This is a genomic window from Staphylococcus cohnii subsp. cohnii (assembly GCF_002902365.1).
GTDB classification, from domain to species: domain Bacteria; phylum Bacillota; class Bacilli; order Staphylococcales; family Staphylococcaceae; genus Staphylococcus; species Staphylococcus cohnii.
The window spans coordinates 57672-115342 of sequence record NZ_PPQC01000024.1 but is presented as its reverse complement, the minus strand read 5'-3'; the positions used below and the strand labels follow the sequence as shown (position 1 = coordinate 115342).

At 33.9% G+C, this 57671-nt stretch carries 52 protein-coding genes, 2 pseudogenes and 1 other annotated feature (1 of these 55 only partly in view); of the genes and pseudogenes, 50 read left to right on the top strand and 4 right to left on the bottom strand.

The features are described 5' to 3' along the window. Positions 1 to 123 precede the first annotated feature (123 nt). The 28 genes from CD032_RS04590 to tuf all read left to right on the top strand — a co-directional run bounded on the left by CD032_RS04590 (position 124) and on the right by tuf (position 31615). On the top strand, positions 124 to 585 hold the full coding sequence (locus CD032_RS04590; protein WP_019468588.1) for a CtsR family transcriptional regulator: 462 nt from the start codon (positions 124 to 126) through the stop codon (positions 583 to 585). A gap of 24 nt (positions 586 to 609) precedes the next feature. Then, the gene (locus CD032_RS04585) at positions 610 to 1161 is read left to right on the top strand and encodes a UvrB/UvrC motif-containing protein (RefSeq protein WP_019468587.1); all 552 of its coding nucleotides are present in this window, start codon (positions 610 to 612) and stop codon (positions 1159 to 1161) included. Then, complete coding sequence (locus CD032_RS04580; protein WP_019468586.1) at positions 1154 to 2164, top strand: protein arginine kinase; 1011 nt, start codon at positions 1154 to 1156, stop codon at positions 2162 to 2164. Before CD032_RS04585 ends, CD032_RS04580 begins: the two co-directional genes overlap by 8 nt. Positions 2165 to 2175: 11 nt before the next feature. Next, a complete protein-coding gene (locus tag CD032_RS04575; RefSeq protein WP_103211224.1) occupies positions 2176 to 4632 on the top strand; it encodes an ATP-dependent Clp protease ATP-binding subunit in 2457 nt (818 codons plus the stop codon). Positions 4633 to 4979: 347 nt separating this feature from the next. After that, positions 4980 to 6350: a DNA repair protein RadA gene (gene radA, locus CD032_RS04570; RefSeq protein WP_019468584.1), complete on the top strand. Its 1371-nt coding sequence runs from the start codon at positions 4980 to 4982 to the stop codon at positions 6348 to 6350. Between the two features lie 74 nt (positions 6351 to 6424). Next, positions 6425 to 7483, top strand: coding sequence for a PIN/TRAM domain-containing protein (locus CD032_RS04565; RefSeq protein WP_103211223.1), 1059 nt, complete (start codon positions 6425 to 6427; stop codon positions 7481 to 7483). 439 nt (positions 7484 to 7922) lie between these two features. Then, positions 7923 to 9377, top strand: coding sequence for a glutamate--tRNA ligase (gene gltX, locus CD032_RS04560; RefSeq protein ID WP_103211222.1), 1455 nt, complete (start codon positions 7923 to 7925; stop codon positions 9375 to 9377). A gap of 324 nt (positions 9378 to 9701) precedes the next feature. Beyond that, positions 9702 to 10343 (top strand): serine O-acetyltransferase, encoded by a 642-nt coding sequence (gene cysE, locus CD032_RS04555; RefSeq protein WP_037539884.1) that lies wholly within the window; start codon positions 9702 to 9704, stop codon positions 10341 to 10343. Then, entirely contained in the window at positions 10327 to 11727 is a 1401-nt protein-coding gene (gene cysS, locus CD032_RS04550; protein WP_103211221.1) for a cysteine--tRNA ligase, read from the top strand. The genes cysE and cysS overlap by 17 nt, the downstream gene beginning before the upstream one ends. 1 nt (position 11728) lies before the next feature. Then, a complete protein-coding gene (locus CD032_RS04545; protein ID WP_037539882.1) occupies positions 11729 to 12115 on the top strand; it encodes a Mini-ribonuclease 3 in 387 nt (128 codons plus the stop codon). A 7-nt stretch (positions 12116 to 12122) separates the two neighbouring features. Further along, complete coding sequence (gene rlmB, locus CD032_RS04540) at positions 12123 to 12872, top strand: 23S rRNA (guanosine(2251)-2'-O)-methyltransferase RlmB (RefSeq protein WP_019468578.1); 750 nt, start codon at positions 12123 to 12125, stop codon at positions 12870 to 12872. Further along, on the top strand, positions 12869 to 13393 hold the full coding sequence (locus tag CD032_RS04535) for an NYN domain-containing protein (protein ID WP_019468577.1): 525 nt from the start codon (positions 12869 to 12871) through the stop codon (positions 13391 to 13393). The genes rlmB and CD032_RS04535 overlap by 4 nt, the downstream gene beginning before the upstream one ends. Positions 13394 to 13466: 73 nt before the next feature. Next, entirely contained in the window at positions 13467 to 14048 is a 582-nt protein-coding gene (locus tag CD032_RS04530; protein WP_019468576.1) for a sigma-70 family RNA polymerase sigma factor, read from the top strand. Positions 14049 to 14170: 122 nt separating this feature from the next. Further along, complete coding sequence (rpmG, locus tag CD032_RS04525; RefSeq protein ID WP_071560108.1) at positions 14171 to 14314, top strand: 50S ribosomal protein L33; 144 nt, start codon at positions 14171 to 14173, stop codon at positions 14312 to 14314. A 127-nt stretch (positions 14315 to 14441) separates the two neighbouring features. Next, positions 14442 to 14621, top strand: coding sequence for a preprotein translocase subunit SecE (secE, locus tag CD032_RS04520; RefSeq protein ID WP_019468575.1), 180 nt, complete (start codon positions 14442 to 14444; stop codon positions 14619 to 14621). Between the two features lie 14 nt (positions 14622 to 14635). After that, positions 14636 to 15184 carry a transcription termination/antitermination protein NusG gene (gene nusG, locus CD032_RS04515; RefSeq protein WP_019468574.1) on the top strand — a complete coding sequence of 183 codons (549 nt, stop codon included), beginning with the start codon at positions 14636 to 14638 and terminating at the stop codon, positions 15182 to 15184. 270 nt (positions 15185 to 15454) lie between these two features. Continuing rightward, entirely contained in the window at positions 15455 to 15877 is a 423-nt protein-coding gene (rplK, locus tag CD032_RS04510) for a 50S ribosomal protein L11 (RefSeq protein WP_019468573.1), read from the top strand. A 227-nt stretch (positions 15878 to 16104) separates the two neighbouring features. Then, a complete protein-coding gene (gene rplA, locus CD032_RS04505; RefSeq protein ID WP_019468572.1) occupies positions 16105 to 16800 on the top strand; it encodes a 50S ribosomal protein L1 in 696 nt (231 codons plus the stop codon). Between the two features lie 90 nt (positions 16801 to 16890). Continuing rightward, positions 16891 to 17038 (top strand) — a sequence feature (ribosomal protein L10 leader region). A 77-nt stretch (positions 17039 to 17115) separates the two neighbouring features. Continuing rightward, positions 17116 to 17625: a 50S ribosomal protein L10 gene (rplJ, locus tag CD032_RS04500; protein WP_019468571.1), complete on the top strand. Its 510-nt coding sequence runs from the start codon at positions 17116 to 17118 to the stop codon at positions 17623 to 17625. Positions 17626 to 17668: 43 nt separating this feature from the next. Continuing rightward, on the top strand, positions 17669 to 18034 hold the full coding sequence (rplL, locus tag CD032_RS04495; protein ID WP_019468570.1) for a 50S ribosomal protein L7/L12: 366 nt from the start codon (positions 17669 to 17671) through the stop codon (positions 18032 to 18034). Between the two features lie 251 nt (positions 18035 to 18285). Continuing rightward, complete coding sequence (locus CD032_RS04490) at positions 18286 to 18894, top strand: class I SAM-dependent methyltransferase (protein WP_019468569.1); 609 nt, start codon at positions 18286 to 18288, stop codon at positions 18892 to 18894. Between the two features lie 199 nt (positions 18895 to 19093). Further along, the gene (gene rpoB / locus CD032_RS04485; RefSeq protein ID WP_064264075.1) at positions 19094 to 22645 is read left to right on the top strand and encodes a DNA-directed RNA polymerase subunit beta; all 3552 of its coding nucleotides are present in this window, start codon (positions 19094 to 19096) and stop codon (positions 22643 to 22645) included. Positions 22646 to 22815: 170 nt separating this feature from the next. Then, positions 22816 to 26409, top strand: coding sequence for a DNA-directed RNA polymerase subunit beta' (gene rpoC, locus CD032_RS04480; protein WP_162496143.1), 3594 nt, complete (start codon positions 22816 to 22818; stop codon positions 26407 to 26409). Positions 26410 to 26694: 285 nt separating this feature from the next. Continuing rightward, positions 26695 to 26949, top strand: coding sequence for a ribosomal L7Ae/L30e/S12e/Gadd45 family protein (locus tag CD032_RS04475; protein ID WP_019468566.1), 255 nt, complete (start codon positions 26695 to 26697; stop codon positions 26947 to 26949). Between the two features lie 95 nt (positions 26950 to 27044). Beyond that, complete coding sequence (gene rpsL, locus CD032_RS04470; RefSeq protein WP_019468565.1) at positions 27045 to 27458, top strand: 30S ribosomal protein S12; 414 nt, start codon at positions 27045 to 27047, stop codon at positions 27456 to 27458. A 71-nt stretch (positions 27459 to 27529) separates the two neighbouring features. Further along, positions 27530 to 28000 (top strand): 30S ribosomal protein S7, encoded by a 471-nt coding sequence (rpsG, locus tag CD032_RS04465; protein ID WP_019468564.1) that lies wholly within the window; start codon positions 27530 to 27532, stop codon positions 27998 to 28000. Between the two features lie 118 nt (positions 28001 to 28118). After that, positions 28119 to 30212 (top strand): elongation factor G, encoded by a 2094-nt coding sequence (gene fusA, locus CD032_RS04460; protein ID WP_019468563.1) that lies wholly within the window; start codon positions 28119 to 28121, stop codon positions 30210 to 30212. Positions 30213 to 30427: 215 nt separating this feature from the next. Further along, complete coding sequence (gene tuf, locus CD032_RS04455) at positions 30428 to 31615, top strand: elongation factor Tu (protein WP_064264070.1); 1188 nt, start codon at positions 30428 to 30430, stop codon at positions 31613 to 31615. 164 nt (positions 31616 to 31779) lie between these two features. Here the strand turns inward: tuf and CD032_RS04450 are convergent, their stop codons facing one another. Beyond that, positions 31780 to 32952 carry a M20 family metallopeptidase gene (locus CD032_RS04450; RefSeq protein WP_103211219.1) on the bottom strand — a complete coding sequence of 391 codons (1173 nt, stop codon included), beginning with the start codon at positions 32950 to 32952 and terminating at the stop codon, positions 31780 to 31782. A 190-nt stretch (positions 32953 to 33142) separates the two neighbouring features. Here CD032_RS04450 and CD032_RS04445 point away from each other — a divergent pair, with 190 nt between their 5' ends. From CD032_RS04445 to CD032_RS04390, 12 genes are all read left to right on the top strand, one after another. Continuing rightward, positions 33143 to 34330 (top strand): glycine C-acetyltransferase, encoded by a 1188-nt coding sequence (locus tag CD032_RS04445; RefSeq protein WP_040029893.1) that lies wholly within the window; start codon positions 33143 to 33145, stop codon positions 34328 to 34330. A gap of 184 nt (positions 34331 to 34514) precedes the next feature. Continuing rightward, positions 34515 to 35009, top strand: coding sequence for an AAA family ATPase (locus CD032_RS04440; RefSeq protein ID WP_019468559.1), 495 nt, complete (start codon positions 34515 to 34517; stop codon positions 35007 to 35009). 108 nt (positions 35010 to 35117) lie between these two features. After that, positions 35118 to 35687, top strand: coding sequence for a GNAT family N-acetyltransferase (locus tag CD032_RS04435; RefSeq protein ID WP_103211218.1), 570 nt, complete (start codon positions 35118 to 35120; stop codon positions 35685 to 35687). 24 nt (positions 35688 to 35711) lie between these two features. Continuing rightward, positions 35712 to 36218 carry a GNAT family N-acetyltransferase gene (locus CD032_RS04430; protein ID WP_019468557.1) on the top strand — a complete coding sequence of 169 codons (507 nt, stop codon included), beginning with the start codon at positions 35712 to 35714 and terminating at the stop codon, positions 36216 to 36218. 221 nt (positions 36219 to 36439) lie between these two features. Continuing rightward, the gene (locus CD032_RS04425; RefSeq protein ID WP_026034767.1) at positions 36440 to 38779 is read left to right on the top strand and encodes a CDP-glycerol glycerophosphotransferase family protein; all 2340 of its coding nucleotides are present in this window, start codon (positions 36440 to 36442) and stop codon (positions 38777 to 38779) included. Positions 38780 to 38804: 25 nt separating this feature from the next. Next, entirely contained in the window at positions 38805 to 39767 is a 963-nt protein-coding gene (locus CD032_RS04420) for an accessory Sec system protein Asp2 (protein ID WP_071560114.1), read from the top strand. Positions 39768 to 39958: 191 nt separating this feature from the next. Then, on the top strand, positions 39959 to 40654 hold the full coding sequence (locus tag CD032_RS04415; protein ID WP_019468554.1) for a CoA transferase subunit A: 696 nt from the start codon (positions 39959 to 39961) through the stop codon (positions 40652 to 40654). 1 nt (position 40655) lies between these two features. Next, positions 40656 to 41306 carry a 3-oxoacid CoA-transferase subunit B gene (locus CD032_RS04410; protein WP_019468553.1) on the top strand — a complete coding sequence of 217 codons (651 nt, stop codon included), beginning with the start codon at positions 40656 to 40658 and terminating at the stop codon, positions 41304 to 41306. A 146-nt stretch (positions 41307 to 41452) separates the two neighbouring features. Next, positions 41453 to 41863: a hypothetical protein gene (locus CD032_RS04405; protein WP_019468552.1), complete on the top strand. Its 411-nt coding sequence runs from the start codon at positions 41453 to 41455 to the stop codon at positions 41861 to 41863. 9 nt (positions 41864 to 41872) lie between these two features. After that, complete coding sequence (locus tag CD032_RS04400) at positions 41873 to 42838, top strand: ornithine cyclodeaminase family protein (RefSeq protein ID WP_103211217.1); 966 nt, start codon at positions 41873 to 41875, stop codon at positions 42836 to 42838. 471 nt (positions 42839 to 43309) lie between these two features. Beyond that, positions 43310 to 44251, top strand: coding sequence for an NAD-dependent epimerase/dehydratase family protein (locus CD032_RS04395; RefSeq protein ID WP_103211216.1), 942 nt, complete (start codon positions 43310 to 43312; stop codon positions 44249 to 44251). Between the two features lie 11 nt (positions 44252 to 44262). After that, on the top strand, positions 44263 to 46755 hold the full coding sequence (locus tag CD032_RS04390; RefSeq protein ID WP_103211215.1) for a glycosyltransferase: 2493 nt from the start codon (positions 44263 to 44265) through the stop codon (positions 46753 to 46755). A gap of 154 nt (positions 46756 to 46909) precedes the next feature. On the opposite strand, the gene CD032_RS04385 is transcribed toward CD032_RS04390, so the two are convergent. Further along, entirely contained in the window at positions 46910 to 47977 is a 1068-nt protein-coding gene (locus CD032_RS04385; RefSeq protein ID WP_019467874.1) for an acyltransferase family protein, read from the bottom strand. Between the two features lie 202 nt (positions 47978 to 48179). On the opposite strand from CD032_RS04385, the gene CD032_RS04380 reads away from it, so the two are divergent. Then, the gene (locus CD032_RS04380) at positions 48180 to 49019 is read left to right on the top strand and encodes a sialate O-acetylesterase (protein ID WP_064264417.1); all 840 of its coding nucleotides are present in this window, start codon (positions 48180 to 48182) and stop codon (positions 49017 to 49019) included. Positions 49020 to 49152: 133 nt separating this feature from the next. Here the strand turns inward: CD032_RS04380 and CD032_RS04375 are convergent, their stop codons facing one another. Beyond that, positions 49153 to 49458, bottom strand: a complete 306-nt coding sequence (locus tag CD032_RS04375) for a monooxygenase (RefSeq protein ID WP_103211214.1) — start codon at positions 49456 to 49458, stop codon at positions 49153 to 49155. A gap of 270 nt (positions 49459 to 49728) precedes the next feature. On the opposite strand from CD032_RS04375, the gene isaB reads away from it, so the two are divergent. The 3 genes and pseudogenes from isaB to cidR all read left to right on the top strand — a co-directional run bounded on the left by isaB (position 49729) and on the right by cidR (position 52455). Next, the gene (isaB, locus tag CD032_RS04370) at positions 49729 to 50316 is read left to right on the top strand and encodes an immunodominant staphylococcal antigen IsaB family protein (RefSeq protein ID WP_064264419.1); all 588 of its coding nucleotides are present in this window, start codon (positions 49729 to 49731) and stop codon (positions 50314 to 50316) included. A 371-nt stretch (positions 50317 to 50687) separates the two neighbouring features. Beyond that, positions 50688 to 51537 (top strand): annotated as a pseudogene (gene bla / locus CD032_RS04365) (class A beta-lactamase). A 42-nt stretch (positions 51538 to 51579) separates the two neighbouring features. After that, positions 51580 to 52455 (top strand): cidABC operon transcriptional activator CidR, encoded by an 876-nt coding sequence (gene cidR, locus CD032_RS04360; RefSeq protein ID WP_019467878.1) that lies wholly within the window; start codon positions 51580 to 51582, stop codon positions 52453 to 52455. Positions 52456 to 52899: 444 nt separating this feature from the next. Here cidR and CD032_RS04355 read toward each other — a convergent pair whose 3' ends face one another. After that, positions 52900 to 53844, bottom strand: a complete 945-nt coding sequence (locus CD032_RS04355; protein ID WP_103211213.1) for a LacI family DNA-binding transcriptional regulator — start codon at positions 53842 to 53844, stop codon at positions 52900 to 52902. Positions 53845 to 53990: 146 nt separating this feature from the next. Here CD032_RS04355 and CD032_RS13295 point away from each other — a divergent pair, with 146 nt between their 5' ends. From CD032_RS13295 to CD032_RS04330, 6 genes and pseudogenes are all read left to right on the top strand, one after another. Next, positions 53991 to 54161: a hypothetical protein gene (locus CD032_RS13295; protein ID WP_231099000.1), complete on the top strand. Its 171-nt coding sequence runs from the start codon at positions 53991 to 53993 to the stop codon at positions 54159 to 54161. Continuing rightward, on the top strand, positions 54127 to 54609 hold the full coding sequence (locus CD032_RS04350) for a beta/alpha barrel domain-containing protein (RefSeq protein WP_231099001.1): 483 nt from the start codon (positions 54127 to 54129) through the stop codon (positions 54607 to 54609). The genes CD032_RS13295 and CD032_RS04350 overlap by 35 nt, the downstream gene beginning before the upstream one ends. A 2-nt stretch (positions 54610 to 54611) precedes the next feature. Further along, the gene (locus tag CD032_RS04345; protein ID WP_103211212.1) at positions 54612 to 55583 is read left to right on the top strand and encodes a sugar kinase; all 972 of its coding nucleotides are present in this window, start codon (positions 54612 to 54614) and stop codon (positions 55581 to 55583) included. 28 nt (positions 55584 to 55611) lie between these two features. After that, positions 55612 to 56649, top strand: coding sequence for a TRAP transporter substrate-binding protein (locus tag CD032_RS04340; protein ID WP_026034737.1), 1038 nt, complete (start codon positions 55612 to 55614; stop codon positions 56647 to 56649). Continuing rightward, entirely contained in the window at positions 56624 to 57133 is a 510-nt protein-coding gene (locus tag CD032_RS04335; protein ID WP_019467883.1) for a TRAP transporter small permease, read from the top strand. The genes CD032_RS04340 and CD032_RS04335 overlap by 26 nt, the downstream gene beginning before the upstream one ends. Next, a pseudogene (locus tag CD032_RS04330) lies at positions 57130 to 57671 on the top strand (TRAP transporter large permease) (its annotated part continues 358 nt past the right edge of the window); the annotation flags it as partial. The gene CD032_RS04335 and the pseudogene CD032_RS04330, both read left to right, overlap by 4 nt.

The following is a 57671-nucleotide window of genomic DNA, read 5'->3' as shown; positions in this document are numbered from 1 at the left end:
CTATAATACAATAAACAAGCGCTTACTTACATCTAAAAACGAAAAAATTTAAAACATATTGGTTGAAAAAGGTCAAAGTTGGTCATATAATATAGTCAAAGAAGGTCAAAAGAGGTGATAATCATGCATAACATGTCCGACATCATAGAACAGTACATTAAAAAATTATTTGAAGACACCAATGAAGACGTTGTTGAAATTCAACGTGCCAATATTGCACAGCGATTTGACTGTGTGCCTTCTCAACTAAACTATGTGATTAAAACACGTTTTACGAATGAACATGGTTATGAAATAGAAAGTAAAAGAGGTGGCGGTGGTTATATTCGAATCACTAAAATTGAAAACAAAGACGAAACAGGTTACATTAATCATTTACTTCAACTCATCGGACCATCTATTTCACAACAGCAAGCATATTACATCATAGACGGTCTGTTAGATAAAGCTTATATTAGTGAACGCGAAGCAAAAATGATTTATGCTGTAATCGATAGAGAAACTTTGAAAATGGATGTATTATCAAGAGATATTATACGTGCTAATATAGTGAAACGAATATTACATGTAATAAATTATTATTAAAGAAATTAAGAGAGGTGTTTAGTCGTGCTGTGCGAAAATTGTCATTTAAATGAAGCAGAAGTAAAGTTAGCAGTTAAAGGACAAGACGGTGTACATGAAAAATGGGTTTGTGCTACATGCGCACAAGGCGGTAACCCGTGGACCCAAAACCAACAAATGCAGTCACAAGATGACATTGAAGGTGCGTTTGTTGTAAAACAAATATTACAACATTTAGCAGCGAAACACGGTATTGATTTCGATGAAATTGCATTTAAAGAAGAGAAGAGATGTCCTACTTGTCAAATGACATTAAAAGATATTGCGCATGTTGGTAAATTTGGTTGTGCAGACTGCTATGCAACTTTTAAAGATGACATTGTCGATATTGTACGACGTGTACAAGGTGGTCAAATCGAACACACTGGAAAAACACCGCGTTCTTCACATAGAAAGTTAGCTTTAAAAAAACAAATAGAAGAGAAAACATCTTATTTAAATCAGTTGATTGAAGAACAAAATTTTGAAGAAGCTGCAGTTGTTAGGGATGAAATTAAAGCATTGAAAGAAGACAGCGAGGTGAAGCATGATGAGTAAAAATGATATCAGCACTCACATTAGTGAGTGGATGAGAGACGAAGCAGAAAGTCCAATCGTAATGTCTTCGAGATTGCGTTTGGCCAGAAATTTAGAAAATCATGTACACCCTTTGATGTTTGCATCAGAACAAGATGGTAATAGAGTGATAAATGAAGTTCAAGATGCGCTTCCTAACATGTTTATACAGAGATTAGACACGATGGATCAGCAGAGCAAATATAAACTTGTAGCGAAACATCTTATAAGTCCCGAGTTAATAAAGAGACCTGCTGCTGCAGTACTTTTAAATGAAGATGAATCTTTAAGCATTATGGTTAATGAAGAAGATCATATACGAATTCAAGCCATGGGTAATGATTTATCATTACAAACATTATACGAAAGAGCTTCCGCATTGGATGACACACTAGACAGTGAATTAGATGTGAGCTTTGATGAAACACTTGGTTATTTAACTACATGTCCGACGAATATTGGTACGGGTATGAGAGCAAGTGTAATGTTACATTTGCCTGGACTTACGATTATGAAGCGGATGAATAGAATCGCTCAAACGATAAATCGTTTTGGTTTCACAATAAGAGGTATCTATGGTGAAGGTTCTCAAGTATACGGTCACATTTATCAAATTTCCAATCAACTGACGCTTGGAAAAACAGAGGAAGAAATTATTGAAAGTTTAACTGAAGTAGTACAACAAATTATTAATGAAGAGATGCAAATTCGCGAACGACTAAGCAAGCATAATAAAATTGAAACTTTAGATAGAGTATATCGTTCGTTAGGTATCCTAAAATATAGTAGACTAATATCTATGGAAGAAGCATCATTTAGATTAAGTGAAGTAAAATTAGGTATAGACTTAGACTATATTGATTTAGAAGACTTCAAATTTAATGAGTTGATGGTTGCAATTCAATCGCCATTCTTATTAGATGATGAAGATGATAGAACAGTTAACGAAAAAAGAGCAGATATATTAAGAGAACATATAAATTAGGAGGTCATGCTATGTTATTTGGTAGACTGACAGAACGTGCACAACGTGTATTGGCACATGCTCAAGAAGAAGCCATTCGCTTAAATCATTCAAATATAGGAACAGAACATTTACTTTTAGGTTTAATGAAAGAACCAGAAGGTATTGCAGCAAAAGTGTTAGAATCTTTTGATATTACTGAAGAAAAAGTAGTAACAGAAGTTGAAAAATTAATTGGCCACGGTCAAGAACAAATGGGTGCGTTACATTACACACCTCGTGCTAAAAAAGTTATTGAGTTATCAATGGATGAAGCAAGAAAATTACACCATAACTTCGTCGGCACAGAGCATATATTACTTGGCTTAATTAGAGAAAATGAAGGCGTGGCTGCACGTGTTTTTGCTAATTTAGACTTAAACATTACTAAAGCACGTGCTCAAGTAGTGAAAGCTTTAGGAAGTCCTGAAATGAGTAATAAAAATGCACAGGCAAATAAATCTAATAATACGCCAACGTTAGATAGTCTTGCACGTGATTTAACAGTAATTGCTAATGATGGCACACTAGATCCTGTCATTGGCAGAGATAAAGAAATCACGCGTGTGATTGAAGTATTAAGTAGACGTACTAAGAACAACCCAGTATTAATCGGGGAACCAGGTGTCGGTAAAACAGCAATTGCTGAAGGTTTAGCACTTGCAATTGTTAACAATGAAGTGCCTGAAACACTTAAAGGTAAACGTGTGATGTCATTAGATATGGGAACAGTCGTTGCAGGTACGAAATATCGTGGTGAATTTGAAGAACGTCTAAAAAAAGTTATGGAAGAAATTCACCAAGCAGGCAACGTCATTCTTTTCATTGATGAGCTACACACATTAGTAGGTGCTGGTGGTGCAGAAGGTGCTATCGATGCATCAAATATCTTAAAACCAGCATTGGCACGTGGTGAACTACAATGTATCGGTGCGACTACACTAGATGAATATCGTAAAAACATTGAAAAAGATGCAGCGTTAGAACGTCGTTTCCAACCTGTTCAAGTAAATGAACCAACTGTTGAAGATACAATTGAAATCTTAAAAGGTTTACGTGATCGTTATGAAGCACATCATCGCATTAACATCTCTGATGAAGCTTTAGAATCAGCAGCGAAATTAAGTCATCGCTATGTGTCTGATCGTTTCTTACCAGATAAAGCTATCGACTTAATTGATGAAGCAAGTTCAAAAGTAAGACTAAAAAGTCATACTACACCACCAAACTTAAAAGAGTTGGAACAAGAAATTGAACAAGTGAAAAATGAAAAAGATGCAGCTGTACATGCACAAGAATTTGAAAATGCAGCTAATTTACGTGATAAACAAACTAAATTAGAAAAACAATACGGAGAAGCGAATAATAATTGGAAAAATAGCCAAAACGGTGCGAATACATCTTTATCTGAAGATGATATTGGTGAAGTGATTGCTGGTTGGACTGGTATTCCACTAACAAAAATCAATGAAACAGAATCTGATCGCTTACTTAACTTGGAAGATACGTTGCATAAACGTGTTATTGGTCAAAAAGAAGCAGTGACATCAATCAGTAAAGCAGTAAGACGTGCAAGAGCTGGATTGAAAGATCCTAAGAGACCAATTGGTAGCTTTATATTCTTAGGTCCTACAGGTGTCGGTAAAACAGAATTAGCACGTGCATTAGCAGAAACAATGTTTGGTGAAGATGATGCAATGATTCGTGTAGACATGAGTGAGTTCATGGAAAAACATGCTGTCAGCCGTTTAGTAGGAGCGCCTCCAGGCTATGTTGGTCATGATGATGGCGGTCAATTAACTGAAAAAGTAAGACGTAAACCATATTCAGTTATATTATTTGATGAAATCGAAAAAGCGCACCCTGATGTGTTTAATATCTTGTTACAAGTATTAGATGATGGACATCTAACAGATACAAAAGGTCGTCAAGTAGACTTCCGTAATACTGTGATTATTATGACATCTAACGTTGGTGCCCAAGAATTACAAGATCAGCGCTTTGCAGGATTTGGTGGCGCATCTGAAGGACAAGATTATGAATCAATCCGTAAGACAATGATGAAAGAATTGAAAAATGCTTTCCGTCCAGAATTCTTAAACCGTGTAGATGACATTATTGTATTCCACAAACTTTCTCAAGATGAATTGAAAGAAATTGTGACGATGATGGTAAATAAACTTACAGATCGTTTATCAGAACAAGATATCGACATTATCGTGTCTGATGCAGCTAAAGAACGCATCGCTGAAGAAGGTTATGATCCGGAATATGGTGCTAGACCACTGATTCGAGAAATTCAAAAAACAATTGAAGATAACTTGAGTGAGTTAATCTTAGATGGCAACCAAATCGAAGGTAAAAATGTCTATATTGATCATGATGGTAAAGAATATAAATATGATATTAAGGATAGAACAGAAGATAAAAAAGAAACTTCTGAATCATAAAATTAGATAGATATAGGTAATAGTGCTAAAGCGTTTCTCAAGTGTTTATATGTAGCTTGAGAAACGCTTTTTTTATTAAGTAAATGTGATACAGTATGATGAAGAAATATGATATTAACTTGTATCTAGTTTGGCTATCATGAAAGTATATCTTTTTGATGGTGCTATAGACATAACAGTGTTATTTTAAAAAAATAGGTTTTTGCAATATATTCATTTGTATATTACAATATAAAGCTATTTATTTAGCATATAAAATATCAAAATAAATCATTTGTAAATAAAATTTGTTTTTACATAAACATAGGTATAAAATAGATTTGTTCAAGAAAGATGGAGGTGCGGTTTTGGCCAAAAAGAAAGTGGTTTTTGAATGTATGGCGTGTGGTTACCAGTCGCCTAAATGGATGGGGAAATGTCCTAACTGTGGTGGATGGAATCAAATGGAAGAAATAATAGAACAGAAAACGACAAGCCCGAAACATGGTGTGCGTAGTCGCGAAAATACTGCCAAAGTACAGAAGTTAAATGATATTAAGCATGAGACAACACCACGTATTAAAACGAATTCAGCAGAATTTAATCGAGTACTTGGTGGCGGGATTGTAAATGGTTCGCTTGTATTAATTGGTGGTGATCCAGGTATCGGTAAATCAACACTATTATTACAAATATGTGCTGCATTATCACAAGATAAAAATGTTTTATATATAACTGGTGAAGAATCATTAAACCAAACAAAATTAAGAGCGGATCGATTAGATGAAGACTCAAGTAATTTAAATGTATTTGCAGAAACAGATTTAGAAGTGATACATGAGACAGTTAAACAATTGAAGCCTGATTTACTTGTTGTAGATTCTATACAGACCATTTTTCACCCTGAAATCAGTTCTGCACCCGGTTCGGTTTCTCAGGTGAGGGAGAGTACACAAAGCTTGATGAATATAGCTAAACAACTAAATATTGCCACTTTTATTGTTGGTCATGTAACGAAAGAAGGTCAGATTGCAGGGCCTCGTCTGTTAGAACATATGGTAGATACGGTACTTTATTTTGAAGGTGATGAACATCATGCATATCGTATTTTAAGAGCAGTGAAAAACCGTTTTGGCTCTACGAATGAAATGGGTATTTTTGAAATGAAACAGAGTGGATTGAAAGGTGTTAAAAACCCTTCAGAAATGTTTTTAGAAGAACGTTCTACAAATGTTCCAGGTTCGACAATCGTGTCTACTATGGAAGGTACAAGACCGTTATTAATTGAAGTTCAAGCCTTAGTAACGCCAACAACCTTTAATAACCCTAGACGTATGGCTACAGGAATAGATCACAATCGTTTGAGTTTGTTGATGGCTGTATTAGAGAAAAAAGAGAATTATTTACTGCAACAACAAGATGCTTATATTAAAGTAGCTGGTGGCGTAAGATTAACAGAACCTGCTGTCGATTTAGGAATCATTGTTGCTACAGCCTCAAGTTTTAAAGATTTAACTGTAGACGGGTTAGATTGTTTTATTGGTGAGGTTGGTTTAACCGGAGAAGTGAGACGTGTTTCACGCATTGAACAACGTGTACAAGAAGCGGAAAAACTAGGTTTTAAACGCATTATTATTCCTGAATCTAATATTGGGGGCTGGGAATTTCCTAGCAATATCAAAGTCATTGGTGTGACAAATGTGCACGAAGCATTAAAATATGCTTTAACCAAACATTAACCAACAACATATATTTAAATGATTACATGGCTCATGTAATCAAAATAGCTTTCATGCGAAAGGAGTGTTAGCATTTGAACATGATAAGACTCATTGTAATCTTGTGCTATATTATATTGGGTGCAAGTTTAGGCGTGTATCTTATTCCAGAAATTATTGCAGATGCTGGTTTGAGTCATTTCATGCTACTTACAAATAATTATTTCAATGGGCTATTAGGGATTATACTATTTTTTGTAATCTTTGGATGGTTTATTAAAAAGGTAACTTTAGCAATGAAAGATCTAGAACAAATGATTATGCGTCAAAGTGCGATAGAAATATTGTTTGCTACAATTGGACTCATTATAGGGTTGCTTATTTCTGTAATGATATCATTTATTTTCCAAATTATTGGCAACAATGTGTTAAATCATTTTGTACCAATCATTGTTACAATCATATTGGGATATTTAGGTTTTCAATTTGGTTTACGTAAACGCGATGAAATGCTTTTGTTTTTGCCAGAAAACATGACGCGTTCTATGGCTATGAACACACGTAATGCGATGCCAAAAGTGATTGATACGAGTGCAATTATAGATGGACGTATTTTAGATGTTTTAGAATGTGGTTTTGTAGATGGAGAAATCCTAATTCCGCAAGGTGTTATTAATGAACTGCAAGTCATTGCAGATGCGAATGATAGTGTGAAGAGAGAAAAAGGGCAAAGAGGCTTAGATATGCTAAATGCATTACATGATGCACAACACCCTACACGTATTATACAACCTACAAAATCACACAGTGATATAGATGCAATGTTAATTAAACTAGCGCTCCATTATAGACCTCAAATTATTACTACAGATTTTAATTTAAATAAAGTTTGTCATATACAGGGGATTCAAGTACTTAATGTCAATGATTTATCAGAAGCCATTAAGCCAACGGTTCACCAAGGCGATCGACTTAACTTATTGTTAACTAAGATGGGCAAAGAAGCCGGACAAGCAGTGGGTTACTTAGAGGATGGTACCATGGTTGTCGTAGATAATGCTAAAAAACATATTGGTGAGCACGTTGATTTAGAAGTCGTCAGTTTATTACAAACATCTTCAGGACGCATTATTTTTGCGAAAAAAATATATTGAAATTGAAGTGAAGGTTTCATGTGAAGTGTATCAACAACAGTTACAGTTTCACATGAAACCTTTTTTAGCGTAAAACACTAAATAGAGAAGATGTAAAAGAATTCTTATATAAACAATTAAATTTAAGCGCGGTAATATCATAATCAGCTTTAAAGTGCTACAATAGATAGCGAAATTGTATTACTATGCTTAGAGTTATACTGTTGAATTTAAAAACAAAGAAATGTTTGATTTTAATATAGTAATGCTTTAAAAAATGATGAGCTATGATATTATAAGTAAGCGAACAAGCAATATACTTTAAATGCTGAAACCTTATTTTTTAATATGAACTTCATTGGAGTCGTGTTGACATAAGCGTTGTTTATTTTATGGGAAAACACAGTTAAGATGAAAAAATAAAATTAAATCGTAAAAATTTTAAACAGGAGTGAACATAATGAGTAATCGTGTAAGAGTTAGATATGCGCCAAGTCCAACAGGCTATTTGCATATTGGTAATGCAAGAACTGCATTATTTAACTATTTATTTGCCAAACATTATGATGGAGATTTTGTAATACGTATAGAAGATACGGATAGCAAACGTAATTTAGAAGACGGAGAATCATCACAATTCGATAACCTAAAATGGTTAGGCATTGATTGGGACGAATCAGTAGATAAGGATAAAGGTTATGGTCCTTACCGTCAGTCAGAACGCGCTGAAATATATAATCCACTTATCCAACAATTATTAGATGAAGATAAAGCATATAAATGTTATATGACAGAAGAAGAGTTAGAAGCAGAACGTGAACAACAAATTGCGCGTGGTGAAATGCCACGTTATGGCGGTAAACATGCACATTTAACTGAAGAAGAACGCCAACAATTTGAAGCAGAAGGGCGTAAACCATCTATTCGTTTTCGCGTTCCAAAAGATACAACTTATAAATTCGATGATATGGTTAAAGGTGAAATTTCATTTGACTCAAACAATATGGGAGATTGGGTGATTGTCAAAAAAGACGGTATACCAACATATAATTTTGCCGTAGCTGTTGATGATCATTACATGGAAATTTCAGATGTTATACGTGGTGACGACCATATTTCTAACACACCAAAACAGTTAATGATTTATGACACATTTGGTTGGGAGCCACCAAGATTTGCGCATATGTCATTGATTGTAAATGAAGAACGCAAAAAATTAAGTAAACGTGATGGCCAAATACTTCAATTTATTGAGCAGTATAGAGATTTAGGCTACTTACCTGAGGCATTATTTAACTTTATTACGTTGTTAGGTTGGTCTCCTGAAGGTGAAGATGAAATCTATTCTAAAGAAGAATTTATCAAAATCTTTGACGAAAAACGTTTATCTAAATCACCTGCATTTTTTGATAAACAAAAATTAGCTTGGATTAACAACCAATATATGAAGCAAAAAGATACTGAAACAGTGTTTGAACTTGCTTTTCCACATTTAGTTAAAGCGGAATTATTACCTGAAAATCCTTCTGAAGAAGATAAGGCATGGGGTCGTAAACTTATTGCACTTTATCAGAAAGAAATGAGTTATGCTGGAGAAATTGTTCCGTTATCTGAAATTTTCTTCAGAGATGAACAAACATTAGGTGAAGATGAGCAAGAAGTTATTGATGGTGAACAAGTACCTGAACTCATGCACCATTTATATGGCAAATTAGAAGCTTTAGAATCTTTTGAAGCTGCTGAAATTAAAAAAACAATTAAAGAAGTTCAAAAAGAAACAGGTATTAAAGGTAAACAATTGTTTATGCCGATACGTGTAGCTGTAACTGGACAAATGCATGGACCAGAGCTGCCAAATACAATTGAAGTTTTAGGTAAGGACAAAGTGTTGAACCGTTTGAAAAAATACGTTTAATGCATAGTTTGAATAAAAAGGCATAAACATATAACACTTGAAAAATTACAATTTACCAATTATTATAATATGTGAATTGGCTAAAGGATTAGTATGCAATGGTATGTGTCAAGAGAGTGTGCGGTCGCTGTGAGCACAACACAAACATTGTTGAATGCACCTTTAGTTTGAAGAATTAAATAATGTAAATGAGTCAGTATAAGTTGTATTACTACGTGATTGAGGAATCAGCTTATTAAAAAAAGAGTGGAACCGTGCAAAGCACCTCTAACAATATGATGTTGGAGGTGCTTTTTTAATAAGGAGGTCGCAACCTTGTTTGAAATTTTGAAAAGAATCAAAGATGATGTAAATATGGTGTTTGAGCAAGACCCAGCAGCACGTACGACATTAGAAGTGGTTACATCTTATGCCGGAGTACATGCAGTGTGGAGTCATTTAATTGCACATGCTTTATATAAAAAGAAAAAATATGTATTAGCAAGATTGATTTCTCAAATTACACGCTTCTTTACAGGTATAGAAATACATCCAGGCGCTCAAATTGGCAAGCGTTTATTTATTGATCACGGTATGGGTGTAGTGATAGGTGAAACATGTAGGATTGGTGACAATGTCACAATTTATCAAGGTGTTACTTTAGGTGGAACAGGTAAAGAAAAAGGAAAGCGTCATCCTGATATTGGAGACAATGTACTAATTGCAGCTGGAGCAAAAGTACTGGGCAATATTAAAATTAATTCAAACGTTAATATTGGGGCGAATTCCGTAGTGTTGAACTCGGTACCTAGCTATTCTACAGTAGTCGGCATACCAGGACATATCGTAAAACAAGACGGAAGAAGAATCGGTAAAACATTTGATCATCGTAATTTACCTGACCCAATTTATGAGCAATTAAAACAATTAGAGAAACAACTTGAGAAAACAAGAAATGGAGAGATTCAAGATGATTACATTATATAATACACTTACACGTCAAAAAGAAACGTTTAAGTCAATAGAACCAGGTAAGGTTAAGATGTATGTTTGTGGACCAACTGTATATAATTACATTCATATTGGGAACGCAAGACCTGCAATTAACTATGATGTTGTTAGAAGATATCTTGAGTACCAAGGTTATGAAGTAATTTATGTTTCGAACTTTACGGACGTAGATGATAAATTAATAAAACGTTCCAAAGAATTAAATGAGCCAGTAAATACAATAGCTAACCGCTATATCGATGCATTTTATGAAGATGTTGGTGCATTAAATGTCAAAAAAGCGACTTCAAATCCAAGAGTCATGAATCATATGGACGATATTATTAAGTTTATAGAAGAACTTATAGAAGAAGGATACGCTTATGAAAGTGGTGGCGATGTTTATTTCAGAACACGTAAATTTGAAGATTATGGTAAATTAAGCCATCAATCGTTGAATGATTTGAAAGTAGGCGCACGTATTGAGCAAGGAGAACAAAAAGAAGATGCACTCGATTTTACATTATGGAAACAGGCGAAACCAGATGAAATTAGTTGGGACAGTCCATTTGGTAAAGGTAGACCAGGCTGGCATATTGAGTGCTCAGTGATGGCTTATCACGAGTTGGGCGCAACAATTGATATTCATGCAGGTGGTACAGACTTACAATTCCCACACCATGAAAATGAAATTGCTCAATCAGAAGCGCATAACCATGCGCCGTTCGCAAACTATTGGATGCATAACGGGTTCATCAACATAGATAATGAAAAAATGAGTAAGTCATTGGGGAATTTTGTCTTAGTGCATGACATTATTAAAGAAATAGATCCAGATGTCTTACGCTTTTTCATGATTAGTGTACATTATAGAAGCCCGATTAATTATAACATGGAGCTTGTTGGGGCAGCTAAAAGTGGATTAGAACGTATTCGTAATAGTTACCAATCCCTTGAAGAGCGAGAAGCAATTGCAACTAATATTGAAACACAAGACCAATATATTGATGAAATAAATCAAATATTAGATCAGTTTGAAACAGTCATGAATGATGATTTCAATACTGCTAATGCCATCACAGCTTGGTATGATTTATCAAAACTAGCGAATAAATATGTCTTGGAAAATACGACATCCACCAAAGTGATTGCACGCTTTAAAGAAGTTTATCAAATATTCAGTGAAGTTTTAGGTGTTCCTTTAAAAGCATCAAACAGTGATGAATTATTAGACGAAGATGTCGAAGCGCTCATTGAAGAGCGAAATCATGCGCGAAAAAATAAAGATTTTGCACGTGCAGACGAAATTCGTGACCAGTTAAAAGAACAAAATATTATTTTAGAAGATACGCCACAAGGTGTGAGATTCAAACGTGGGTAACATGAATAATAAGTTATTAAATCCACTAACTTTAGCATATATGGGTGACGCCGTTTTAGATCAATTTGTAAGAGAATACATTATATTGAAGTTAAAAGCGAAGCCTAATCGTCTACATCAAGAGGCTAAGCGTTATGTTTCTGCAAAAAGTCAGGCACAATCACTTGAGTACTTATTTGAAAATAACTGGTTTACAGATGAAGAATTAGATATCGTGCGTCGAGGCAGAAACGCTAAGAGTTATACTAAGGCCAAAAACACAGATATTCAAACCTATCGAAAAAGTTCAGGTTTAGAAGCAATCCTCGGATTTTTATATCTAGAAAAAAATCAAGAGCGACTCACCTCGTTACTTGAATGCATCGTAAAAAATGTAGATGAAAGGTAGTGAGACTTTGGAAGAGATTGTAATCGTAGGTCGTCATGCCGTAAAAGAAGCGATTGTTTCCGGGCATACAATTAATAAGGTTTTAATTCAGGATACAGTGAAAAAAGGACAAATCAATGACATTTTAAAAAAGGCAAATAGTAACAAAATCATTGTACAAGCAGTGCCGAAATCGAAATTAGATGGTTTGTCTGATGCACCACACCAAGGTGTCGCTGCATACATTGCACCATATGAATATGCAGACTTTGATGCGTTTTTAGTACAACAAAAAGATAACGAAAAACTATCTACGGTTTTAATTTTGGATGGCTTAGAAGATCCCCATAATTTAGGATCGATTTTAAGAACTGCTGACGCTTCAGGTGTGGATGGCATCATTATTCCGAAAAGGCGATCGGTTGCACTCACACAGACCGTTGCAAAAGCATCTACAGGTGCGATCGAACATGTGCCTGTCATGCGTGTTACAAACTTAGCGAATACTATTGAAACATTAAAAGAACATGGTTACTGGGTTGTTGGTACTGAAGCGGAAAATTCAACAGATTATCGTGAAATGGACGCCGGTATGCCATTAGCAATCGTTATCGGAAGCGAAGGGCAAGGTATGAGCCGACTTACAAAAGATAAATGCGACTTTTATATAAATATTCCGATGGTAGGGCACGTAAATAGTTTGAATGCCTCTGTTGCGGCAAGTTTAATGATGTATGAAGTCTACCGTAAACGTAATCAGATTGGAGAAAAACCATGAAGGATCGTTTCTTGATTATTGACGGTTATAATATGATTGGCCAATCACAAGATTTAAGTCAAATAGCCCAAGAAAATTTGGAAGAAGCACGTGATCAATTACTAACTGCGATTGCAAATTATAATGCAGTTATAGCTGATGAGGTGGTTTGTGTGTTTGACGCTTACGAACAATCGGGCATGTCCTCAGAATATATGTATCATGGTGTAAAGATTGTTTTTACTAAAGAAAAAGAAACAGCAGATAGTTTTATAGAAAAATATGTATATGATTTATATGACAAACATACAAGACACATCACAGTGGTAACAAGTGATATGAGTGAACAACATGCCATATTTGGTGCGGGTGCTTATCGTATCTCTTCAAGAGAGATGTGGAGAGACTTAAGAGAAAATGAAGTTTCGGTTTCAAAAAAGCTTGAAGGATTCAATGAGCAGAAACCACGGACGCGTATAGAGCTGTCCAATGAAATTTTGGAAGAATTTGAAAAAATCAGAAGGGGTAACAATCATAAATAAGAAGATTGTCCCCTTGCTTTTTTTACAGAGTACTTTGTATGCTAGCTTTAACCTAATGAAAGGATTTTAAAGTATGCTGCAAAGAACAAATCATCAAGAACCAACACCAGTCTCAAAAAGCACATGGCAAGATATTCATTTCTTAATCGATTTACTAGAGAAATTACAACCACATATTTTGAAATGTTTGAACCATTTTTCAATACATCCAGATGACAAAGAAGATCTACAACAAGAAATATTTTTTAAATTATTTAAAGCGTTAAGACAATTCGATTTTTCTAAAGAAATCCCATTAGCACATTATGTAAATCGCACTATCAAAAATGCCAAAAATGATTATATAAGAAAAAAATTAGCTGATTTAAGGCGGCAAAGATTGTTGGAAAACGAAATGCTAATTAGTGTCCAAATGTTAAGGCAAGCGCGACAAACGGATGAAATTATTTTAAAAAAAGAAACACTAACTATGCTGCATCAAAGCATTGAAAAATTAACAGAGCTAGAACAAGGTATTATTAATTATATTTTAAATGACTATAAACCATCTGAAATTGCCTGCATTTTAAATCTAAATGTTAAAATAGTTTACAATACGATACATAGATGTAAACTGAAATTGAAGCGTGCATTTAACCCGAAGCGTTCGAATTAAAATCAGCTATAGATAGGTATTAATTGATTTTTGGGTTACTAGAAAGCAATGGTGGAAGATTGACAATTGACAGAGATGTTATGTATAGTAGATTGGTATTATAATGAGTAAGGTGAAGTAAAATGAAAAAAGTGCCATTAAGCTGTGAAACGTGTGGAAATAGAAATTATAATGTTCCTAAACAAAGTAACCTTACATCAAGATTGACATTGAAGAAATATTGTCCAAGATGTAACGCGCATACAGTTCATAAAGAAGCAAAATAATGTCGGTATATTAGATTAAGTAATTGAGTAAATATAACCTTCCAATTTAGTTGTGAGTATTGTATTTGCTTAATTTGTCGTATGTATAAGCAAATGAGAAAATCGAATTAATACGGAGGTATTGCTAATGGCTAAAAAAGAAAATTTCTTTCAAGGCGTAAAGTCAGAAATGGAAAAGACAAGTTGGCCAACGAAAGAAGAATTATTTAAATATACTGTAATCGTTGTAGCAACGGTAGTATTTTTCTTAGCCTTCTTCTATGTCTTAGATTTAGGTATTGGTAGAGTTATAGAGTTAATTAAATAGATAGGAGTGACGACATGTCTGAGGAAGTTGGCGCAAAGCGTTGGTATGCTGTGCATACTTATTCTGGTTATGAGAACAAAGTTAAAAAGAATTTAGAAAAACGTGTGGAATCTATGAATATGACTGAACTGATATTCAGAGTGGTTATACCTGAAGAAGAAGAAACACAAGTTAAAGATGGCAAAGCTAAAACATTAACTAAAAAAACATTTCCTGGCTATGTATTAGTTGAATTAATCATGACTGATGAATCATGGTATATTGTCAGAAATACACCAGGTGTTACAGGATTTGTTGGTTCAGCAGGTGCTGGATCAAAACCGAATCCATTATTACCTGAAGAAGCACGTTTCATCTTGAAACAAATGGGCATGAAAGAAAAAACAATTGATGTTGAATTAGATTTAGGTGAACAAGTCCAAATCAAATCAGGACCATTTGCGAATCAAGTTGGTGAAGTTCAAGAAATTGAAGCGGATAAATTTAAATTGACAGTTCTTGTAGACATGTTTGGTAGAGAAACACCTGTTGAAGTAGAATTCGATCAAATTGAAAAATTATAAAGGTATATAAGTGCGATAGCCCTTATATAAGTAATACTAGATTTGCTGAAGCAAGAAGTATTACTTTACATGCATTAAGAACCCCTAATCATTAAAATGATAAGGGGTTCTATAAAAAAAGTTACACTTTACTCTTGCTTTATGTTTTAAATAGATGTTATAATACTGTGGTCGCGCTCATAGAGCGTTCATTTCGTCACGAAATGTAGAAGAGTGGGAGGACAAAACTGAGTCCTGTGACCACATCACGATATCAAGGAGGTGCACATCGTGGCTAAAAAAGTAGAAAAAGTTGTTAAATTACAAATTCCTGCAGGTAAAGCAAACCCAGCACCACCAGTTGGTCCAGCATTAGGTCAAGCAGGTGTGAATATTATGGGATTCTGTAAGGAATTCAACGCACGTACACAAGAAGATGCAGGTTTAATTATTCCGGTAGAAATCAGTGTTTATGAAGATCGTTCATTTACATTCATTACAAAAACTCCACCGGCTCCAGTATTACTTAAAAAAGCAGCTGGCGTTGAAAAAGGTTCTGGCGAACCTAATAAAAACAAAGTTGCTACAGTAACTAAAGATCAAGTACGTGAAATTGCAAACCAAAAAATGCAAGATTTAAACGCTGCAGACGAAGAAGCAGCTATGCGTATTATCGAAGGTACTGCACGTAGTATGGGTATCACTGTTCAATAATATTAAAATTAACTGAAAACATAGATTGACGATAAAGCAGATGACAGAAATGACAAACAGGATCAAAGCGTTCAATATTGTCGTAATAAGAGGAAAATTGTCATTTACTTAGGAATTGATTCCTGAGATGCAATACGATTAAAACCTCTCTGTTATCTGCTCTTAACTTGCACAAGCGAGTAAATGTGGGAGGAAATTCCGCTAAAACCACTAAAGGAGGACATGAAATGGCTAAGAAAAGTAAAAGATTTCAAGAAGTAGCTAATAAAATCGACCGCCAAAAACACTATAGTGTTGAAGAAGCAGTTGAATTAGCTAAAGAAACAAGTATCGCTAACTTTGACGCATCAGTTGAAGTAGCATTCCGTTTAGGAATTGATACACGTAAAAATGATCAACAAATCCGTGGTGCAGTTGTACTACCAAATGGTACAGGTAAATCACAACGTGTATTGGTATTCGCAAAAGGAGACAAAGCAGCTGAAGCAGAAGCAGCAGGTGCTGATTTCGTTGGTGAAAGTGAATATGTTCAACAAATCCAACAAGGTTGGTTTGACTTTGACGTAGTAGTAGCTACACCAGACATGATGGGCGAAGTTGGTAAACTTGGTCGTGTATTAGGACCTAAAGGTTTAATGCCAAACCCTAAAACTGGTACTGTAACAATGGATGTTACAAAAGCAGTTGAAGAAATCAAAGCAGGTAAAGTAGAATATCGTGCTGAAAAAGCTGGTATTGTACATGCTTCAATTGGTAAAGTATCATTTGATACTGACAAACTTGTTGAAAACTTCAAAGCTTTACAAGATGTGTTAACTAAAGCGAAACCATCTTCAGCTAAAGGTACTTACTTCAAATCTGTTGCTGTTACAACAACAATGGGTCCTGGAGTAAAAGTCGATACTTCTAGCTTCAAACTTTAATCTTAAATATAAATGCTGATAAGACTGAATGAATTCATTCAGTCTTATCCTTAAAAATATATTGACATACTGCATTTAACCAGTTATATTGGTTAATGTATTATTTTACCTAAGACAGTAGGAGTTAGTGATAACTTAAAAATAATCCTACCGAGGCTAAAATTGACTTGAACGTGAAGATTTTTAGATCTTTCAAGCACTTTTTGCCGTGGGTAGAAAGTGCTTTTTTTATTGAGATAAAGTTGTTAATTCTTGTAATTAGCAGTTGTAATCAAGATTAAAAGCACCAAATAAAAAAACTATGGAGGTGTCTAAATGTCTGCTATCATCGAAGCTAAAAAACAACAAGTTGATGTAATTGCTGAATCATTGAAAAATTCAGTATCTACTGTAATCGTTGACTACCGTGGTCTAACTGTTTCAGAAGTAACTGAATTACGTTCACAATTACGTGAAGCTGGCGTTGAATTCAAAGTATTAAAAAATACAATGGTTCGTCGTGCTGCTGATCAAGTTGGTTTAGAAGGTTTAAATGAACATTTAGTAGGTCCTACTGCAGTTGCTACTTCAACAGAAGATGTTGTTGCTCCAGCAAAAGTATTAGCAGGATTTGCTAAAGAACATAAAGCTTTAGAAATTAAAGTAGGTGTTATGGAAGGCAGTGTTATCTCTGCTGAAGAAGTTAACACAGTTGGTACATTACCATCACACGACGGTCTTGTTTCTATGCTTTTATCAGTATTACAAGCTCCAGTACGCAATTTCGCTTATGCAGTTAAAGCTGTTGGAGAAGATAAAGAACAAAACGAAGAAAGCGCTGAATAATTGCGCATAATAAACTAATAAAAATTAATGGAGGAATATTAAAATGGCTAATCAAGAACAAATCATTGAAGCAATTAAAGAAATGTCAGTTTTAGAATTAAACGACTTAGTAAAAGCAATTGAAGAAGAATTTGGTGTAACTGCAGCAGCTCCAGTAGCAGCAGGTGCAGCAGGTGGCGGAGACGCTGCTGAAGAAAAAACAGAATTTGATGTTGAATTAACATCAGCTGGATCATCTAAAATCAAAGTCGTTAAAGCTGTTAAAGAAGCTACTGGCTTAGGATTAAAAGATGCTAAAGAATTAGTTGACGGAGCTCCTAAAGTAATCAAAGAAGCTTTACCAACTGAAGAAGCTGAAAAACTTAAAGAAGCATTAGAAGAAGTTGGCGCTACAGTAGAATTAAAATAATTCTAGCTGGCTAACAGTTCATAATTTTATATTGAAGGTTGTCCAAGCAGCTTAACACATTAGCTATTTCGATACGCTAATCTTAAATGTAATATGGATAGCCTGAAATCTTTGAGAAATGAAAACCCCGTTATCGATATAACGGGGTTTTATCTTATTTGAACTATCCTGAATAAAATTTTTGTTATTACAAAAATTTGTTGAGGGTATAGTATTAATCTAAGATAAATTAGATTAAAAGAGGTGTAGTCATGAGTCATTACTATGATGAAAATCCTGAAGTAGAAAGCGACGAACTTCCTTTTACTTATTCCTACAAAAACTATGATTTAAAATTAGTTACTGATTCAGGTGTGTTTTCTAAAGGGAAAATAGACTTTGGTTCAGATTTATTAATCAATACTTTTTTAAACGAAAATCCCCCGGGTCCTACTAAAAAAATTATAGATGTTGGTTGTGGTTATGGTCCGATTGGTTTGATGATTGCAAAAGTGTCTCCACACCATGAAATTACAATGGTTGATGTAAATCAGCGTGCACTTGCTTTATCGATTAAAAATAAAAAGAAAAACCATCTAGAGAACGTCGACATCATAGAAAGCGATGGGTTATCACAAGTAGAGAATGATGCTTTTGATTTTGTGCTAACTAATCCACCGATTAGAGCAGGAAAAAAGGTAGTTCACAGCATCTTAGCTGATGCATATCATAAATTAAAAGTGAATGGCGCCCTTTATGTTGTGATTCAAAAAAAACAAGGTATGCCATCCGCGAAGAAAAAAATGGAAGAAACATTTGGTAACGTAGAAGTATTAGAAAAGCGCAAAGGCTATTATATATTAAGAAGTGTAAAAGGTTGATTAAAAACCACTGTTCTGATATAGTAATAAAATGTAAAAAATTATGTTCAATAAGTGTGTACTTTTACGTATAAATTAACAAAGTATATAAGATGAAATAGAAAATGGTGTCATGAGTTATGCTACCGTTTTCTTTTTGTCTAATTATATTTGCTGATTTAGTAAAAGTAAACACGCAATTTTTGAGGGGTGAATCTGTTTGGCAGGTCAATTTGTCCAATATGGAAGACATCGTAAACGTAGAAACTATGCGAGAATTTCAGAGGTATTAGAATTACCGAATTTAATTGAGATTCAAACTAAGTCTTACGAGTGGTTCTTAGAAGAAGGTTTATATGAAATGTTTAGAGACATTTCACCGATTGAAGATTTCACAGGTAATCTGTCTTTAGAGTTTGTTGATTACAGACTTGGAGAATCAAAATATGATTTAGAAGAATCGAAAAACCGTGATACGACGTATTCTGCACCTCTACGTGTAAAAGTACGTCTAATCATTAAAGAAACAGGCGAAGTGAAAGAGCAAGAAGTGTTTATGGGTGATTTCCCATTAATGACAGATACAGGTACATTTGTGATTAATGGTGCTGAACGTGTTATCGTATCACAATTAGTTCGTTCACCATCCGTTTACTTTAATGAAAAATTAGATAAAAATGGTCGCACAAACTATGATGCAACAATTATTCCTAACCGTGGTGCATGGTTAGAGTATGAAACTGATGCTAAAGATGTAGTTTATGTACGTATTGATAGAACAAGAAAATTACCACTAACAGTATTATTAAGAGCTTTAGGCTTCTCAACAGATCAAGAAATCATTGATCTCTTAGGAGATAATGAGTACTTACGTAATACATTAGAAAAAGATGGTACAGAAAATACTGATCAAGCATTATTAGAAATTTATGAGCGTTTACGCCCAGGTGAACCGCCTACAGTAGAAAATGCGAAAAGCTTATTATACTCACGTTTCTTTGATCCGAAACGTTATGACTTAGCGAGTGTGGGTCGTTATAAAGCGAATAAAAAACTTCATTTAAAACACCGTTTATTCAATCAAAAATTAGCAGAACCAATTGTTAATGCTGAAACAGGTGAAATTGTAGCTGAAGAAGGTACTGTCTTAGATCGTCGTAATTTAGATGAAATCATGGATGTATTAGAATCTAATGCTAACAGTGAAGTTTTTGAACTTGAAGGTACTGTGATTGATGAACCAGTAGAAATTCAATCTATTAAAGTATATGTTCCTAATGACGAAGAAGGACGCACAACGACAGTTATTGGTAATGCGTTCCCTGATTCAGAAGTGAAATGTATTACACCAGCTGATATCATCGCATCAATGTCATATTTCTTTAATTTACTAAGTGGTATTGGATTCACAGATGATATTGACCATTTAGGTAATCGTCGTCTACGTTCAGTAGGGGAATTACTACAAAACCAATTCCGCATTGGTTTATCAAGAATGGAACGTGTGGTACGTGAAAGAATGTCTATCCAAGATACAGATTCTATTACACCACAACAATTAATCAATATTCGTCCAGTTATTGCGTCAATTAAAGAATTCTTTGGTAGTTCTCAATTGTCACAATTCATGGACCAAGCCAATCCATTAGCGGAATTGACACATAAACGTCGTCTATCAGCATTAGGACCTGGTGGTTTAACACGTGAACGTGCTCAAATGGAAGTGCGTGACGTTCACTACTCTCACTACGGTCGTATGTGTCCAATCGAAACACCAGAGGGACCAAACATTGGTTTGATTAACTCATTATCAAGTTATGCACGTGTAAATGAATTTGGTTTCATTGAAACGCCATATCGTAAAGTAGATCTTGAAACGAATAGTATCACAGATCAAATTGATTATTTAACAGCTGACGAAGAAGATAGCTATGTAGTAGCACAAGCAAATTCTAAGTTAGATGAAAATGGTCGCTTCTTAGATGATGAAGTTGTTTGTCGTTTCCGTGGTAATAACACAGTTATGGCAAAAGAAAAAATGGATTACATGGATGTATCTCCTAAACAGGTTGTTTCTGCAGCAACAGCATGTATTCCATTCTTAGAAAACGATGACTCTAACCGTGCATTAATGGGTGCGAACATGCAACGTCAAGCAGTCCCATTGATGAATCCAGAATCACCTTTCGTAGGTACTGGTATGGAACACGTAGCAGCTCGTGACTCTGGTGCAGCAATTGTTGCTAAAAACAAAGGCCGTGTTGAACACGTTGAATCTAATGAAATCCTTGTACGTCAACTTATCGAAGAAGATGGACAAGAATACGAAGGCGAAATCGATCGCTATCCATTAGCTAAATTCAAACGTTCAAACACAGGTACTTGTTATAACCAAAGACCAATCGTTGCTACAGGTGATGTCGTAACGAAAGGTGAAATTTTAGCCGATGGTCCTTCAATGGAACTTGGTGAAATGGCGTTAGGTAGAAACGTAGTTGTCGGTTTCATGACATGGGATGGTTACAACTATGAAGATGCTGTAATTATGAGTGAACGCCTAGTGAAAGATGACGTATATACTTCAATTCATATTGAGGAATATGAATCAGAAGCACGTGATACAAAACTAGGACCTGAAGAAATTACACGTGATATTCCTAACGTTTCAGATAGTGCGCTTAAAAACTTAGATGACCGTGGTATTGTATACGTAGGTGCTGAAGTTAATGATGGAGACATTTTAGTAGGTAAAGTAACGCCTAAAGGTGTAACAGAATTAACAGCAGAAGAACGCTTATTACATGCAATATTCGGTGAAAAAGCACGTGAAGTACGTGATACATCATTACGTGTACCTCATGGTGCAGGCGGTATTGTTCTAGATGTTAAAGTCTTCAACCGTGAAGAAGGAGATGACACATTATCTCCAGGTGTAAACCAATTAGTACGTGTTTATATCGTTCAAAAACGTAAAATACATGTTGGTGACAAAATGTGTGGTCGTCACGGTAACAAAGGTGTTATTTCTAAGTTAGTTCCTGAAGAAGATATGCCTTATTTACCAGACGGTACACCAATTGACATCATGTTGAACCCATTGGGTGTTCCATCACGTATGAATATCGGACAAGTATTAGAGTTACATTTAGGTATGGCTGCTAAAAACTTAGGTATTCATGTTGCATCACCAGTATTTGATGGTGCGAGTGATGAAGATGTATGGTCAACGATTGAAGAAGCAGGTATGGCACGTGATGGTAAGACAGTATTATATGATGGACGTACAGGTGAACCATTCGATAACAGAATTTCAGTCGGCGTTATGTATATGCTGAAACTTGCACACATGGTTGACGATAAATTACATGCGCGTTCAACTGGACCATACTCACTTGTTACGCAACAACCACTAGGTGGTAAAGCACAATTTGGTGGACAACGTTTCGGTGAGATGGAGGTATGGGCACTTGAAGCTTATGGTGCTGCTTACACACTTCAAGAGATCTTAACTTATAAATCTGATGACACAGTAGGTCGTGTTAAAACTTACGAATCTATTGTCAAAGGTGAAAATATTACTAAACCTGGTGTTCCTGAATCATTCAGAGTATTGATGAAAGAACTTCAAAGTTTAGGATTAGATGTTAAGATTATGGATGAGCATGACAATGAAATTGACATGCAAGATAACGAAGATGAAGATGCAGTAGAACGTAAAGTGGACCTTCAACAAAAAGAAGCGCCACAATCACAAAAAGAAATTACTGACTAATACAGATCGCATTTAAGTTTATAAAGAGATATACCATATTGAGGTGAAGTCGTCGTACTTGCCTCATTATGAGTTTATCTAATATTGATAAAGAGCAATCAATCAATTTGCACAGCTAATCTAAATTGAAGGAGGTAGGCTCCTTGATTGATGTAAATAATTTCCATTATATGAAAATAGGACTTGCTTCACCTGAAAAAATCCGTTCATGGTCTTTTGGTGAGGTTAAAAAGCCAGAAACAATTAACTATCGTACTTTAAAACCAGAAAAAGATGGTCTATTCTGTGAGAGAATTTTCGGACCTACAAAAGACTGGGAATGTAGTTGTGGTAAATACAAACGTGTACGCTATAAAGGTATGGTTTGTGATAGATGTGGAGTAGAAGTAACTAAATCTAAAGTGCGCCGTGAAAGAATGGGACACATTGAATTAGCTGCGCCAGTTTCACATATTTGGTACTTCAAAGGTATTCCAAGCCGCATGGGACTATTACTAGACATGTCACCAACAGCATTAGAAGAAGTGATTTACTTTGCTTCTTATGTTGTTGTTAATCCAGGACCAACTGGTTTAGAGAAAAAGACATTACTATCTGAAGCAGAATTCAGAGAGTACTATGATAAATTCCCTGGTCAATTTACAGCTAAAATGGGTGCTGAAGGTATCAAAGAATTATTAGATGAAATTGATTTAGATACAGAATTAAAAGAATTACGTGATGAGTTAGAGTCTGCAACAGGACAAAGACTTACACGTGCGATTAAACGTTTAGAAGTAGTTGAATCATTCAGACATTCTGGTAACAATCCAGCATGGATGGTATTAGATGTACTTCCAATTATTCCACCAGAAATCAGACCAATGGTTCAATTAGACGGTGGACGTTTTGCAACAAGTGATTTAAACGACTTATATCGTCGTGTTATCAACCGTAACAACCGTTTAAAACGTTTATTAGATTTAGGTGCGCCTGGCATCATCGTACAAAACGAAAAACGTATGCTACAAGAAGCAGTTGATGCACTTATCGATAATGGCCGTCGTGGTCGTCCAGTAACTGGACCAGGTAATCGTCCATTAAAATCACTTTCACATATGCTTAAAGGTAAACAAGGTCGTTTCCGTCAAAATTTATTAGGTAAACGTGTTGACTATTCAGGTCGTTCAGTTATCGCTGTTGGACCTAGCTTGAAGATGTATCAATGTGGCTTACCTAAAGAAATGGCTTTAGAACTATTTAAACCATTCATCATGAAAGAATTAGTTCAACGTGAAATTGCGACAAACATTAAAAATGCTAAAAGCAAGATTGAACGTATGGATGATGAAGTATGGGATGTATTAGAAGACGTAATTAAAGAACATCCAGTTCTTTTAAACCGTGCACCAACGCTGCATAGATTAGGTATTCAAGCATTTGAACCTACACTTGTAGAAGGCCGTGCCATTCGTCTACACCCACTTGCAACAACAGCTTATAACGCTGACTTTGATGGTGACCAAATGGCTGTTCACGTACCATTATCTAAAGAAGCACAAGCAGAAGCACGCATGCTCATGCTTGCAGCACAAAACATCTTAAACCCTAAAGATGGTAAACCTGTTGTTACACCATCACAAGATATGGTATTAGGTAACTATTACCTTACTTTAGAACGTAAAGATGCTGTAAATACTGGTACAATTTATAATGATACAAATGAAGTGCTAAAAGCATACGCAAATGGTTATGTACATTTACACACACGTATAGGTGTGCATGCAAGTTCATTTAATAACCCAACATTTACAGAAGCGCAAAATCAAAAAATCTTAACAACATCTGTTGGTAAAGTTATCTTTAATGAAATCATTCCTGATTCATTTGCATACATTAACGAACCAACAAAATATAACCTTGAAAACAGTACGCCAGACAAATACTTTGTTTCTGCTGCTGAATTAGGTGAGGGTGGATTAAAAGCATATTTTGATGAGCAACCACTTAGCGAACCATTCAACAAGAATTTCTTAGGAAATATCATTGCAGAAGTCTTCAATCGATTCAGCATCACAGATACATCTATGATGTTAGATAGAATGAAAGACTTAGGCTTCAAATTCTCTTCTAAAGCTGGTATCACTGTTGGTGTATCTGACATTGTGGTCTTACCAGATAAACAACAAATTTTAGATGAACATGAAAAACTAGTTGAAAAAGTACAAAAACAATTTAACCGTGGTTTAATTACAGAATTTGAACGTTACAATGCAGTTGTTGAAATTTGGACTGATGCTAAAGACCAAATTCAAAATGAATTAATGGGTTCACTTGAAAAAACAAACCCAATCTTTATGATGAGTGACTCTGGTGCTCGTGGTAACGCATCTAACTTTACACAGTTAGCTGGTATGCGTGGACTTATGGCTGCACCATCAGGTAAGATCATTGAATTACCAATCACTTCATCATTCCGTGAAGGTTTAACGGTGTTAGAATACTTTATCTCTACACATGGTGCGCGTAAAGGTCTTGCCGATACAGCACTTAAAACAGCGGACTCTGGTTATCTTACTCGTCGTCTGGTTGATGTGGCACAAGATGTTATCGTTCGTGAAGAAGACTGTGGTACTGACCGTGGTTTACTAGTATCTGATATTAAAGAAGGTACTGAAATGATCGAACCATTTAGCGAACGTATTGAAGGTCGTTATTCTAAAGAAACGATTCGTCACCCAGAAACAGATGAAGTTATCGTTCGTCCAGATGAGTTAGTAACAGCAGAAATTGCTAAGAAAATCACAGACGCTGGTATAGAAGAAATGTATATCCGTTCAGCATTCACATGTAACACACGTCATGGTGTATGTGAAAAATGCTATGGTAAAAACCTTGCTACTGGTGAAAAAGTTGAAGTTGGTGAAGCAGTTGGTACAATTGCTGCCCAATCAATCGGTGAACCAGGTACACAGCTTACAATGCGTACATTCCACACAGGTGGTGTAGCAGGTAGTGACATCACGCAAGGTCTTCCTCGTATCCAAGAGATCTTCGAAGCGCGTAACCCTAAAGGTCAAGCAGTCGTTACCGAAATTGAAGGTGTCGTAGATGACATTAGCGTTGCCAAAGATCGTCAACAAGAAATCGTCATCAAAGGTGCAAATGAAACGAAATCTTACTTGGCTTCAGGTACTTCAAGATTAAAAGTTGAAGTTGGCCAAAGTGTTGAACGTGGTGAAGCACTTACAGAAGGTTCTATTGAACCTAAGAACTTCTTATCTATATCTGGTTTAAATGCAACAGAAAGCTATTTATTAAAAGAAGTTCAAAAAGTTTACCGTATGCAAGGTGTTGAAATTGATGATAAACACGTTGAAGTTATGGTAAGACAAATGTTACGTAAAGTACGTATCATTGAAGCTGGAGATACGAAATTACTTCCAGGTGCACTTGTAGATATTCATAACTTTACAGATGCTAACCGTGAAGCATTCAAAGAACGTAAACGTCCAGCAACATCTAAACCTGTATTACTAGGTATAACAAAAGCTTCTCTTGAAACAGAAAGCTTCTTATCAGCAGCATCATTCCAAGAAACAACTCGTGTACTTACAGATGCAGCTATCAAAGGTAAACGTGATAACTTACTTGGACTTAAAGAGAACGTTATTATCGGTAAGCTTATTCCAGCTGGTACAGGTATGAGACGTTACAGTGATGTACAGTATGACAAAGCGACACCTGAAGAAGTTGTTGAAGAAATTCAACCAACAGAAATCTAGTATAGCTTTTGAGATGTAAAATGGTTTTATCATTCATTTGAAGTTGTTTAAACATATAGACATGTGTTGAGGTTGTAAGACTTCATCACATGTCATATGTTTAAAGCGATTGACCATTTGAGCTCGGGCGAAATAAAAGATTTGATGGAGACATTTAATCTTTATTTCGCTCACTTATTTTTTTATATATTTTCTGCAAAAAATGTTAATTAAAGTTGACTACGCAGTAATTTTGATGTTATTATTATTAAGGTTGATGCAAGCAGAACTTTGGAGGATACTTAGATGTCTAATGAAAAAGTTGCACGCTTTAACAAACAACACTATGTTATTGGTCTTAAACAAACGCTGAAAGCATTGAATAAAGATCAAGTGACATCATTGATTATCGCTGAAGACGTTGAGATTCATCTGATGACTCGCGTGTTAAGTCAAATCAATCACAAAAACATATCTATCTCATTTTTCGAGAGCAAACAAGCTTTAGGAAAGTATGTAGGTATAAACGTTAATGCGACTGTTGTTGCATTATTGAAATGAGATTAGTAAGATTTTTTCTTACTAAATTTTATTTACCTTTAAAATGAACCACCTGGATGTGTGGGATTATAAAAGAAGAGAGGAGGACATATTTCATGCCAACTATTAATCAATTAGTACGTAAACCAAGACAAAGTAAATCAAAAAACTATGATTCACCAGCATTGAACAGAAACTACAACAGTAAAAAGAAAAAGTACACTAGCTTAAACTCACCACAAAAACGTGGTGTTTGTACACGTGTAGGTACTATGACACCTAAAAAACCTAACTCTGCGTTACGTAAATATGCTCGTGTGCGTTTGTCTAACAACATCGAAATCAACGCTTATATTCCTGGTATCGGACACAATTTACAAGAACACAGTGTTGTACTTGTACGTGGTGGACGTGTAAAAGACTTACCTGGTGTGCGTTACCACATCGTACGTGGTGCACTTGATACTTCAGGTGTTGACGGTCGTAGACAAGGTCGTTCATTATACGGAACTAAAAAACCTAAAAAATAAGGTTAAGATTGCGTAAATTTTCGTTATAAATAATGGAAATATATTATAATTAGGAAGGGAGGATTTATATTATGCCTCGTAAAGGATCAGTACCAAAAAGAGACGTATTACCAGACCCAATTCATAACTCAAAATTAGTTACTAAATTGATTAACAAAATTATGTTAGATGGTAAACGTGGAACAGCTCAAAAAATTCTTTATTCTGCATTTGAATTAGTTCAAGAACGCAGTGGTCGTGAAGCTATCGAAGTTTTCGAAGAAGCTATCGACAACATCATGCCAGTATTAGAAGTTAAAGCACGTCGTGTAGGTGGCTCTAACTATCAAGTACCTGTAGAAGTTCGTCCAGAACGTCGTACTACTTTAGGCCTTCGTTGGTTAGTTAACTATTCACGTCTTCGTGGTGAAAAAACGATGGAAGAACGTTTAGCTAACGAAATTTTAGATGCTGCAAACAACACTGGTGGTGCAGTTAAGAAACGTGAAGACGTTCATAAAATGGCTGAAGCTAACAAAGCCTTCGCTCACTATCGTTGGTAGGATAGTAGGTTTTTCCCTGAGCATGTTCCACACGGATAGTTTACTATCTAGGTGCATGCTTAGGGCATCGCCATATTTATAGTATTTATTCGCAGTTATACTGGAAGGAGAAAAATACATGGCTAGAGATTTTAGTTTAGAAAGAACTCGTAATATCGGTATCATGGCTCACATCGATGCTGGTAAAACAACTACGACTGAACGTATTCTTTACTATACTGGACGTATCCATAAAATTGGTGAAACTCATGAAGGGGCTTCACAAATGGACTGGATGGAACAGGAGCAAGACCGCGGTATCACTATCACATCAGCTGCAACAACAGCTTCATGGGATGATCACCGTGTAAACATCATCGATACACCAGGACACGTAGACTTCACTGTTGAAGTTGAACGTTCATTACGTGTACTTGATGGTGCAGTAACAGTACTTGATGCGCAATCAGGTGTTGAACCTCAAACTGAAACAGTTTGGCGTCAAGCAACAACTTACAGCGTTCCTCGTATTGTTTTCGTAAACAAAATGGACAAATTAGGCGCTAACTTTGAATATGCTGTAAGCACAATTCATGATCGCCTACAAGCGAATGCACAACCAATCCAATTACCAATTGGTGCGGAAGACGAATTTGAAGCAATCATCGACTTAGTTGAAATGAAATGTTTCAAATACAACAATGACTTAGGAACTGAAATTGAAGAAATTGAAATTCCTGAAGATCAAAAAGAAAGAGCTGAAGAAGCTCGTGCAACACTTATTGAAGCAGTAGCTGAAACAAGTGATGAATTAATGGAAAAATATCTTGGTGACGAAGAAATTACTGTAGCTGAATTAAAAGACGCTATTCGTGAAGCAACTAATAATATTGAATTCTACCCAGTTCTTGTTGGTACTGCCTTCAAAAACAAAGGTGTTCAATTAATGCTTAACGCAGTAATTGATTATTTACCATCACCATTAGATGTTAAACCAATTGTCGGCCACCGTGCTGATGATCCAGAAGAAGAAGTTATCGCAAAAGCGGATGACAATGCTGAGTTCGCTGCATTAGCGTTCAAAGTAATGACTGACCCTTATGTTGGTAAGTTAACATTCTTCCGTGTGTACTCAGGTACATTAACATCAGGTTCTTATGTTAAAAACTCTACGAAGAACAAACGTGAACGTGTAGGTCGTTTACTACAAATGCACGCTAACTCTCGTCAAGAGCTTAACACAGTTTACTCAGGAGATATCGCTGCTGCGGTAGGTCTAAAAGAAACTGGTACTGGTGATACTTTATGTGGTGAGAAAAATGACATTATCTTGGAATCAATGGATTTCCCAGAACCTGTTATTCACCTATCAGTTGAACCAAAATCTAAAGCTGACCAAGATAAAATGACTACAGCTTTAGTTAAGTTACAAGAAGAAGACCCAACATTCCATGCACACACTGACGAAGAAACTGGACAAGTTATCATCGGTGGTATGGGTGAGCTTCACTTAGACATCTTAGTTGACCGTATGAAAAAAGAATTTAACGTTGAATGTAATGTTGGTGCGCCAATGGTTTCATATCGTGAAACATTTAAGCAATCAGCACAAGTTCAAGGTAAATTCGCGCGTCAATCTGGTGGTCGTGGACAATACGGTGATGTTAAAATTGAATTTGAACCAAACGAAACAGGTGGCGGTTTCGAATTCGAAAACGCTATCGTTGGTGGTGTAGTTCCTCGTGAATACATTCCATCAGTTGAAGCTGGACTTAAAGATGCTATGGAAAACGGTGTATTAGCTGGTTATCCATTAATTGATGTTAAAGCTAAATTATTTGATGGTTCATACCATGATGTCGATTCATCAGAAATGGCCTTCAAAATTGCTGCATCATTAGCACTTAAAGAAGCTGCTAAAAAATGTGATCCTGTTATCTTAGAACCAATGATGAAAGTAACAATTGAAATGCCTGAAGAATACATGGGCGACATCATGGGTGACGTAACATCTCGTCGTGGACGTGTTGATGGTATGGAACCTCGTGGTAATGCACAAGTTGTAAATGCCTTTGTACCACTTTCAGAAATGTTCGGTTATGCAACATCATTACGTTCTAATACACAAGGTCGTGGAACATACACTATGTACTTCGATCACTATGCAGAAGTTCCAAAATCAATTTCTGAAGATATTATCAAGAAAAACACTGGTAATAAATCAGCTGAATAATTAAACTTGTAATGTGCAGTGACAGTCTGTACAATACATGTAAAGCTTAATTATATGGCTTACAGTTTTATTGATTGATTTTTTAGGGAAAATGCATTATAAAGGTACTGTATGGTACTTTTAACCTAAATAAATCATCTTCTCATGATGGTGAGAAACTGTCATGAGAGATAAATTTAACAATTAATTTTCTAACGAATAGGAGAGATTTTATAATGGCTAAAGAAAAATTCGATCGCTCAAAAGAACATGCCAATATTGGTACAATCGGACACGTTGACCATGGTAAAACTACTTTAACAGCTGCTATCGCAACTGTTTTAGCAAAAAATGGTGACTCTGTTGCACAATCATACGACATGATTGATAACGCTCCAGAAGAAAAAGAACGTGGTATCACAATCAATACTTCACACATCGAGTATACAACTGAAAAACGTCACTATGCTCACGTTGACTGCCCAGGACACGCTGACTATGTTAAAAACATGATCACTGGTGCTGCTCAAATGGACGGAGCTATCTTAGTAGTATCTGCTGCTGATGGCCCAATGCCACAAACTCGTGAACATATCCTTTTATCACGTAACGTTGGTGTTCCAGCATTAGTTGTATTCTTAAACAAAGTTGACATGGTTGACGATGAAGAATTATTAGAATTAGTAGAAATGGAAGTTCGTGACTTATTAAGCGAATATGACTTCCCAGGTGACGATGTACCTGTAATCTCTGGTTCAGCATTAAAAGCTCTTGAAGGCGACGCTGACTATGAGCAAAAAATCTTAGACTTAATGCAAGCTGTTGATGACTTCATTCCAACACCAGAACGTGATTCTGACAAACCATTCATGATGCCAGTTGAGGACGTATTCTCAATCACTGGTCGTGGTACTGTTGCTACAGGGCGTGTTGAACGTGGTCAAATCAAAGTCGGTGAAGAAGTTGAAATCATCGGTATGCAAGAAGATTCAAGCAAAACAACTGTTACTGGTGTAGAAATGTTCCGTAAATTATTAGACTACGCTGAAGCTGGTGACAACATTGGTGCGTTATTACGTGGTGTTGCACGTGAAGACATCCAACGTGGTCAAGTTTTAGCTGCTCCTGGTTCAATTACACCACACACAAACTTTAAAGCGGAAGTTTACGTTTTATCAAAAGATGAAGGTGGCCGTCATACGCCATTCTTCAGTAACTATCGCCCACAATTCTATTTCCGTACTACTGACGTAACAGGTGTTGTTACTTTACCAGAAGGTACTGAAATGGTTATGCCTGGCGACAACGTAGAAATGGAAGTTGAACTAATTTCTCCAATCGCTATCGAAGACGGTACACGTTTCTCTATCCGTGAAGGTGGACGTACTGTTGGATCAGGCGTTGTAACTGAAATCTACAAATAAGATATTTTATCTTGATATAGATTTGAAGAGTCTCCAATTTTTGGAGACTCTTTTTTATATTCGTGTTAACTCTTTTTTTGTTTTGACTATTTTTTAGTATAAATGAGATCATCATTCAAAAATTGGAATATTTGCATATAGAAAACGCCTTAGGCATCAAAAGCCTAAGGCGTTATTACATTTTCTAACTCCAATATTTTTAAAAACTGGCTGGCACTATATTTTAACGCTTTTTCATCTAGATTAAAATACGGACTATGATGTGGGTGTGTGGTACCTTTTTCAGGGTTACCGCAACCTGTTAGAAAGAATGCACCAGGACGTACTTTTTGATAATGTGAAAAGTCTTCGCCAATCATCATTAATTCTGATTCGTTAAATCTTAAATTCATATCATTCGTAGCTTGTTTAACAATGTCAAAACATTTTGGATTATTATGGACAGGTAAATATCCTTTGATATAATCAAAATCATAAGTGATGTCGTTCGCTACAGCTAACCCTTGTAAAAGCTTATCCATTTTGTGCATCACATGCGCTTGTACTTCTGTATCGAAAGTACGCACTGTGCCTTTGCAAAATGCTGTATCTGGAATGACATTATCTGCTGAACCAGACTGTACCATACCGAAGCTAATAACAGCTTGTTTTACAGGATCTATTGTTCTTGAAACAATCTTTTGCGCACTAATGATAAATTCAGCCATAATGACCACCGGATAGATTGTTTCGTGTGGTTTTGCACCATGTCCACCTTGACCATGAATGGTTACGTTGAATTCATCGGGAGAAGCCATCATTGCACCAGGACGAGAATAAATTGTGCCTGTAGGATAGCCACTCCACAAATGATTTCCATATACTCTATCTACATTTTGTAAGCAACCATCATCAATCATTTCTTGAGAGCCACCCGGCATGATTTCCTCACCATATTGGAAAATCAGTACGACATTACCATTTAATTTGGTTTTATACGCTTCTATTATTTCAGCAACTGCTAATAATGTTGCTGTATGGCCATCATGCCCACATGCATGCATCGCACCAGGATTTTTAGATTTGTAGTCTACTTCTGTTAATTCATTGATCGGTAAAGCATCAAAATCAGCACGCAATGCAATCGTTGGACCGTCTCCTTGTCCATTAAATGTTGCGACGATGCCATTTCGTCCGACGGGTGAACGAACGTCACATGATAGTTGGCTGAGTTGATTTAGGATGTAGTCACGTGTGTGATACTCCTCAAATGATAATTCAGGATATTGATGCAAATAGCGACGTATTTGAATCATTCTGTTTTCCTTTTCTCTTGCTAGTTGAAACCAATCAAACAACTTCAACCCTTCTTCCTTAAAATGATTATTCTATTATATCATTTTAAATGACTTTACTGTAGAGACAATTATTATGACTTTAATTAAATTGCAGAAAACGCTTTAGTGATTCGTGTGATTCTACTTTCCTGATACAAGAAAATGGGTTATGATAAGATTAAATAGTAGATAACTCAAAGGGGGATTTTCAGTGGTACAGTCACTACATGGCTTTTTAGATGAAAATATTCAGTATTTGAAAGAAAATGGACTTTATAACGAAATTGATACAATTGAAGGCGCGAATGGACCAGAGATTAAGATTAACGGGAAAAATTATGTCAATTTGTCTTCAAATAACTATTTAGGACTTGCAACAGATGAAGATTTAAAACAAGCTGCTAAAGATGCCATTGATACACATGGTGTAGGTGCAGGTGCGGTAAGATCTATTAACGGTACATTAGACCTTCATGATGAATTGGAAGCAACACTAGCGAAATTTAAAGGTACAGAGGCTGCCATTGCATACCAATCAGGTTTTAATTGTAATATGGCAGCAATTTCAGCTGTGATGAATAAAAATGATGCTATCCTATCAGACGAATTAAATCACGCATCAATTATTGATGGATGTCGCTTATCTAAAGCGAAAATCATTCGTGTCAATCATTCAGATATGGATGATTTACGTGCTAAGGCAAAAGAAGCTGTTGAATCTGGACAATACAATAAAGTAATGTATATTACTGACGGGGTATTTAGTATGGATGGCGATGTTGCCAAATTACCAGAAATCGTAGAAATTGCCGAAGAATTCGGTTTAATCACATATGTTGATGACGCACATGGCTCTGGTGTCATGGGCAATGGTGCAGGTACAGTGAAACATTTTGGCCTTCAAGACAAAATTGATTTCCAAATTGGTACATTATCTAAAGCGATTGGTGTTGTCGGTGGTTATGTAGCTGGTACACAATCATTGATCGATTGGTTGAAAGCACAATCAAGACCATTCTTATTCTCAACATCACTAGCGCCTGGTGATACAAAAGCCATTACTGAAGCTGTTAAGAAATTAATGGCATCAACAGAATTGCACGATAAACTTTGGGAAAATGGTAATTACTTAAAAGACGGACTGAAAAAATTAGGTTTTGACATTGGTAATTCTGAATCACCAATTACACCAGTAATCATAGGTGACGAAAAAGAAACACAAGCATTTAGTAGTCGCTTAAAAGATGAAGGTATCTATGTGAAATCTATCGTCTTTCCAACAGTACCAAAAGGTACAGGTCGTGTGCGTAATATGCCTACAGCTGCACATACAAAAGAAATGCTTGATCAAGCATTAGCGGCATATGAAAAAGTAGGTAAAGAACTAGGTACAATTTAACGCGAACTAGCTAAATATAAAACGAATATAAATAAAGCAACAAACTGCTAGACTGCTTATGTCCTAATTGTATGGACATGGGTTGTCTAGCTTTTTTGATTTTAATCATATTAATAGGGTATAGGTTTAACACTTAGGAAAGCATATACATAAATTACAATTTTTCTTGGATCTAGGTGATACAATGACAAAACTGATATTATTAAGAGGAAACTCTGGCAGTGGCAAAACGACCATTGCCCATAAATTACAAAACATGTTAGGCAATGGTGTCATGTGCGTGGGTCAAGACGAAATAAGACGCCATATGTTAAATGTTTCTGATAGCCCAGGGAATTTATCAATTGAGCTAATCAAAGACATTACAGCATATGGCATAGCGCATTGTAAATATGTTATTTTAGAAGGTATTTTCAATAAGGAAAAATATGGTAATATGTTACAGAGCATTATTTCAAATGCTCATATTAAAAGTTATATTTATTATTTTGACTTACCTTATGCAGAAACTGTGAGAAGACATCACACAAAAGCATATACGGATTTTAGTGCAGAAAAACTTGCAAGCTGGTTTGTTGAAAAAGATACATTAAATGTAGAAAATGAAAAATTGATTCCTGAAACGATGACACAACATGATATTCTCACGATGATCTTGAATGACCTAAATAAAGAGTGAAAATCATCATTAGAATCAGTTCATATTTTTAATAAAGTAAAAGGTTGATTTTATACCAAATGATGTTATAGTTTTGGGTGCTGACGCCTTATGTTAAGGGGTTTTTGAATGAAAAATAATTTATGGTTGCAATTCACTACACAACGGCTTATCATTAGACCGTTAGAAGAAAATGATTATGAGTCATGGTTGTCAGGATTTGTTAATCGTCATCCTGCGCAATACAAGCATGATAAAGGCCAAGTTGATATGTCAGATGCCACAGAACTATGGTTTGCAGCAATGGTTTCAAAGCATCAACAAGCCATTAAAGATGATGATTTGTATATATTCGGCATCTTTGATAAAACAGGACGTCACCTTGGCATGCTTAACATTAAAAATTTAAGCCGAGACCAATTTCAATGGGCTGAAATCGGTTATTTTATCCATAATCAATACTGGTATCAAGGCTATGCTTATGAAGCTTTAACAGAACTTGTGAAACAAACGAGAGAAACATTAAAGTTTCATAGAATAGAAGCACATATCAATTTGGATAATCAACCTTCTATTCGGTTAATTGAAAAATTAGGCTTTGAGTTTGAATGTATTCGAAAAGGATTTATTTTCGAACAAGGTCAATGGACTGACAACTACGTGTATTATCTCAATACACATGACGAACCAATGGGATAGTAAATAAAAGGAAGGAGTGTCAACATGGTTGAATTTAGAGAGTTAACAATGGCTGACGAAACATTATATTGTGATTATATGAAAGAATGGATAGATCACGATGAAAAGGTAGTGCCTGAGATTACGAATATTACCAAATACAATAATTTTGAAGAAATTGTACATGCATTAGCAGACAACAAATCTAATGATGAAACAGTAGATAATACGACATTGTTTTTAATTGACGATGATAAGATTATTGGTGCTGCCAATATTCGCCATAATTTGAATGAAAAGCTAAAAATCATTGGCGGCCATGTTGGCTACGGTGTTCGTAAGAGCTACCGGGGTAAAGGCTTTGGAAACAAAATCTTGAAAAAGTCATTAGATTATTTATCACGCATTGGTGTACAAGAAGCGTTGATTACCTGTGAAAAAGATAATGAAGCCTCTGCAGCTGCCATCTTACACAATGGCGGAGAAGAAATAGAAGCTTCAACATTAGATGATGGCACAATTGTCCGTCGCTTCCAGATAGAAATCGCATAAAAAAATATAATTATTAAAAGTTGCCAAGTAAGAAATTGGCAACTTTTTTTATGCTTAAAATATTTAAAAAGAGGAAAAACTAATTCAGAAATGTAATATAACATAGATATAAATAAAATAATAATGTATAATTAGCAGAGTTTAGTTTATTTCGAAAATAACTTTTATTAAATTTAGGGAATTTTTAAAAGTAAAAAGATTAGGGAACGAAAGGTGAGAAAATGAATATTAATATATTGGGATACAATATCTTTGCAAAAGGAGGCACATCAAGAAGCAACATAAATTTAATGAAATCATTTTTGAAGAATGGTAATAATGTGAATTACTTTAATATATTAGATTTTGAAAGTGATGATATTACTCGTTTAATTATACATGAAGGTATAAATAGTAGTAATGTTCAGTTTTATAAATTTGATGATTTTATTAAAATCGCAACAGGAGATTTACTAATTATCACTAGAGAAGAATTATTTATTTATGCCAAAGAGATTAAGCAAAAAAATAAAAAGATTAAAATAATTGGTGAAATTCATGGCCCATTAGAATATATAGATGACTCACTTGATTTAGGTTTAGAATACATTGATAGTATAAGAGTAAGTACTGATACTATAAAAGAAAAATTTATAGAGAAATACAAATATAACTCAGTGTTTTCCCAGTATGTAAATGCTGAACATATTGATCTCAAGAAAAATCCTATAAATACAAAGAGAAACCTTTTAATAAAAGCAAGGTTTGAAGATAATATTAAAGATATTTCTTATGTAATAAAATTAATAAACTATATAGTAAAAAACACGAGTAGAAATGATATACAACTGTATATAATAGGCTACGGTCCGTCAGAACTATTGTATAAAAATTTAGTTAAATATTATAGTTTGCAAAATAATGTTCATATTAATGAAAAAGAACCACTTAATTATATATACATTTCATCTTCGCCATATGAAACGTTAGGCTATTCAATATTAGAAACATTAGCTAGAGGGAATAGAGCACTTATTTATCCTGGTGATGATAATGTTTTAGAGGAAGTATATTCACAGTATAATGGTATTGAATTTCTAGAAAAGAACATTCGAAAAGATAGCTTGTTAATCACTTCATTATTAGACAGTAAATATACCAAGACAGCTCGAGAAGAAGATGTTCAGAAATTAAAAGCCACATTTCTAAATTCAAATTATAGCAATGATTACGTTAATAATTTTAAAAATATTACCAACAGTAAAAATATGTCGAAAGAATTTTTCTTCAAAAATAAATATGGGGAAAAATTTGTGCTTAAATTAAGAGAAAAGAATGAATTAAAAAAATTAAATAAGAAAAAAGAACAATTTAAAAAAATGAAAGCTTTACCTATTTTAAACAAAATTTTTTCAAATAAGTATTTGAATAACAAATTAAAAGAACGTTATAAACGAAAAGAAACGACTTTGTATAAACAAAAGCTAAACGAAATCATTCCTCAAGAAAACAAAGTATTCATTGAATCATTCCATGGTAATAATTTTAGCGGTGACCCAAAGTACTTAGCTTTAGGCATTAAAAACAACTATAAAGATAAAGAAATTTTTGTAAGTTCTACTAATTCACTTGTAGATATAGAAATTAGAAATCATGGATTTAAGCCGGTCAGATTTGGAAGTAGAGATTATATAGAAAAATTTAGAATGTCTAAATATATATTTATAAATGGTAACTCATGGGATAGAGTATATAAACATGAAGATCAAGTGTTTATTCAAACATGGCATGGTTTTCCTCTGAAAAAAATGGTTAGTGATTTGGGTGATGAAAAAGAAAGAAATTATCAGTTATCACAATTTAAACCAAGAATGTATAAATGGGATTATCTAATTACATCTTCAAATGTAAATAGTATGCTGTTAAGTTCTGCATTTCAATTACACGATAATAACGAATTGAAAATATTGGAATATGGCGCTCCTAAAAATGAATATTTACTAAAATTTCAAACAGATGAAGAATGGAGAAGGTTACAAAGAAAATACCTATTCATGCAAGATTCGAATAAAAAATATATTTTATACTGTCCTACTTGGCGAAAGCACAAACGTAGTCAAGTGACTAGTATTGATTTAAAGCAATTATTAGCCTACTTACCAAATGAATATGAGATTATAGTAAAGCTACATCCAAATGAAAGCTCATTAAGGCCTCAATATAATAATTTAGATCCTAGAATACATTGCTTTTATAATGAATTTGTAGATATACAAGAATTATATATTCTTTCAGACATTATGATTACTGATTATTCATCAACAATTTTTGATTTTGCACATTTAAATAAACCAATATTGTTATTGCAGGAAGACACAGAAGATTATAACAATAGTGTTGGTTTTTATTTCAATATATTTGAATTAGGTGATTTTCCGATTGCATCATTAAATGAGTATAAATTAGCTTTACAGATAAAAAACATTAAAAAGATTGATTACTCTAAATTAATTAATAGATTAATGAATTTAGACAGTGATGATAGTACTTATAAAATATTGGAAGAAATATTTTATAAGTAAAAATTAAATAAAAGGAATTGAACTTATGAGTAATGGTTATATATACAAATTAAATGAAAAAATAATCTTTAATGGAGAGAAAAGAATATTAATTGATACAGAAAGTAAATTTAATTATATAGAAATGGCAAGAAAAAATAATGAAATACATGCAAAGTACAAGGAATTATTAAAAAACGATTATATTTTATATTTTCATCAAGGTACAATATCAAAATTTTATAAAAGATCACATGCTGAGGAATTATTTCAGAGAAAAGATTTAATAAAATTCAATGAAATTTTTTATACTTTAGATAAACCTATAGATAGAAAAGTAAATAATGAAGTTCCTAAAAAACTTTTAGTAATATTTACTTGTATGCCAAATTTAAGTGATTATGATAGTTCGTTAATGCCTAAGAGAATGTTCCCAAAGTTTTTTAATGGAATAGAAAGAAATCTGGTTAAAAATGTATATACAATGAGAATAATGGATCTAAATGTGTCACATGGATCACACTATATCAGTACATCTAACTATCCTGATTATGAAAAAGATATCCAACTTTCAATTTTAAATTTAATTAAAAAATTGGATATAAAAAAAGAAAATGTTGTTCTTTATGGAGGATCTAAAGGTGGAACAGGTGCACTTTATCATGGAGCAGCGCTTGATTTGAAAACTTTAGCTGTTGATCCAATAGTAAATATTGGTGGGGCACTAGAACAAAATGATAGAAGGTTTATGAAAGGTTTAAGACAGGAAGATTTAGTACCGGTAATTAATACAAATTTAAAAGATAGTAATCATTTTGAAAAACACATTATTTGTTGTGAAAATGTAAAATTATATTATGATCAAACAAATAGAATAGAAGAAAATCTAATAAATAAAATACGTATGAAAGACAATATGATTGTAAATCATCCTGATGTTTCTAGAAATAGTGTTCCTGAACAGTTGATGTTACTAAATAAAATGTTACTAAATAAAAAATTCGATTAACTAAAAAAGCAAGTTTCATATTTGAAACTTGCTTTTTTATAATTTTAATGAAATTAATTTTAAAAGTAAGATAAGACTTTATAGTTATTCATGAAAACGCCAACATGAAATAAAAGACTTCGCAAAAAATTTCAAGTATAATTGTTTTTGATACTAGGTATTAATTTTATAAAAAGAAATGAGGTTATAACATGTCAAAGGTCATTCAAGATATACATACAGCGTTTGAGCATTTAGATGATGGCATGACAGTGCTCGCCGGTGGTTTTGGACTATGCGGGATACCAGAGCATGCCATTGAAGCAATTCGTACAAAAGGTACAAAAGGATTAACCGTAGTGAGTAATAACTGTGGTGTAGATGATTTTGGATTGGGTCGCTTACTTGAGAAAAAACAAATAGATAAAATGGTCAGCTCGTATGTAGGTGAAAATAAAATATTTGAGCAACAACTGATTAATGGTGAGTTAGATGTAACACTAACACCTCAAGGTACTTTGGCTGAAAAACTACGTGCAGGAGGTGCGGGTATTCCAGCATTTTACACAAAAACAGGTGTGGGTACTTTAATCGCTGAAGGTAAAGAAGCACGTGAATTTGACGGTGAAACGTACATTATGGAACGTGCCATTACAGGTGATTTTGGTATTGTGAAAGCTCAAAAAGCGGATACATTTGGTAATTTAGTATTTGAAAAAACAGCGCGTAATTTTAACCCTTTATGTGCTATGGCTGCTAAGACTACTGTCGTTGAAGTAGAAGAAATTGTTGAATTAGGTGAAATTGATCCAGATGATGTACACCTATCAGGTGTATATGTGGATTATATCTATCTAGGCAAACATTTTGAAAAACGTATAGAAAAACGTACAGTGAAGGAGGCATAACATGGATAAAAAAACACAGCGTAAGAAGATTATTCAACGTGCAGCACAAGAAATTCAAAGTGATATGGTGATTAATTTAGGTATTGGTATGCCAACGCTCGTAGCAAATGAGCTCAATGATCATGTGGAAAATGTCTTTTTCCAATCTGAAAATGGTTTGCTTGGTATTGGTCCATATCCTACTGAAGATGAGGTCGATCCTGACTTAATTAATGCAGGTAAAGAAACAGTTACTGCTGCTAAAGGCGCATCCTATTTTGACAACGCAGAGTCATTTGCCATGATACGCGGGGGACACATTGATTTAGCAATTCTTGGAGGCATGGAAGTTTCGGAAACAGGAGATTTAGCAAATTATATGATACCAGGCAAGCTTGTAAAAGGTATGGGCGGCGCTATGGATTTAGTGGTTGGTGCTCAGAAAGTTGTCGTTATCATGGATCATATGAATAAGCACGGTGAATCTAAAATAAAAGCAAAATGTGATTTGCCATTAACTGGCGCAGGTGTTGTTAACACGTTAATCACAGATTTAGCTGTTTTTAAATTTGAAGATAAAGTTATGAAATTGGTTGAACTTCAAGAAGGTGCCACACTTGAGCAAGTACAAAAGTATACAGCTGCTTATTTTGAAAATTGTTTGAATCATTAGGTGTTTTTCGAGATGTCATATGATGTATTCTTTGGTAGGCCATTTGTTGTTTTTAAAAATTAATCTTTAACCAAACTTAAAATTCGGCTTAAGTATGTTATTGTAACAATATAGCTTGAATTGATTACAAAGGTGCGGGGATTGATATGAAGCAAAATGCAGAACTGAAAAGTTTTGTTATTGCTATTATATTTGCAGCGGCTGCAGATGTGGTTCCTGATGGAATATTTCATAAAATATTGTTGCTAATGGGTATTTTAGCATTTATTTATAGGTTGATTACACACTTAAAGTTTACGCTATATCATATTAAAATAGAAGATAATCAGCAACAAACATGGTTTAGTGTGAAAAAGGATCATTGGTTGTTGTTTATTAAAAATATAACGACCATAGCGCTATTATTAGCGATATATTGTGTGTCTGTGTATGTCGATAATCATATGGCTTGGATTATCATTCCTTTACTTGTCGTTGGATTTATAGGATTAATCCTATTTGAAATTAAAATGGAAAAGAAGAGTAACATTTTAGAGTCAGAAAATGTAGAAGAATAGAGGTGGCTTATGCAATTTATTGATGCACATGAACAAGCAGAATTATTAAACATGGAAGAAGTCGTTGAAGCGGTCGCAGAATCTTTACAGGCCTATTCTGAAGGGAAGACGGATACTCCTTTACGTTATGTACTTCCTTTTAATGAAGATAATCGTTATCTGGTTATGCCGGCCTTATCTGATGAATTGAAGGTTGTGGGTCTTAAAACAGTAACAGTTGCACCTAACAATACAAAGGTAGGTAAAAATACAATCGTCGGATCTGTTATATTATCAGATTATGAAACCGGTGAAACATTAGCTGTATTAGAAGGTTCATACTTAACCAAGATTCGTACAGGCGCAATTTCTGGTGTAGCTACAAAATACCTTGCTCGTGAAAATGCAGAAACATTATGTGTCATAGGTACAGGTGACCAAGCACAGGGATTAATTGAGGCTGTACTAGCTGTTAGAGATATCAAGCGTATTCAACTTTATAACAGAACATATCGTAAAGCTGTGACATTTGCAGAAACAGTACAACATCAATATCAATCCGTTGATGTGACAGTGATGGAAAATGTTGATGATGCTATATCTAATGCCGATGTTATTGTCACAGCAACCAATGCCACGCAACCCGTTTTTAATAAACCGTTGGATGCTGGGGTGCATGTGAATGCTGTGGGATCTTTTAAACCAGACATGCAAGAGTTACCTTCACACGCAATAGCCAATGCCGATAAAGTAGTTGTAGAAGCATCGGAAGCGGCATTAGAAGAAACAGGGGATTTAATTACCCCTATGGATGAAGGTTTATTTGAAGAAAAAGATTTATATGGAGAATTAGGTGAAATCGTCGGCTCTCATTTAGCTGGACGTGAAAGTGATGATGAAATTACCGTTTTTAAATCTGTGGGTGTAGCCATAGTAGATATTATTGTTGCTAATTATTTTTATCGAAAAGCACAGGAAAACAATGATGCACTTTAAGTTATATATAACCGAGATAGAGTAAAATTTTGATAGTTTATAGTAAAATTCTTAAGCGTTTCGCCATATCGCTTTATAGTATAATGTAGGTATTATTTTATTCTTTAAAGGAAATTTATGGTGGAACGCTTTTTATGATAGTATTCTAAGTTAATCTTTTTAAAAGCCGCTTACACCAATGGTAGAACATACTATAACTAACTTCATTTATTGGCGAACCAATAGAATTTTTGCAAAGTGCATGGTGTTATTATTCAATTATTATTAAGTTTTTACCTCAATTTCTTTTGATTTGTTCGTTAAAATTGTTAAACTTGTATTAATATATAGAAGATGTTAATACAAGTTTAACAATTTTATTTGTAATATTATTGCGTTTTTTATAATAAAAGTTAGTTGTATGAAGTAATATATATTATTAAAAGCATTGACGATAATATGTTATGACTTGAATATATAGGAGGAGAGAAAATGAAAGTACTAATTACAGGTGGTGCTGGATTTATTGGCTCACATTTAGCAGAACATTTTAATAAAGCTAATGAGGTGTTTATATTAGCCAATCTAAGCACAGGCCACCGTTCGAATGTTAAATTTATAGATGATGCGCATTTCATTGAAAATGATGTGGTTAATACATCTTTTGTGACATCATTAGTAGAGAAAGAACAATTTGATATTGTCATTCATTTAGCAGCAGTAGTTAGCGTTGTAGAAACAATAAATGATCCTATAAAGTCTCAATCTGTCAATATAAATGGCACATTGAATCTCTTAGAAGCCAATCGTCAATATAATCATAATTTGAAGAAGTTTATTTTTGCTTCATCTGCAGCTGTATATGGTAATACTGAAGGATTACCAAAACAAGTTGAAACATTTATCGATCCGGAATCCCCTTATGCTGTTGAAAAATATGCTGGGGAACAATATACAAAAATTTACAATACACTATATAATCTGCCAACAACTGCTTTAAGATTCTTTAATATTTATGGTCCGAGACAAGATCCTCATTCACCATACTCTGGTGTGTTATCCATTATAGATAAAAAATTTAAAAATAATGAGACATTCACATTTTTTGGGGATGGAGAACAAACAAGAGATTTTGTATACGTAAAAGATTTAGTGCGTGCGGTTTCGATCGTGCTAGATAATGAAGTAACGAATGGCCAAATATACAATTTAGCTACTGGTAAACAAATATCACTATTAGAAATTTTCGATAAATTCAAACTAGTTTATAATAAATCTATAGACTATCAGTTTGCTGAATCAAGAAGTGGGGATATCAAACATTCTTGTGCTGATATCAAAGGTTTGGAAGCGCTAGGATTTAAGCCCAAATATGATATTGTGTCAGGTTTAACAGAATATATTAAATACTCGAATATAGATAAGATAAACTAAGAGGTGGAAGAATGATTGGTAAAACGAAAAGAAAATTAAAATTCATTTCTGAACCATTGAAATTACAACTAAGAAGTAAGTACACAAAAAATATTATGCATTACGCAAATCTTTATAAAACGATTGAAGTAGATAACAAACATATTTTGTATCAAGTTAGAGACGGACAAAGCATGACAGATAGTCCTTATGCGATATTTAAATATTTAATGAACCATCCTGATTATCAAAAATATATACATATTTGGGTCGTGGCATCTCAAAAAATGCAAAAAGCATTTTCTAAAAAATATAGTAAATATAAAAATGTAAAATTTATTGTAAAAGAAAGTGAAGACTATTTACATTATTTAACAAAGTGTAAATATCTTATTAACAATGCGACATTTCCAACGTATTTTACGAAAAAGCCGAATCAGATATATGTAAACACATGGCATGGTACGCCATTAAAGGCAATGGGTTTAGATATAAATCATAATTTATTAGAATCACAAAATACAATTCGCAATTTTTTAAGTTCTGATTATATTATTTCACCTAACCAACATACGACAGATATTTTTAAAAAAGCATTTAAATTAGATGGTTTAAACGATGAAGCAATTTTAGAAATTGGTTATCCTAGAATAGATGCTACGTTAAATGCGCAGTCAAAAGAAGTGATACAAAAATTAAAAAAACAGGGCATTAAATTAACAGATGCACCTATTTTACTCTTTTCACCCACGTGGCGTGGCCAAACGGTGAGTTCACCAGAAGATAATATTGAAGAAATTGAAACGCTGATTGAATCATTAAATAAACAAACGCGTTACCAAGTATTATTAAAAGTGCATCCGTTTATTTATAAAAAAGCAGTAGGTAATAAAAAATTAAAGAAATACTTAGTAGAGGATACGTTTGATACAAATGAATTACTCAGTATTGTTGATTTGCTCGTAACTGATTATTCAAGTATCTTTTTTGATTATTTAGTTACAGATAAACCTATTATTTTTTATACACCTGATTATAAAGCCTATGAAGAAGACAGAGGATTTTATCTTTCTGTAGATAGTCTCCCAGGACCAAGTGTACACTCAATTGAAGCACTGGTAGCTACTGTCAAAGAATCACAAAATATGTTAGCGCAATATCAGTGGAACTATCAAAAGTATAAACAAAAATTTGTGAATTATGATGATGGTCAAGTCACGGAAAGAGTCGTCAACCAAGTGTTTCATCAGAATGCACCTAAAAATGGTGATCAAAATAATAGAAAAGAACGTATTTTAATATATCCAGGTGGTATGAAACCAAATGGCATAACAACATCGCTTCTAAATTTATTAGAAAATGTTGATTATGATAGATATGATATTACAATTTACCTTGGATTTAATAGAAATAAAGACGTCATAGATAACCTATATAGCTTAAACGACAATGTGAGAGTTATTTTGAGAAAAGGTCCATTGTTAGCAAATACTTCAGAATACTATCGTAATCTATTGGTTCGCAATAGAGGCATCAAATCGAAAATTGAAGAAAAAATTTATCCTGAAGCAATGTATCAACGCGAATTTAGAAAAGTGTTTGGTAATTCAGAGTTTGATGTAGTTATGGATTTTAGTGGTTATGCGATGTTTTGGTCTGAAATCTTGTTAGCTAGTAATGCTAAAAGAAAATTAATCTATTTACACAGTGATATGAAAATGGATATGGAGCGTAAAGTGAACGGTGTGAGACCACATTATGCCAATTTAAAAGGTGTAATGTCCTTGTATCCTTATTATGATAAGCTCGTAAGTGTTTCTGAAGTGACCAAGCAAGAAAATGTTAAAAAAATAGCAAATAGAAAAACAAAAGATAAATTTAAATCATCGATGAATACAATTAATTTAGATAGAATTTATAATTTGGTGGATGAAGATAATGATATCTTTATGAAAAATGGTGAGCGTGTCATCGTTAGAGAACAGGATAAGCAAATTACAAGCGTGCCATTCCATAAAGCTGATTTTAAAGTGATGACTATGGGAAGATTATCACCTGAGAAAGGGTTTGATAATTTAATTCAAGCGTTTAGCGGTGTCGTGGAAGCAAATCCTAACGCGAAATTATATATTTTAGGTGATGGTCCACTCAAAAACCAATTAAGTAAGTTAATCGACTCATTAGATTTATCAGAACATGTATTTTTAATGGGACAAAAAAGAAATCCATTTAATATTATGAGAGACTGTGATTTATTTGTTTTACCATCTTATTACGAAGGGCAATCAATGGTCTTATTAGAAGCGTTGACCGTAGGCATAGATATTTTGGCCTCAGATATACCAGCCAATCAATATGTCCTTGACTATGGTAAATACGGTATGTTGAGTTTTAACGATGCTGAATCATTACAAACAAGCATACAACAGTTTATTAATAAGGAAACACCTGCTTATGCTAAATTTGATCCAGAGTTATATAATAAAGAAGCAATTGAACAATTTTATCATTTATTAGATGATTAAAATATCAAATAACTAAGGATGAGCAATAATGCTCAAGCCCAAAATAAAGGACGCATCCATATGAAGTGGATGCGTCCTTTTTATATTTAAAATCTTTCGGTTTTACTGTGCTTGTTTATTTGAAATGCTATGTTTATATAGCAACTTTTGCACATTAACTATGATGTTTATAGTTATTAATGACCATAGGATGTAGCGTATTTCTTCCTACTATAATTCTCACATATGGAATAAAAGATAGTATTATTGCTAACCCAATACAAAATCCAAGGGTGAAAATAGTACTTAGGATTAAAAATAGTGTTGGGAACGTAACAAATGATGCCAACGATCTAGAAATAAAGTCTACAATAATCTGATGTGCTAAATAAATGAAAAATGATATTTCACTAATTAAAAACACAAACACTAAGTTAAATCGAGTTAAAAATTTCGATATATAGACGATAAATACAAAACTGATTGCAGAAAATAAGACTAAGTCAAATCGATTAGATTCATTCAAATGTACATCTAAATAAGAAAAGTTAAATGCCATATAGCATAAAGCCAATAGCCATATCAATAAAAGCCAAACTAAATGATTTTTTAAAAATTGAATAACAGTGTCATAATATTTACCAAAATAGAAACCGACAACAAAGTAAAATAACCAATATAAAATGATCGTTCTACTAAATAAAGGATAAAAATCCCAGAATGCAAGATAATCATTACTGTAATACATTAAATAAGAATGTCCAAAACTAATGATAAAAGTAATGACAAGTACAACTATAGGATTGGCCTTACTCAATAATTTATAAAATAAGCGATGTAATATGTAAAACTGAAAAATAACGAGTACAAACCAACCGAAAAAATTACCTTCTAAGACGATATTTAAAAAGATTTCCCAAAATGATTTATCTGAATTATCACCAAGAAATAGCCTGAAAGTGATAAATAAGCCAAATAAAGCATAAGGAATTAAAATAAATTTCATGCGTTTCAGTAAAAAGTTTTGTGGAATTTTATTTGAATACCGCATGCCTAATAAAGTTTCCGACAAAATAATAAAACACGGTGTTGCAAATAATAAAATAACTTGTAAAAAACTAAAAAGTGATTTTTCAAATTGTGAAATATGATAATCGTTTACTAAACCGGTTAAACAATGGACGATGACTATTGCGATACAAAATATCGCCCTAGCATAGGTGAGCTCCATTTTCCTTTCCAAAATAAAAACTCCTCTCAAAATCCATTCCATAATATGATAATTAGTATTAAAAGTAAAGTTTATATGAATTTATTTTTATAATCATTTTATATAAAGCGTGGCAATTCATAATATGGTAATTGAGTAAGATTAATAAAGAATGATATGATTACATATATTTAAAATAATCATTAAAAACCTTATTAGTGAAAGGAATCGGTTTATGAAATCAATCTTACTTATTGGTCAATCAAATATGGCAGGACGAGGGTTTTTAGATAGTGTTAAGCCAATCATTGATGAACGTATTTTTATGCTTAGAAATGGGAGATGGCAAATGATGGAAGAACCGATACATAGTGATCGTTCTGTAGCAGGTATTGGACCAGCTGCGTCATTTGCAAAGCAATGGCTAGATGATCATCCAGATGAAACAATTGGGTTAATTCCGTGTGCTGATGGGGGGACTCCCATTGAAGAATGGTCGGATAAAAGCATGTTGACACGGCATGCCTTAAGTGAAACTAGATTTGCCATGGAAACTTCTGAATTGATAGGTGTTTTATGGCATCAAGGTGAAAGTGATAGTCAAAATAATAAATATCAAACATATGAAGCAAAATTATCACATCTAATTCAATTTTTTAGGACAGAACTGGAATTGCCTAAACTTCCCTTTATTATTGGATTATTAGGAACGTTTTTAGGAAAAGAAGGATTTGGTGCTAGTGCTACAGAGTATCAACAAATTAATAAAATAATAAAAAATGTAGCGCAGAAAGAGCATCATTGCTATTTTGTTACGGCAGAAGGCTTAACAGCAAATCCAGATGGTATTCATATAGATGGTTTTTCTCAACGGTTGTTTGGAATTAGATATTATGAAGCATTTTCAAGTGCAAAAAACGTCGTAAATCGTTTAGAGAATGAGAACGAATTTGAAAAAAATTTATATAAAAGTGAATTCACAAAAAATGAACAAATATATATGCTTGTTGCTAGGTTATCTAAAAATAAAATAACGTATCAAGATTTTATCACTGAAATGTCTCAACTGAACTAGTAATCACCTGAGAAGTCATCAATTTTAAAACGTATTCATTTTATCCGTTTAACAAATACTTAAAAAAGCCTTTCAAAACGCACTTCTTTTGTGTGCATTGAAAGGCTAGTTGTATTTTATAGCTCAAATTCGGTTATGCTATGCGTCCATGTGTAATTTTAGTAAGTGTGTCATTCGTAGCGAATATTTTAGCATTTACATTGGGGATGCCCATGGATTTAAGTCGTTCACTATGCATATTTAAATAATTTTCAGCATTTTCGTAGCTATCAAATGCATAAATGCCACCCGCTTCTTTTTCATCAGCATTTTCTGTCCATATTTTCCATAAAAACCCTGGTTCCTCATTTATAGATTTCGCTAAATCAGCGAATTGTGTGGACATTTTCTGGCCAAAAGGGCCATCGATAGGAAAATCAACTTGTAAAATATATATCATGATAAACCATCCTTTTTAAATTATTTATTATACTTACTATATCAATTTAAGCTAAACCGCATAAACTTTTGGCTCAATACGTTTTCTGATAGGTATGATCACAACTTTTTAAATGAATTATTAGTATATCAATAAAGCATTTTCATATATAATATCCGTTATTATGTAAAGAAAGTGTAAATTTACTTGAAAATAAAATAGAGAGGTGTATGATGAAAGTGAATAATTACACTTTGCATATAGCAGACTACAAATAAGGAGTGATTTATTATGCGTAAAGTCGGAAAGTTAATTTCAGCAACTGTCGTCGTATCTACACTGGTCGTTGGTTCTTCAGCAGCATATATCTCAACGAGTAGTCCAACAGCACAAGCAGCAGAGCAAGTCCAAAAATGGGGACACGGTGAAGGTGGTGCAAGCGGTGCAAACAGTGAAAATGGTGTTCGTTCACAAGCACAAACAACACCTTGGTATAATTATGAAGGTTATACAACATATGACCCATCCTTTACACAAGATTATAACTTCGTACGCGCTTTGAAATATGATAATGTCACAATCGATGGTTATAAAGTTGACACTGATGCCAAAAAAGAATTTGATCATTCTAAGAAAGTTTATGATACAAGCGTACAATTTAACAGTGACAATGAAGTAGTGCAACTCACTTTCTTCACGAAACCTGATTCAGTATCCAAGTCAACGTTTAAAAAGGCGCATACTTCAAATGAAATCATAGAAGATGGAAAATTAGGCAATAACGATGGCACTTATGTGAAATACGCGACAAATAATGGCTTTTATACTGCATTCTTTGATCAAAATGATAATTTGATGGAAATAACAATTGGTCAGTAATTAGAATAATGTTTATAAAAATAGGATATAACTAAGAGAGAATTTGAATTGATATGTTTTTGATTGTAGTAACATTCAATTACAACGAAAGTATACTCTAGGCTGGGGCATATTAAATGTCCTAGCTTATTTTGTTGTATAGTCATTAAAAGTAGTTTTTATTTAATAAAAGTATCAGTATTTTTGATGATTACATGTTTAATTGCAGTATTTTATTATAATTAATGTTACTGAAGATATAACGTCATTTTGAATTATATCTAAACTTAATACCTATGCTTAATAAAGATAATTGTGTTTTGTTATATTTATGATTATAGTTAAATGTAAGTATAGCGCGTTTGGTTCACATTATGAATAGGGGGAAAAATATGAAAAAATTATATTTCAGTGTTTTGGTTAGTCTTATTTTGTTAGCAGTCACGGGGAACGTCGCTGCGGCAAAAAGTTTTGATCAAATTGAACAAGATAATGATACAATTGTAGGGGGTCTATGGCATCAATACAGCTAATGGCAAAGTGATACAGCACAGATCAGATGAACGATTTGCATTTGCATCTACATATAAAGCAATTTCAAGTGGTATATTATTACAAAATACGTCAACATCAGAACTAAATAAAAAAATAACGATATCAAAAGATGACATTGTCGCTTATTCACCTGCTACTGAAAAATATGTTGGCAAGCAAATGACCTTAAGAGCGCTAATTAAAGCTTCTATACTACAAAGTGATAATACTGCCAATAATAAAATTATCGAAGAAATAGGTGGTATTAAAGGATTTCAACAAGCACTAAAACAACGCGGAGACAATATCTCAAACCCGCAAAGACTTGAACCAGACTTAAATTTATATGATCCGCAAAGTACGGCCGATACAACCACACCTAAAAGGGCTGCAACAACGTTGAACCATCTTTTAGCGAGTGAGAATATGAGTAGATCCAACCTTGAGCTACTAAAACATACAATGATTCATAATGAAACTGGAGATACATTAATTAAAGCAGGTGCGTCAAAAGATGATGTTGTAGGTGATAAGAGTGGTCAGGGATTAACATATGCTAGTCGAAATGATTTAGCTTTTGTTTATCCAGAAAACCAAAGTAAGCCAATTATTCTTGCTATTTACACGAAAAAAACAGATAAAGATGCAAAACCAGATGATAAAGTGATTCAAACAGCAGCGGAAACAGCTATTAAGTCATTGAAATAGATTCAGTCAAATGAAATATAGATTGGTACAGAGGGGTTTAACATGGAAATAAAGCAAATGAAATATTTTGTAGAAGTCGTAAAAAATGGTGGGATGACACAAGCATCCGAGCATTTATATATTGCGCAATCTACAATAAGTAAAAATATTAAAAGTATTGAAGACGAATTTAATATTACTTTATTTGATAGACGGAAAAAGCATATTATTTTAACAGATATCGGTCAGATTTTTTATGATAAATGTGTGGAAGCATTAGCGGTGCTAGATGATTTATCATTAGAAATGGGAGATGTCACAAATTTAGAAAAAGGTCATATTAGAGTAGGTATATCTGCGATTATGAATGTGAGACTTTTTACAGAAAGTTTAAATCATTTTCATAGTAAATATCCAAAAGTGACTTACGAAGTGATTGAAGGTGGCGGAAAAGCTGTAGAGTCTTATTTAAATAATGATGAAATTGACGTGGGTATTACTACGTTGCCTGTAGATAATGATATTTACCACGCCATTCCACTATATAATGAGAAATTATTGCTCGTCGTAAACAGAGATGGGATGCTTGCTAAACAAGCATCGGTCTATCTTGGCGATTTGAAAAATGAGCGCTTTATTATGTTTCATGATGATTATTATTTAAAAGATCAAATTATTGAAAGTTGTAGAAAAGTTGGCTTTCATCCAAAAACAGTTGCAAAAATGTCCCAAATTACATTTATTGAAAATATGATTCGAGATGGTATTGGTGTGAGTATATTACCAGAGAGTATCGTAGATATTTTAAATGATGACCTCGTCGGTATAGAAATTTCTGGTGCAGATGTATCGTGGAATTTGGGGGTTATTTGGAAAAAAGATAGTTATATGAATTATGTAACACACGAGTGGATTAAATTTTTAAAAGATACACGTTAATAGTGGTTAACAATGGGCTCATTTGTTATGAAATATGTATTCCATAACAGAATATTATATATTCCAACTATGTATTTTAATCATATTTCAGTGCGTAATATAATAGAGATATAGAGGTAGTAAGTACTGATTATTAATAGAAGAGTAATAGTTAAAACATTTATGATAATCCCTAGCGCCAAAATATTAACTATATATGCGTTTCATAATTTAAAGCTCATAACAAATTTATCTAGAATTTAACTAATATAATAACTCTCCCCATTCATTCACCAAAATAAGGATACCTTATTCTTATTCATTATTATATTATTGAGCAATGATATTAAAAAACTAAGCTTATCTTCTAAATCAGTACAGTTAATATAAACGAACCTCTTGTCAAACATCAAACAAACATATAAACATGCCCAAGCCTTAGAAATAGGTTTGGGCATGTTTATTTTAAATGTTTTTTTGAATTTTAGGATGAAGATGATATGCGGATTCGATAGCTTCATTTTTAATTACTTTATCTAAAGTAGCTACAATCGTTTGAGCAATTTCAGCGGTTGGCACGCCAATCGCGTTGACAGGGTAATCTAATTTTTTAATTTGTGGTATGTTGTCATATGAATATAAGATAGGGTGATCTTGTGGCCCAAGTGCATTAATGGTACCGACTGTAATATCATAGCTACCACAGATAACCCCTGGTGCAAGTGCATGTGCTTGTAAAAATTGTTTGACAGAAGATTCTGTTTCAATTGCATTCAAACTTGTAGAATCAATGATACGATAATCTATTTTGTGTTCGTTACAATATTGAGCAATCGCCTCTTTTTTAGCGATTTGTCGTGTATCGTTTGTATGTATATCACCAATATAATCAATATGGTCTATGCCCTGATCGACTAATGCTTTAATTGCCATAATCATCGCTTCTGAATGATTGACATTTATAATCGGATAAGGAATATCACGATTGACACCATAGGCAACGACAGGAACGTTATTATAAATTTCTGGAGATAAATTTGTTGCATCACCTTCATCAAAAATGACGATACCATCACAACCGAATTCAACAAATTTTTTTGAAGCGGCAGCGACATCGTCGATAGACACAAACATGACATAACCTAAATCTTTAATAGCATGATTGATTTCTGAAATAAGATGTGTCACAGCTACACGATCTACAGAAGGCCAGATTAATCCTATTGTGCCACTTTTCTTTGAGACGAGTGCTCTAGCGGAGTGATTAGGTATATAATTCATTTCTAGAGCTTTTTGTTGAATCATATTTTTTGTTTTTGGTTTTACGAGATGAGAATTTTTAAGTGCTTTACTAACTGTGGAATAGCTGACACCACAGGCTTCAGCAACATCTTTTAAAGTTACAGCCATAAAATTTCTCCTTGAAATTGATTGATTTAAATGCAAATTAATTATACCATAGAGATAAGCATTACAATATTTTTTTGTACAAAAATAACAACGTTGTTATTTTTAAAGGATATTGTAATTGATATCATATTTGAGGGGTTGAAGACATGGATTCAATGAATACAATGCAAGAGATTCAACAAGGTAAACACATTGCTGTCATGCGCACAGAAGATGCAAAATCATTTTTAGATATTGCGCACATACTATTATTGATAAAGGCCTTCAGACGATTGAGGAACTTTGACTACGCCGAACGCTATAGAAATTATAGCTGAACTATCAAAAAGGGAGGACGCATTGATTGGTGCAGGAACAGTATTAGATAGCATTTCTGCACGTACTGCCATTTTAAATGGCGCAAAATTCATCGTTAGCCCATCCTTTGATAAAGAAACAGCAAAAATTGCTAACTTATATGATGTGCCCTATATTCCAGGCTGTATGACAGTTAAAGAAATGGTTGAGTCATTACGTTATGGTTGCAAAGTCCTTAAATTATTCCCAGCGACACAATTCACACCTAAATCAATTAAAGATTTCAAAGGACCATTACCACAAATTGAAATTGTGCCTACGGGTGGTGTTGGTAAAGCAAACCATAAAGAATGGTTAGATGCAGGAAGTTTTGCAGTTGGCATTGGAAGCGAAATCACAAAAATTTATCAACAAGAAGGAAAAGATGCTTTAGAAAGATATATTTCAGAAATAAAAAGCGAGGTATAACAATGACGGTCTATGGTTTTGGTGAAGTATTATTACGTTACACACCACCAAATTACGAACAGTTGAAAGATGCCAATATGTTTAAAGTTAATGTTGGTGGTGCAGAATTAAACGCACTTGTGACACTAGCACAATTTGGACATGAGACTGAAATGTTGACGGTATTACCTAACCACGCGCTTGGTCATTTAGCATTGCAAAAAATGTTTCAAACACGTGTAGGTACTGCTTCAGTGAAATATAATAGCGGCAGAATTGGCACTTATTATATGGAAGAAAGTTTCGGATTTCGTAGTGGCAAAGTCATTTATGATCGCGAACATTCAACGTTTGCTAATCACGGTGAAGATGTAATGGAAGGAATCAATGCTCAAAGTGGTGATTTCTTTGTATTTACAGGTATTACGTTAGCTGTAAATAAAATGATTCGTCATCAAATTGTCGATGTACTAAAGAAACTAAAGCAACAAGGCGTTAAGATAGTGTTCGATATTAATTTTAGAAGTAATTTATGGTCAAAAGAAACAGCAGTACCAATAATCAAATCTATTTTACCATTTGTCGATGTGCTATTTTTTGGAAAAAAAGATGCTACACATTTACTTGAAACGAATGATTTAGAAGATGACATTCAGACATGTGCAAAAACAATTCAATCCGAATACGACATCGCATTGATGGCTTCTAGTAATAGAAATATAGAACAAAGTACATTACAAGGTATCATGCTAACAAAAGAAAAATATATTGAAGGCCAAGCATATACTTACACCGTTTTAAACAGAATTGGTGTCGGTGATGCCTTTATGGCAGGCGTATTACACGGACTGAATAAAGAATGGCAACCAGAAGATACAGTGGATTTTGCAACAAAATGTTCTGTTCTACAACATACAACAAATGAAGATGCACTAAGTGTACAAGAAAGTGATGTTTTGAATTTATCAACGCATTTTGGAGAACTGAAGCGATAAAAACTGTAATACAAGGGGATTAATCTTTATGAGGAAATTTACACTCCTTCTTGTAAGCGCATTCTTTACGATGGGGATGGTATTGATGATGCTTACAAATGAGGAGACGATTGCTAAAACAAAGACAAAAGAAATCATGTTAGCGCATAATCAGCCAACGGAACATCCTGTTCATAAATCATTAAAAATTTTTAAAGATAGATTAGAAAAAGAATCACATGGTCAAATAAAGGTGAATATTTATCCGAATGGTCAGCTCGGTAGTGAGCGTGAAGCGATAGAAATGACACAGACGAATGCAATTCAAATGACTAAAGTTTCGGCTGGCGCACTGGAAAGTTTTTCACCAACATATTCATTATTTAATATGCCATATTTATTTGAGTCAGAAGATAATTATCGTCACGTAATGAAACGTCAAAACGTACAAGATGCTTTCTTTAAATCGACAGGCGACCAGGGATTTTTAGGTATTACTTACTATGATGCTGGTATGCGTAATATCTACACGAAAGATAAGAAGATTAAAGACAACAAAGATTTGAAAGGTTTGAAGATTCGTGTTCAACCAGGAAAAACAAGCGTAGATTTAATTAAATCGTTAGGTGGTACGCCAACACCGATGGATTATGGTGAAGTGTATACTGCAATGCAATCAGGTGTTATTGATGCAGCAGAAAATAATGAAACTTCTTTAACAACGAATAACCATGGTGAAGTTGCTAAAAATTATTACTACACAGAACATGCAACCGTGCCCGATATTTTAATTATGAACAAAGAAACTTATGATAGCTTGACGAAACAACAACAAAAATGGTTAGAAGATGCTGCGGATTATTCCACAAAAAAACATGAAGTTATTTGGGATAAAGCAGTGAGCGATGCTAAAAAAACAGCGACAGAAAAAATGGGCGTGAAATTTCATGATGTAGACAAGTCTACATTTAAAGCGACTTCTAAACCTCTTCAAGATGAATTTAAAAATAATCCGGATACGAAAGAGGATTATAAACTAATCGAGAAGGAGGAACAGCGCTATGAAAAAAGCAAAGCAAATCATTGATAAATTGTTGTTAACGCTGGCTGGTATTACGCTTTTTGTAATGGTTATCTTATCGATTTATCAAGTTGCAACACGCTTTATTTTTAACACACCAAGTACGACGAGTGAAGAAATTGTTAGATTCTTGTTGATATGGTTTGGGCTATTGAGTGCAAGTTATGTCTTTGGGATTAAACAGCATATTGCCATTGTATTTATCAGAGAAAAATTACCTGAAAAAGTACAGCTATACTTGGAAAAGATTTCGGACATTATATTAATTATCGTGGCACTCGTGCTCATGATTTGGGGCGGTTTTGAAGTTGTGAAATTGACTTGGTCTCAAATTGCACCGTCAACAGGTTTATCAATGGCAGCGATGTATGGCGCATTGCCTGTTTCAGGAATATTTATTATTTTTTATGCATTTTATAATTTATTAAGTAAAGAGGAAATGACTACAGTTCAAGCGCGTGATGAGCTTGAAGGCGGTGATGGCTTATGACAACAATTGCAGGATTAGTATTATTCATCACTTTCTTCATTTTTCTTATCATTGGCTTACCTATTGCATTAGCAATTATTTTAAGTTCTATTATCACGCTGTTATTAATTTTACCATTTGATGTCACTATCGTAACTGCAGCACAGCGTATGGTAACTGGTATTGATGATTTTACGATGCTAGCGGGTATCATTATGAACAACGGCGGTATAGCATTTAGATTAGTTAACTTTGCGAAGGTGCTCGTTGGTAGATTACCAGGATCATTAGCCCATACCAATATCGTTGGTAATATGCTCTTTGGATCCATTTCTGGTTCTAGTGTAGCTGCAGCAGCTGCCATGGGTCGTATAATGGGACCTATGGAAAAAACACAAGGTTATAAGAAAGAATACTCAGCAGCAGCAAATATCGCATCAGCACCTTCAGGTTTACTCATCCCACCGAGTTCACTATTGATTGTTTATTCATTAGTCAGCGGCGGGACATCCATTGCAGCATTATTTATTGCGGGTTATATTCCAGGCATTTTATGGGG

Coding starts and splice junctions, on each gene's coding strand:
- CD032_RS04590 (WP_019468588.1), top strand. CDS start 124: ATGCATAACATGTCCGACATCATAGAACAGTACATTAAAAAATTATTT.
- CD032_RS04580 (WP_019468586.1), top strand. CDS start 1,154: ATGAGTAAAAATGATATCAGCACTCACATTAGTGAGTGGATGAGAGAC.
- CD032_RS04575 (WP_103211224.1), top strand. CDS start 2,176: ATGTTATTTGGTAGACTGACAGAACGTGCACAACGTGTATTGGCACAT.
- gltX (WP_103211222.1), top strand. CDS start 7,923: ATGAGTAATCGTGTAAGAGTTAGATATGCGCCAAGTCCAACAGGCTAT.
- cysS (WP_103211221.1), top strand. CDS start 10,327: ATGATTACATTATATAATACACTTACACGTCAAAAAGAAACGTTTAAG.
- CD032_RS04545 (WP_037539882.1), top strand. CDS start 11,729: ATGAATAATAAGTTATTAAATCCACTAACTTTAGCATATATGGGTGAC.
- CD032_RS04535 (WP_019468577.1), top strand. CDS start 12,869: ATGAAGGATCGTTTCTTGATTATTGACGGTTATAATATGATTGGCCAA.
- CD032_RS04530 (WP_019468576.1), top strand. CDS start 13,467: ATGCTGCAAAGAACAAATCATCAAGAACCAACACCAGTCTCAAAAAGC.
- rpmG (WP_071560108.1), top strand. CDS start 14,171: ATGAAAAAAGTGCCATTAAGCTGTGAAACGTGTGGAAATAGAAATTAT.
- secE (WP_019468575.1), top strand. CDS start 14,442: ATGGCTAAAAAAGAAAATTTCTTTCAAGGCGTAAAGTCAGAAATGGAA.
- nusG (WP_019468574.1), top strand. CDS start 14,636: ATGTCTGAGGAAGTTGGCGCAAAGCGTTGGTATGCTGTGCATACTTAT.
- rplA (WP_019468572.1), top strand. CDS start 16,105: ATGGCTAAGAAAAGTAAAAGATTTCAAGAAGTAGCTAATAAAATCGAC.
- rplJ (WP_019468571.1), top strand. CDS start 17,116: ATGTCTGCTATCATCGAAGCTAAAAAACAACAAGTTGATGTAATTGCT.
- rplL (WP_019468570.1), top strand. CDS start 17,669: ATGGCTAATCAAGAACAAATCATTGAAGCAATTAAAGAAATGTCAGTT.
- CD032_RS04490 (WP_019468569.1), top strand. CDS start 18,286: ATGAGTCATTACTATGATGAAAATCCTGAAGTAGAAAGCGACGAACTT.
- rpoC (WP_162496143.1), top strand. CDS start 22,816: ATGAAAATAGGACTTGCTTCACCTGAAAAAATCCGTTCATGGTCTTTT.
- CD032_RS04475 (WP_019468566.1), top strand. CDS start 26,695: ATGTCTAATGAAAAAGTTGCACGCTTTAACAAACAACACTATGTTATT.
- rpsL (WP_019468565.1), top strand. CDS start 27,045: ATGCCAACTATTAATCAATTAGTACGTAAACCAAGACAAAGTAAATCA.
- rpsG (WP_019468564.1), top strand. CDS start 27,530: ATGCCTCGTAAAGGATCAGTACCAAAAAGAGACGTATTACCAGACCCA.
- fusA (WP_019468563.1), top strand. CDS start 28,119: ATGGCTAGAGATTTTAGTTTAGAAAGAACTCGTAATATCGGTATCATG.
- tuf (WP_064264070.1), top strand. CDS start 30,428: ATGGCTAAAGAAAAATTCGATCGCTCAAAAGAACATGCCAATATTGGT.
- CD032_RS04440 (WP_019468559.1), top strand. CDS start 34,515: ATGACAAAACTGATATTATTAAGAGGAAACTCTGGCAGTGGCAAAACG.
- CD032_RS04435 (WP_103211218.1), top strand. CDS start 35,118: ATGAAAAATAATTTATGGTTGCAATTCACTACACAACGGCTTATCATT.
- CD032_RS04430 (WP_019468557.1), top strand. CDS start 35,712: ATGGTTGAATTTAGAGAGTTAACAATGGCTGACGAAACATTATATTGT.
- CD032_RS04425 (WP_026034767.1), top strand. CDS start 36,440: ATGAATATTAATATATTGGGATACAATATCTTTGCAAAAGGAGGCACA.
- CD032_RS04420 (WP_071560114.1), top strand. CDS start 38,805: ATGAGTAATGGTTATATATACAAATTAAATGAAAAAATAATCTTTAAT.
- CD032_RS04415 (WP_019468554.1), top strand. CDS start 39,959: ATGTCAAAGGTCATTCAAGATATACATACAGCGTTTGAGCATTTAGAT.
- CD032_RS04410 (WP_019468553.1), top strand. CDS start 40,656: ATGGATAAAAAAACACAGCGTAAGAAGATTATTCAACGTGCAGCACAA.
- CD032_RS04405 (WP_019468552.1), top strand. CDS start 41,453: ATGAAGCAAAATGCAGAACTGAAAAGTTTTGTTATTGCTATTATATTT.
- CD032_RS04400 (WP_103211217.1), top strand. CDS start 41,873: ATGCAATTTATTGATGCACATGAACAAGCAGAATTATTAAACATGGAA.
- CD032_RS04395 (WP_103211216.1), top strand. CDS start 43,310: ATGAAAGTACTAATTACAGGTGGTGCTGGATTTATTGGCTCACATTTA.
- CD032_RS04390 (WP_103211215.1), top strand. CDS start 44,263: ATGATTGGTAAAACGAAAAGAAAATTAAAATTCATTTCTGAACCATTG.
- CD032_RS04380 (WP_064264417.1), top strand. CDS start 48,180: ATGAAATCAATCTTACTTATTGGTCAATCAAATATGGCAGGACGAGGG.
- CD032_RS04375 (WP_103211214.1), bottom strand. CDS start 49,458: ATGATATATATTTTACAAGTTGATTTTCCTATCGATGGCCCTTTTGGC.
- isaB (WP_064264419.1), top strand. CDS start 49,729: ATGCGTAAAGTCGGAAAGTTAATTTCAGCAACTGTCGTCGTATCTACA.
- cidR (WP_019467878.1), top strand. CDS start 51,580: ATGGAAATAAAGCAAATGAAATATTTTGTAGAAGTCGTAAAAAATGGT.
- CD032_RS04355 (WP_103211213.1), bottom strand. CDS start 53,844: ATGGCTGTAACTTTAAAAGATGTTGCTGAAGCCTGTGGTGTCAGCTAT.
- CD032_RS13295 (WP_231099000.1), top strand. CDS start 53,991: ATGGATTCAATGAATACAATGCAAGAGATTCAACAAGGTAAACACATT.
- CD032_RS04345 (WP_103211212.1), top strand. CDS start 54,612: ATGACGGTCTATGGTTTTGGTGAAGTATTATTACGTTACACACCACCA.
- CD032_RS04340 (WP_026034737.1), top strand. CDS start 55,612: ATGAGGAAATTTACACTCCTTCTTGTAAGCGCATTCTTTACGATGGGG.
- CD032_RS04335 (WP_019467883.1), top strand. CDS start 56,624: ATGAAAAAAGCAAAGCAAATCATTGATAAATTGTTGTTAACGCTGGCT.